Source organism: Marinococcus sp. LNHM4E3-1 (genome assembly GCF_056034405.1).
Genome location: NZ_JBQLID010000018.1, coordinates 1 through 40,384, shown reverse-complemented (window position 1 = coordinate 40,384; position 40,384 = coordinate 1). Strand labels below are relative to the sequence as shown.

At 47.6% G+C, this 40,384-nt stretch carries 42 protein-coding genes, 2 pseudogenes and 1 riboswitch; of the genes and pseudogenes, 34 read left to right on the top strand and 10 right to left on the bottom strand.

The genetic code is table 11. The annotated features are described in order from the left end of the window. Positions 1 to 188, bottom strand: a pseudogene (locus tag ACTRXI_RS14975) (ectoine hydroxylase); the annotation flags it as partial. A gap of 438 nt (positions 189 to 626) precedes the next feature. Here ACTRXI_RS14975 and ACTRXI_RS14970 point away from each other — a divergent pair. From ACTRXI_RS14970 to ACTRXI_RS14885, 18 genes are all read left to right on the top strand, one after another. Further along, positions 627 to 986 carry an arsenate reductase family protein gene (locus tag ACTRXI_RS14970; RefSeq protein ID WP_474263808.1) on the top strand — a complete coding sequence of 120 codons (360 nt, stop codon included), beginning with the start codon at positions 627 to 629 and terminating at the stop codon, positions 984 to 986. A gap of 30 nt (positions 987 to 1,016) precedes the next feature. Then, on the top strand, positions 1,017 to 1,400 hold the full coding sequence (gcvH, locus tag ACTRXI_RS14965) for a glycine cleavage system protein GcvH (protein ID WP_079475537.1): 384 nt from the start codon (positions 1,017 to 1,019) through the stop codon (positions 1,398 to 1,400). A 156-nt stretch (positions 1,401 to 1,556) separates the two neighbouring features. Continuing rightward, positions 1,557 to 1,662: riboswitch (SAM riboswitch) on the top strand. A 157-nt stretch (positions 1,663 to 1,819) separates the two neighbouring features. Beyond that, the gene (locus tag ACTRXI_RS14960) at positions 1,820 to 2,839 is read left to right on the top strand and encodes a methionine ABC transporter ATP-binding protein (RefSeq protein ID WP_474263806.1); all 1,020 of its coding nucleotides are present in this window, start codon (positions 1,820 to 1,822) and stop codon (positions 2,837 to 2,839) included. 7 nt (positions 2,840 to 2,846) lie between these two features. Next, positions 2,847 to 3,500, top strand: a complete 654-nt coding sequence (locus ACTRXI_RS14955) for a methionine ABC transporter permease (RefSeq protein ID WP_474263817.1) — start codon at positions 2,847 to 2,849, stop codon at positions 3,498 to 3,500. A gap of 26 nt (positions 3,501 to 3,526) precedes the next feature. Next, entirely contained in the window at positions 3,527 to 4,363 is an 837-nt protein-coding gene (locus ACTRXI_RS14950) for a MetQ/NlpA family ABC transporter substrate-binding protein (RefSeq protein WP_474263804.1), read from the top strand. Between the two features lie 400 nt (positions 4,364 to 4,763). Beyond that, complete coding sequence (gene sufC, locus ACTRXI_RS14945; protein WP_474263802.1) at positions 4,764 to 5,552, top strand: Fe-S cluster assembly ATPase SufC; 789 nt, start codon at positions 4,764 to 4,766, stop codon at positions 5,550 to 5,552. Positions 5,553 to 5,577: 25 nt separating this feature from the next. Then, the gene (gene sufD / locus ACTRXI_RS14940; protein ID WP_474263800.1) at positions 5,578 to 6,888 is read left to right on the top strand and encodes a Fe-S cluster assembly protein SufD; all 1,311 of its coding nucleotides are present in this window, start codon (positions 5,578 to 5,580) and stop codon (positions 6,886 to 6,888) included. Next, positions 6,888 to 8,111 (top strand): cysteine desulfurase, encoded by a 1,224-nt coding sequence (locus tag ACTRXI_RS14935; RefSeq protein WP_474263798.1) that lies wholly within the window; start codon positions 6,888 to 6,890, stop codon positions 8,109 to 8,111. Before sufD ends, ACTRXI_RS14935 begins: the two co-directional genes overlap by 1 nt. Next, the gene (gene sufU / locus ACTRXI_RS14930; RefSeq protein ID WP_091616365.1) at positions 8,098 to 8,544 is read left to right on the top strand and encodes a Fe-S cluster assembly sulfur transfer protein SufU; all 447 of its coding nucleotides are present in this window, start codon (positions 8,098 to 8,100) and stop codon (positions 8,542 to 8,544) included. Before ACTRXI_RS14935 ends, sufU begins: the two co-directional genes overlap by 14 nt. Positions 8,545 to 8,613: 69 nt before the next feature. Further along, positions 8,614 to 10,014 (top strand): Fe-S cluster assembly protein SufB, encoded by a 1,401-nt coding sequence (gene sufB, locus ACTRXI_RS14925; RefSeq protein ID WP_298785231.1) that lies wholly within the window; start codon positions 8,614 to 8,616, stop codon positions 10,012 to 10,014. 121 nt (positions 10,015 to 10,135) lie between these two features. Continuing rightward, positions 10,136 to 11,005: a DUF72 domain-containing protein gene (locus ACTRXI_RS14920; RefSeq protein ID WP_474263815.1), complete on the top strand. Its 870-nt coding sequence runs from the start codon at positions 10,136 to 10,138 to the stop codon at positions 11,003 to 11,005. Between the two features lie 75 nt (positions 11,006 to 11,080). Continuing rightward, positions 11,081 to 12,484 (top strand): bifunctional metallophosphatase/5'-nucleotidase, encoded by a 1,404-nt coding sequence (locus ACTRXI_RS14915; RefSeq protein ID WP_474263795.1) that lies wholly within the window; start codon positions 11,081 to 11,083, stop codon positions 12,482 to 12,484. A gap of 97 nt (positions 12,485 to 12,581) precedes the next feature. Further along, positions 12,582 to 13,376 (top strand): thymidylate synthase, encoded by a 795-nt coding sequence (locus ACTRXI_RS14910; protein WP_474263793.1) that lies wholly within the window; start codon positions 12,582 to 12,584, stop codon positions 13,374 to 13,376. Then, positions 13,373 to 13,861, top strand: a complete 489-nt coding sequence (locus ACTRXI_RS14905) for a dihydrofolate reductase (RefSeq protein ID WP_474263791.1) — start codon at positions 13,373 to 13,375, stop codon at positions 13,859 to 13,861. The genes ACTRXI_RS14910 and ACTRXI_RS14905 overlap by 4 nt, the downstream gene beginning before the upstream one ends. Positions 13,862 to 14,084: 223 nt before the next feature. After that, positions 14,085 to 15,596, top strand: coding sequence for a sodium-dependent transporter (locus ACTRXI_RS14900; RefSeq protein WP_474263788.1), 1,512 nt, complete (start codon positions 14,085 to 14,087; stop codon positions 15,594 to 15,596). A 1-nt stretch (position 15,597) separates the two neighbouring features. Further along, entirely contained in the window at positions 15,598 to 15,702 is a 105-nt protein-coding gene (locus ACTRXI_RS14895) for a methionine/alanine import family NSS transporter small subunit (RefSeq protein WP_022793941.1), read from the top strand. 195 nt (positions 15,703 to 15,897) lie between these two features. Continuing rightward, the gene (gene lipA / locus ACTRXI_RS14890; RefSeq protein WP_298785395.1) at positions 15,898 to 16,821 is read left to right on the top strand and encodes a lipoyl synthase; all 924 of its coding nucleotides are present in this window, start codon (positions 15,898 to 15,900) and stop codon (positions 16,819 to 16,821) included. A 41-nt stretch (positions 16,822 to 16,862) separates the two neighbouring features. Further along, on the top strand, positions 16,863 to 17,234 hold the full coding sequence (locus ACTRXI_RS14885) for a YutD family protein (protein ID WP_474263785.1): 372 nt from the start codon (positions 16,863 to 16,865) through the stop codon (positions 17,232 to 17,234). 28 nt (positions 17,235 to 17,262) lie between these two features. Here ACTRXI_RS14885 and glpX read toward each other — a convergent pair whose 3' ends face one another. Then, complete coding sequence (gene glpX / locus ACTRXI_RS14880; protein ID WP_474263783.1) at positions 17,263 to 18,234, bottom strand: class II fructose-bisphosphatase; 972 nt, start codon at positions 18,232 to 18,234, stop codon at positions 17,263 to 17,265. A 156-nt stretch (positions 18,235 to 18,390) separates the two neighbouring features. Between glpX and ACTRXI_RS14875 the strand changes: the two genes are divergently transcribed. The 5 genes from ACTRXI_RS14875 to thrB all read left to right on the top strand — a co-directional run bounded on the left by ACTRXI_RS14875 (position 18,391) and on the right by thrB (position 23,069). Next, positions 18,391 to 18,849 carry a DUF86 domain-containing protein gene (locus tag ACTRXI_RS14875; RefSeq protein ID WP_474263780.1) on the top strand — a complete coding sequence of 153 codons (459 nt, stop codon included), beginning with the start codon at positions 18,391 to 18,393 and terminating at the stop codon, positions 18,847 to 18,849. A gap of 15 nt (positions 18,850 to 18,864) precedes the next feature. Beyond that, positions 18,865 to 19,635 (top strand): TIGR01457 family HAD-type hydrolase, encoded by a 771-nt coding sequence (locus ACTRXI_RS14870; RefSeq protein ID WP_474263778.1) that lies wholly within the window; start codon positions 18,865 to 18,867, stop codon positions 19,633 to 19,635. 142 nt (positions 19,636 to 19,777) lie between these two features. Next, the gene (locus ACTRXI_RS14865; protein ID WP_474263776.1) at positions 19,778 to 21,079 is read left to right on the top strand and encodes a homoserine dehydrogenase; all 1,302 of its coding nucleotides are present in this window, start codon (positions 19,778 to 19,780) and stop codon (positions 21,077 to 21,079) included. Beyond that, on the top strand, positions 21,080 to 22,147 hold the full coding sequence (thrC, locus tag ACTRXI_RS14860; RefSeq protein ID WP_474263774.1) for a threonine synthase: 1,068 nt from the start codon (positions 21,080 to 21,082) through the stop codon (positions 22,145 to 22,147). Next, positions 22,140 to 23,069, top strand: coding sequence for a homoserine kinase (gene thrB, locus ACTRXI_RS14855; RefSeq protein ID WP_474263772.1), 930 nt, complete (start codon positions 22,140 to 22,142; stop codon positions 23,067 to 23,069). Before thrC ends, thrB begins: the two co-directional genes overlap by 8 nt. Before the next feature lie 69 nt (positions 23,070 to 23,138). Here thrB and ACTRXI_RS14850 read toward each other — a convergent pair whose 3' ends face one another. Next, positions 23,139 to 23,381, bottom strand: coding sequence for a NifU family protein (locus tag ACTRXI_RS14850; protein ID WP_022793950.1), 243 nt, complete (start codon positions 23,379 to 23,381; stop codon positions 23,139 to 23,141). Between the two features lie 183 nt (positions 23,382 to 23,564). Between ACTRXI_RS14850 and ACTRXI_RS14845 the strand changes: the two genes are divergently transcribed. Continuing rightward, positions 23,565 to 23,891, top strand: a complete 327-nt coding sequence (locus tag ACTRXI_RS14845) for a DUF1462 family protein (protein ID WP_322526327.1) — start codon at positions 23,565 to 23,567, stop codon at positions 23,889 to 23,891. A gap of 63 nt (positions 23,892 to 23,954) precedes the next feature. Here the strand turns inward: ACTRXI_RS14845 and ACTRXI_RS14840 are convergent, their stop codons facing one another. The 3 genes and pseudogenes from ACTRXI_RS14840 to ACTRXI_RS14830 form a co-directional block, all read right to left on the bottom strand. After that, positions 23,955 to 25,424, bottom strand: a complete 1,470-nt coding sequence (locus tag ACTRXI_RS14840) for an alkaline phosphatase (protein ID WP_474263770.1) — start codon at positions 25,422 to 25,424, stop codon at positions 23,955 to 23,957. A gap of 246 nt (positions 25,425 to 25,670) precedes the next feature. Beyond that, complete coding sequence (locus ACTRXI_RS14835) at positions 25,671 to 26,750, bottom strand: NAD(P)/FAD-dependent oxidoreductase (RefSeq protein ID WP_474263812.1); 1,080 nt, start codon at positions 26,748 to 26,750, stop codon at positions 25,671 to 25,673. A 450-nt stretch (positions 26,751 to 27,200) separates the two neighbouring features. After that, positions 27,201 to 27,320, bottom strand: a pseudogene (locus tag ACTRXI_RS14830) (TetR/AcrR family transcriptional regulator); the annotation flags it as partial. A 251-nt stretch (positions 27,321 to 27,571) separates the two neighbouring features. Here ACTRXI_RS14830 and ACTRXI_RS14825 point away from each other — a divergent pair. The 3 genes from ACTRXI_RS14825 to dapF all read left to right on the top strand — a co-directional run bounded on the left by ACTRXI_RS14825 (position 27,572) and on the right by dapF (position 28,981). Then, positions 27,572 to 27,808 carry a YuzB family protein gene (locus ACTRXI_RS14825; protein ID WP_022794141.1) on the top strand — a complete coding sequence of 79 codons (237 nt, stop codon included), beginning with the start codon at positions 27,572 to 27,574 and terminating at the stop codon, positions 27,806 to 27,808. A gap of 64 nt (positions 27,809 to 27,872) precedes the next feature. Next, positions 27,873 to 28,127: a hypothetical protein gene (locus ACTRXI_RS14820; protein WP_474263768.1), complete on the top strand. Its 255-nt coding sequence runs from the start codon at positions 27,873 to 27,875 to the stop codon at positions 28,125 to 28,127. Continuing rightward, positions 28,124 to 28,981 (top strand): diaminopimelate epimerase, encoded by an 858-nt coding sequence (dapF, locus tag ACTRXI_RS14815; protein WP_474263766.1) that lies wholly within the window; start codon positions 28,124 to 28,126, stop codon positions 28,979 to 28,981. The genes ACTRXI_RS14820 and dapF overlap by 4 nt, the downstream gene beginning before the upstream one ends. A gap of 36 nt (positions 28,982 to 29,017) precedes the next feature. Here the strand turns inward: dapF and mqnE are convergent, their stop codons facing one another. Together mqnE and ACTRXI_RS14805 are read right to left on the bottom strand one after the other, a co-directional pair. Then, entirely contained in the window at positions 29,018 to 30,115 is a 1,098-nt protein-coding gene (gene mqnE / locus ACTRXI_RS14810; protein ID WP_474263764.1) for an aminofutalosine synthase MqnE, read from the bottom strand. Positions 30,116 to 30,332: 217 nt separating this feature from the next. Continuing rightward, positions 30,333 to 31,958: an aryl-sulfate sulfotransferase gene (locus tag ACTRXI_RS14805; RefSeq protein WP_474263810.1), complete on the bottom strand. Its 1,626-nt coding sequence runs from the start codon at positions 31,956 to 31,958 to the stop codon at positions 30,333 to 30,335. Positions 31,959 to 32,140: 182 nt separating this feature from the next. Between ACTRXI_RS14805 and ACTRXI_RS14800 the strand changes: the two genes are divergently transcribed. Both ACTRXI_RS14800 and ACTRXI_RS14795 read left to right on the top strand, forming a co-directional pair. After that, positions 32,141 to 32,494 (top strand): HesB/IscA family protein, encoded by a 354-nt coding sequence (locus ACTRXI_RS14800; RefSeq protein ID WP_022794136.1) that lies wholly within the window; start codon positions 32,141 to 32,143, stop codon positions 32,492 to 32,494. Positions 32,495 to 32,601: 107 nt separating this feature from the next. Further along, positions 32,602 to 33,072, top strand: a complete 471-nt coding sequence (locus tag ACTRXI_RS14795; RefSeq protein WP_474263762.1) for a hypothetical protein — start codon at positions 32,602 to 32,604, stop codon at positions 33,070 to 33,072. Positions 33,073 to 33,107: 35 nt separating this feature from the next. On the opposite strand, the gene ACTRXI_RS14790 is transcribed toward ACTRXI_RS14795, so the two are convergent. Beyond that, entirely contained in the window at positions 33,108 to 34,097 is a 990-nt protein-coding gene (locus tag ACTRXI_RS14790) for an NAD(P)/FAD-dependent oxidoreductase (protein WP_474263760.1), read from the bottom strand. A gap of 387 nt (positions 34,098 to 34,484) precedes the next feature. On the opposite strand from ACTRXI_RS14790, the gene ACTRXI_RS14785 reads away from it, so the two are divergent. After that, the gene (locus ACTRXI_RS14785; RefSeq protein ID WP_474263758.1) at positions 34,485 to 35,687 is read left to right on the top strand and encodes an NAD(P)/FAD-dependent oxidoreductase; all 1,203 of its coding nucleotides are present in this window, start codon (positions 34,485 to 34,487) and stop codon (positions 35,685 to 35,687) included. Positions 35,688 to 35,771: 84 nt separating this feature from the next. On the opposite strand, the gene ACTRXI_RS14780 is transcribed toward ACTRXI_RS14785, so the two are convergent. Next, positions 35,772 to 36,251 (bottom strand): divergent PAP2 family protein, encoded by a 480-nt coding sequence (locus ACTRXI_RS14780; protein ID WP_474263756.1) that lies wholly within the window; start codon positions 36,249 to 36,251, stop codon positions 35,772 to 35,774. A gap of 439 nt (positions 36,252 to 36,690) precedes the next feature. On the opposite strand from ACTRXI_RS14780, the gene ACTRXI_RS14775 reads away from it, so the two are divergent. The 4 genes from ACTRXI_RS14775 to ACTRXI_RS14760 all read left to right on the top strand — a co-directional run bounded on the left by ACTRXI_RS14775 (position 36,691) and on the right by ACTRXI_RS14760 (position 40,300). After that, positions 36,691 to 37,233, top strand: a complete 543-nt coding sequence (locus ACTRXI_RS14775) for a TRAP transporter small permease (RefSeq protein ID WP_474263753.1) — start codon at positions 36,691 to 36,693, stop codon at positions 37,231 to 37,233. Positions 37,234 to 37,261: 28 nt separating this feature from the next. Next, on the top strand, positions 37,262 to 38,536 hold the full coding sequence (locus ACTRXI_RS14770; RefSeq protein WP_474263751.1) for a TRAP transporter large permease: 1,275 nt from the start codon (positions 37,262 to 37,264) through the stop codon (positions 38,534 to 38,536). A gap of 90 nt (positions 38,537 to 38,626) precedes the next feature. Further along, on the top strand, positions 38,627 to 39,703 hold the full coding sequence (gene dctP / locus ACTRXI_RS14765; RefSeq protein WP_474263749.1) for a TRAP transporter substrate-binding protein DctP: 1,077 nt from the start codon (positions 38,627 to 38,629) through the stop codon (positions 39,701 to 39,703). A gap of 120 nt (positions 39,704 to 39,823) precedes the next feature. Continuing rightward, on the top strand, positions 39,824 to 40,300 hold the full coding sequence (locus tag ACTRXI_RS14760) for an S-ribosylhomocysteine lyase (RefSeq protein WP_474263747.1): 477 nt from the start codon (positions 39,824 to 39,826) through the stop codon (positions 40,298 to 40,300). Positions 40,301 to 40,384: the final 84 nt, after the last annotated feature.

Sequence of the window (40,384 nt, the reverse complement as noted above, 5' to 3'; positions counted from 1 at the left end):
TTCATCATTTCAACTTCCTCATCGGTAAACAGCTTCTGGAGCATGAGGTAGCCGTTCTCGTCGTAAAAGTCCAGTTCCTTCTGCTGCAATGGGCCATCATAGCCGGCGCTTCCGTGGACTACCGGATCCTTCCGGTCCATGATTTCCTTATGATCGCCCTGTCTGGATGGATATTTATCGACTGCCATTGTTGCAAATACCTCCTTTATATTTTAACCAGAGGATTAAATCCCCGGTCAGTCAGACACATTCCCGGCTTAAAAAGGAATAAACATTAGAAACGGAAAATTTTAAATAATTAAATAAGAAGGAAAACTTCTAAGGCGGATATGATGCGTACTGGAAGCATATTAAAAAAATTCACTTTTTTTAAGCGGTAACATCATCTCTGGATCACTTAGTATATATTCGTATACTTTCTGATGTGCCGGGAGTTTGCGAATGAATTTCGTCCTTCTGGACAGGATCGGTGAAATATGAAGCGCTGTCTTTGCTTTTAAATTCCTCTCTTTATCTAATCGAGTGTTAAAGGCTTCGTCCGGCATTAAAAAGCAAAATGAAACTTTCCAATGAGGAAGGTTTCCGCTACAATAAAAGGGAAGAAAGCGTATGGAGGAGGCCTGGCATTGGCACTTACTTTTTACGGGTATCCCCCGTGCAGTACATGCCGCAAAGCAAAAAAGTGGCTGGAAACAGAGAATATTTCTTTTGACGAGTATCATATTGTGGAACATCCGCCTTCGAAAAAAGAATTAAAGGCATGGAAAGAAGAGGAAGGACTTGAATGGAAGCAGTTCTTTAACACCAGTGGGAAGAAGTACCGGGAAATGGACCTGAAAACACGGCTGCCGGAAGCATCTGAAGAAGAGATTCTGGAATGGCTCGCTTCTGACGGAATGCTTTTAAAAAGGCCTATTGTGACAGACGGCGAGAGTGTTACCCTCGGGTTTAAGGAACCAGTTTTTGAGGAAAAGTGGAAAGCGTAATAGTATTCATTTGAAGGAGGATGATTGTGTATGAGTGTACCAGATGAACTTTTATATTCAGAAGAACATGAATGGGTGAAAAAAGAAGACGGCCGTCTTCGCGTCGGTGTGACAGATTTTGCCCAGTCCGAGCTTGGCGATATTGTATTCGTGGAACTTCCGGAAGTAGGAGATGAACTCGAAGCCGGAGAGCCATTTGGAAGTGTAGAATCTGTTAAAACGGTCTCAGAGCTTTACGCCCCGGTTACAGGAAAGGTCGTAGAAATTAATGAAGACCTGGATGATTCTCCTGAGTTTGTCAACGAATCTCCGTATGAAAAAGCCTGGATGATTGTGGTAGAACCCTCCAATGAAAGTGAATTGGATGACCTGATGTCACCTGCCCAGTATTCGGACATGGTAAGCGACGATTAATACTGATTTACATAGGAGCTGGCCTTTTGGGAGGCAGCTCCTTTTTATAAGCAGCTGTTTTCGAGCCTTGCAGGGACAGGAACTAAAAGGTTGACGCTTACAGGCAAAGGTGCTATTATCAGTAGCATCGTCAAATATGAACGGATAATCATCGTTCACTTATCAAGAGAGGTGGAGGGGCTGGCCCTGTGAAACCCGGCAACCAGTCTGCATAAGCAGACATGGTGCCAATTCCTGCAGGCAAACGTCTGCAAGATGAGTGGAAAGGATCCTTTAAAACCTTTCTGCTCGTGTGCAGAAGGGTTTTTTCTTTATGGTCCGGTATGGAAAAGAATTATTGCCGGAATCATGACGATTTAAAACATACTAATTACATCGTTTTAATAAAGATAAAGAAAAGCGATGAAGGAGAGAGCGGTATGATCGAATTAAAAGGTTTATCCAAAGCCTTTCAGACAAAAACACAAACCGTCACCGCCGTAGACAACGTCAGCCTTTCTATTGATGAAGGAGAAATTTTCGGCATTATCGGCTACAGCGGCGCAGGCAAAAGTACGCTTGTGAGGCTGTTAAATAAGCTCGAAACCGCCACCAGCGGTGAAGTAACCATTGAAGGGGAAACCATCACTTCCCTGAAGGGACAGTCTCTGCGCAGCGCCCGCCAGGAAATTGGCATGGTGTTTCAGCATTTTAATCTGCTGTGGTCCCGGACGGTAGCAGAAAACATTGCGTTTCCGCTCGAAATTGCAAAACAGTCAAAACAGGAACGGGCGAGACGTGTGCAGGAGCTGGTGAACCTTGTCGGCCTCGAAGGCCGGGAGGACTCGTACCCTTCCCAGCTGAGCGGGGGACAGAAGCAGCGGGTCGGCATTGCAAGAGCCCTTGCAAACAATCCGAAGGTGCTGCTGTGCGATGAAGCGACCTCGGCGCTGGATCCGAAAACAACAGATTCTATTCTTGCTCTGCTCACAGACATTAATAAAAAGCTGGGGCTTACCATTGTGCTGATCACGCACGAAATGCACGTGATCCGTAAAATCTGTCACCGGGTGGCAGTAATGGAAAACGGCAAAGTCGTGGAAGAAGGGCCTGTACTTCAGGTATTCCGGAACCCGAAGGAATATATGACTAAAGAATTTGTTCGTCAGATTACGGAGCCGGAGGAAGACGCGTCGGAAATCGTATTCAATGAAGAAGAAACCGGCACAGTTGTGCAGCTGAAATTTTTGGAAAACAAGGCAGAGCAGCCGTTCATTTCCAAAGTCATCCGCCAGTTTGATGTGGACGTAAATATTATTCAGGGAAAAATTTCCCAGACGCAGCGCGGCAGCTACGGTTCCCTGTTTATCCGCATCAAAGGCAGCAGTGAAGAAATAGACAAAGCGCTGAACTACCTCCGCGAGGAAGAAATAGAAGCAGAGGTGATGGAGCGTGCTTAACACATGGATGGAAGAAATTAATTGGGAAAACATGTGGGTTGCTACGTGGGAAACCATCTATATGAGTCTGATTGCGGTAGCAGCCACATTTTTACTTGGGACAATACTCGGAGTTCTTCTGTATTTAACAGATAAAGGGAACATGTGGGAAAACAAGCCGGTGCACACAGTGACAGCAGCGATCGTTAATATTTTCCGCTCTATTCCATTTATTATCCTGATCATTCTGCTTATTCCGTTTACAACCTTCCTGCTTGGTACGATGCTGGGCCCGAGTGCAGCACTGCCGGCACTGATTATCGGCGCAGCTCCGTTTTACGCCCGCCTGGTGGAAATTGGACTTAGAGAAGTGGATAAGGGCGTTATTGAAGCCTCTCAGGCAATGGGAGCGAGCCAGTGGCAGATCATTCAAAAAGTGCTTCTGCCGGAAGCGCTGCCGTCCTTAATCTCCGGCATCACCGTGACTGGTATTACGCTGGTCAGCTATACTGCCATGGCCGGTGTTGTAGGCGGCGGAGGCCTTGGGAACCTTGCCTATCAGGAAGGGTTCCAGCGCAGCAATAATGAAGTAGTATTTGTTGCTACAGTGCTGATTCTTGTTATTGTCTTCATTCTGCAATGGATCGGCGATATTTGGACGAGACAGATAGATAAACGATAATTATTATATTAATGGGGGAATTTTTCATGAAAAAAACACTACTTGGCGTTTCACTACTTTCTACGGCAGTACTGGCAGCCTGCGGCTCTGATTCAGAGTCAGGCGGCGGTTCCGAAGAAGAAACACAGACACTTACGGTAGGGGCTACAAGCGTCCCGCACGCAGAAATTCTGGAGTTTGCCGAAGACCAGCTGTCGGAAGAAAATGTAGAGCTTGAAATCGAAACATTCAATGACTATATTGTTCCAAACGAAGCGCTTGCTTCGGAAGAAATTGATGCAAACTATTTTCAGCATATTCCTTATCTTGAAGATCAGATGGAAGAAAATGAAGAGTTTGACTTCGTTAATATGGGCGGCATTCATATCGAGCCAATCGGTGTTTATTCCCAGGAGTATGACAGCCTTGATGCCCTTCCGGACGGAGCAGAAATAATTATGAGTAACTCGGTTGCAGACCACGGCCGGATCCTGCAGATGCTTGAGCAGGAAGGCGTCCTCACGCTTGAAGAAGGCGCCGGCGTTGAAGCCACAGTGGATGATATTGCCGAAAATCCAAAAGACCTGCAGTTCCAGGCGGACATTGATGCGGCTACGCTTCCGCAGGTGTACAATAACGGCGAAGGGGATGCAGTATTCATCAATTCCAACTATGCAATTGATGCAGAGCTGAATCCTCAGGAGGATGCCATTGCGCTTGAAAGTCCGGAAGATAATCCGTATGTGAATGTGATAGCAGCCCGGGCAGAGGATGAAGACAATGAAACAATTCAGACGCTTGTAGAAGTGCTGCAGTCGGATGAAACCCAGGAATTTATTGAAGAAGAATATGACGGAGCCGTCATTCCTGCAGAGCAGGAATAGCGGTCAGACCGGACTCGTTTACTGAGTCCGGTTTTTTACATTGGGGGAAAAATAGAAGAGAATCTTCATTGAAAAAGTTTTTCCTTTTTTACTTCTCGGTGAGGTTTGGTATACTGTAAGAGTGAATGAAGAAAAGCATTGAATAGGGAGGGTCGTTCCTGCAAATGGTTTGTATAGGTGCCCTCCTTTTTGTATGAACGCTTTTATTGAGAATGAAGAGGATGTATTCTCATTTATTTCCCGTTGGTTTTTTGCCATATAGTAGCAAAAAAATGAAATATATCGGGAGAGAAAGCGAGTTTGCTTGAAGTCAGTTTACATTTGTTATAAAATAATAATTATAATAAATAGAGAAAAAACAGCGGTTTCCGCTTGATTCCAAAATATGGAGGTATGCAAAATGGCAGCGCCAAACTTGAAAATTGAGAATTTGCACGTAGAAATTGAAGGTACTGAAATCATCAAAGGTTTCGATCTGGAAATGAACGGCGGAGAAATTCACGCAATCATGGGACCAAACGGAACGGGTAAATCCACCCTTGCTTCTGCAGTGATGGGCCACCCGAAGTATGAAATCACTAAAGGTACTATCACTCTTGATGGAGAAGACGTTCTCGACATGGAGGTTGACGAGCGTGCAAGAGCAGGCCTGTTCCTCGCTATGCAGTATCCGAGCGAAGTGAGCGGTGTAACAAACTCTGACTTCATGCGTTCGGCCATTAACGCTAAACGTGGAGAAGGCAATGAAATTCAACTGATGAAATTTATCCGTCAGATGGATGAAAAAATGAACATGCTTGAAATTGACGAATCGTTTTCCCAGCGTTACTTAAACGAAGGGTTCTCCGGCGGGGAGAAAAAGCGTAACGAAATTCTTCAGCTTCTCATGATGGAGCCAAAAATCGCTATCCTGGACGAAATCGACTCCGGTCTTGATATCGACGCACTCAAAGTCGTTTCCAAAGGCGTAAATGACATGAAAAGCCCGGATTTCGGCTGCTTGATCATCACTCACTATCAGCGTCTCTTAAACTACATTACTCCGGATAAAGTACACGTGATGATGCAGGGACGCATCGTTAAATCCGGCGGCGCCGAATTAGCTCAGCGCCTTGAAAACGAAGGCTATGAGTGGATTAAGGAAGAACTCGGCATTGAAAACGAACGCGTCGGAGAACCACAGGAATAATTTTAACAGCAGGGGAGGCGAAATTATGTCTATAGATACTACTTGGAAATATGACGAGAAATACGTTGAAGATTTCTCGGATAAACAGAACGAACCAAAGTGGCTGAAGGACCAGCGGCTAAGCGCCAGCCGCTTAGCGGAAAAGCTGGAAATGCCAAAGCCGGAAAAAACGAACATTAAAACGTGGAATTTCACCGAATTCGAACACGAAGGCACTCCGAAGGAAAGTTTTTCTTCGGCTGACGAACTGCACGAACAGGTGCAGGGCCTTATCGATAAAAACGCTGCGCAGCAGAATCTCCTTGTGCAAAGAGATGGCCAGACGGTTCTGTATGAAGCAAGCGCTACGCTTGAAGAACAGGGCGTAATTTTCACAGACATCGCAACAGCGGCGATCGAGCACGGCGACCTGCTTGAGCGTTATTTCATGGGCAACGCGGTACAGGTGGATGAGCACCGTTTTACAGCGCTTAACGTAGCGCTCATGAACGGAGGTACATTCATCTACGTTCCGAAAAACGTAAAAGTTGAAGCTCCGCTTCAAACAATCTACTGGCTCGAACAGGCTGATATGGGACTGTTCAACCACGTGGTTATTGTAGCCGAAGCGAACAGCGAAGTGACGTACCTTGAAAACTACGTTTCCTATGATACAGAGACGCCTTCCGTTGTTAATGCGATCGCAGAGGTTTATGCAGAAGAAGGCGCGAACGTTTCCTTTGGCGGCGTGGACCACTTAGAGAAAGCGACTACGGTTTATACCAACCGCCGCGGCTACGCCCTCAAAGATGCAAGCATCGACTGGGCACTCGGCCAGATGAACGAGGGTAACACAGTATCGGACAATACGACTGCACTTGTAGGCGATGGTTCGACCTCTGACAAAAAATCTGTAGCTATCGGACGCGGAGAGCAGAGCCAGAACTTCTGGGCCCATATTATCCAGTTTGGTAAAAACACAGACGGCCAGATTTTGACGCACGGCGTTATGAAAGACAAAGCTTCTGCTATCTTCAACGGTGTTAACAAAATTGAACACGGAGCGACAAAAGCCAACGGGGAACAGACCGAGCGTGTGCTTATGCTCAGCGAACGTGCCCGTGGCGACGCGAACCCGATTCTTCTTATTGATGAGGACGACGTTACGGCCGGTCACGCAGCTTCTGTAGGCCGTGTTGATCCGGTTCAGCTTTACTATATGATGAGCCGCGGTATTCCGCAGACAGAAGCAGAGCGCCTGATTATTCACGGCTTCCTTGCTCCAGTAGTAGACGCACTGCCAATTCAAGCTGTGAAAGATCGCCTGACGGAGGTTATCGAAAGGAAAGTGTACTAATGGATGTAAAAGCCATTCGTGAACAGTTTCCTATACTGCAGCAGGAAGTAAACGGAAGTCCGCTTGTCTATCTTGACTCGGCGGCTACTTCCCAAAAGCCGCTGCAGGTAATTGAAGCGGTCAGTGATTACTACCGCCGTTATAATTCAAACGTTCACCGGGGCGTGCATACGCTTGGAAGCATGGCGACGGATGAGTACGAAGGGGCGCGGGAAAAAGTCCGCTCCTTCATCAATGCCCCTTCCTCGCAGCAGATCATTTTTAACCGCGGTACGACCGTCGGCATCAACACGGTAGCTTCGAGCTACGGAGATGCTCATCTGCAGGAAGGCGATGAAATCGTCCTTACAGAAAAAGAACATCATTCCAATATTATTCCGTGGCAGCAGGCAGCAAAACGTAACGGAGCCCGTCTCCGGTACGTGGAGCTAGAAGCAGACGGAACGGTGACGGCAGAAAATGTACGCAGGGCCGTTTCCGAAAAAACAAAAATTGTGGCGGTCAGTCATGTGTCAAACGTACTTGGCACGGTGGACCCTATTAAAGATATCGCTGCTATCGCCCATGAACACGGAGCGGTCATCGTCGTGGACGGGGCGCAGAGCGTACCGCATATGGCAGTGGACGTGCAGGATCTGGATGTGGACTTTTACGCCTTTTCCGGCCACAAAATGGGCGGTCCAACCGGTATAGGGGTACTCTATGGCAGAAAATCTCTCCTGGAAAATATGGAGCCGGTGGAATTTGGCGGTGAAATGATTGACTTTGTAGGGCTGTATGATTCAACATGGAAGGAAACCCCGTGGAAGTTTGAAGGGGGCACACCGATCATTGCTGGTGCTATTGGTTTAGGAGCAGCAATTGATTTCCTGAAACAGATAGGCCTGGATAACATTGCTGCTCATGAGAAAGAGCTCGGCCAATACGCGCTGAAGCAGTTATCGGCGGTGGATGGACTGGATATATACGGACCGAAGGAACGCACCGGTATTGTGACATTCAATGTGCAGGATGTGCATCCGCATGATGTTGCCACCGTGCTCGATGCGGAAGGCATTGCGGTACGCGCCGGCCATCACTGTGCCCAGCCGTTAATGAAGTGGCTTGATGTAGCTTCTACCGCCCGTGCCAGTTTTTATCTTTATAACTCCACAGAAGATATTGATGCTTTGGCAGAGGGGTTAATAAGAGTAAAGGAGTATTTCGGTGATGTCTTCGCATAATTTAGATACACTTTACCGCCAGGTCATCATGGATCACTATAAAAATCCAAGAAACAAAGGTGACCTGGAGGAAGAAACACTTCATGTCAACATGAACAATCCAACTTGCGGCGACCGCATTCAGCTTCAGCTGAAAGTGGAAGAGGAAAAAATCGCCGATGCAAGGTTTGTCGGGGAAGGCTGCTCGATCAGCTTGTCCTCCGCTTCGATGATGACAGAGGCTGTCAAAGGCCATACTGTCGAAGAAGCACTGGATATGGCGCAGATGTTTTCGCAGTTAATGCAGGGCGAAGAAATCGATGATACGAAATACGACCTTGGCGATATCGAAGCTCTGCAGGGCGTAACGAAGTTTCCTGCCCGTATTAAATGCGCAACACTTGCGTGGAAAGCCATGGAAAAAGGGTTAGTGGAAGAAGAAAACCGTTCATAATACAGCAACGCGCTTGAAACGCAGCGGGGATGACAATATTTATTCCCGACTCTAAGGAGGTATTTTCATATGGCAAAACAAATGCCGGAAATTGGTGAAGACTATCAGTATGGTTTTCATGACAAAGACGTTTCCATTTTCCGTTCTGGTAAAGGCCTCACAGACGAAATTGTAAAAGAAATTTCTAAAATTAAAGAAGAGCCGCAGTGGATGCTCGACTTCCGTCTGAAATCCCTCGAGATCTTCTATAAAAAACCAATGCCGCAATGGGGCGGCGATCTCTCCGGACTGGACTTTGACGCTATTACGTATTACGTAAAACCGTCTGAGCGTTCTGAAAAATCATGGGACGAAGTGCCGGAAGAAATCAAAAACACGTTCGACAAGCTTGGTATTCCGGAAGCGGAGCAAAAGTATCTGGCAGGGGTTTCTGCACAGTACGAATCCGAAGTTGTATATCACAACATGGAAAAAGAGCTTGAAGATCAGGGTATCGTGTTTAAAGACACAGATACAGCAGTGAAGGAAAACGAAGAATTGTTCCGTGAGCACTTCGGGAAAGTTATCCCTCCGTCTGACAACAAATTCTCGGCGCTTAACTCCGCAGTATGGTCCGGCGGTTCCTTTATCTACGTACCAAAAGGTGCAAAAGTAGAAACGCCGCTTCAGGCTTATTTCCGGATTAATTCGGAAAACATGGGACAGTTTGAGCGTACGCTGATCATTGCAGACGAAGGCAGCTCCGTGCACTATGTGGAAGGTTGTACCGCACCAGTTTACTCCACGGATTCCCTGCACAGTGCCGTTGTTGAAATCATCGTGAAAAAGGATGCGTACTGCCGTTATACAACGATCCAAAACTGGGCGCCAAACGTTTACAACCTCGTAACAAAACGGGCAGTTGCCGACGAAGGTGCGACCATGGAATGGGTTGACGGTAACATCGGCTCCAAATTGACGATGAAATATCCATCGATTATTATGCGCGGCGAAGGTGCGAAAGGCACCGTTCTTTCCATCGCTATCGCCGGACGCGGTCAGCACCAGGATGCAGGCGCAAAAGTAATGCACCTGGCTCCAAACTGTTCCTCCACGATCGTTTCGAAATCCATTTCGAAGCAGGGCGGAAAAGTAACGTACCGCGGTATTGCGAACTTTGGACGCAAGTCCGACGGTTCCAAATCGAAAATCGAATGTGATACGTTGATTATGGATAACGAATCCACTTCGGATACGATTCCATACAACGAAATTTATAACAACAACATTGCTCTTGAACACGAAGCAACGGTATCTAAGGTATCGGAAGAGCAGCTCTTCTATCTGATGAGCCGTGGCGTTGGTGAACAGGAAGCAACTGAAATGATCGTTATGGGCTTCATTGAGCCGTTTACAAAAGAACTGCCAATGGAATATGCTGTAGAAATGAACCGTTTGATCAGCTTTGAAATGGAAGGCTCGATCGGTTAATTTCCCGGCCCTGTACGAAAACGGAAACTGTCCTTTAAAGAGCTTTTACTGCTCTGAAAAGGGCAGTTTTTTTGTTTTATTTTAAAGAAGAACGTGAAAAGAAAAGGGAGGTGAATAAATGATGATATATGTTGGTTTAACCGGCTGGGGGGACCATGATTCCCTTTATCCAAAAGGACTGAAGCAGACTGACAAGCTGAAAGAATACAGTAAATATTTCCCCACGGTAGAAGTGGATTCTTCCTTCTACGCTATACAGCCAAAGAAAAATATTGATAAATGGCTCCGGGAGACGCCGGAATCGTTTCAATTTATTATGAAGGCCTATCAGGAAATGACCGGACACCAGCGCGGCCCGAGTAAATATGAATCAAAAAAGGAAATGTTTGAGCAGTACGCCCTATCGGTACGCCCGATGAAGGAAGCAGGCAAGCTGGCGATGGTGCTGTGCCAGTTTCCACCCTGGTTTGAATGCAACCGGGAAAATGTGGACTACCTCCGTTACTTGAGAGACCAGCTGCATGAATTCCCCTGCGCCCTTGAGTTCCGCCATGAATCCTGGTTCCATCCGACCTTCCGGGAAAAAACGCTCGAATTCATGAAAAATGAAGACTGGATCCATTCCGTAGTAGATGAGCCACAGATCGAAGGCGGATCGGTGCCGATTGTGGAGGAGGCCACCACGTCTTCCAAAACCTTAATTCGTCTGCACGGCCGTGACAAGAACGCGTGGCTGAAGCCGGCACGGGGACAGGAGTGGCGCAAGGTGCGCTACCGTTATAACTATTCCGATGCAGAGCTTCAGGAATGGCGGGAACGGGCAGAAAGGCTGCAGAAAGAAAGCAGCGATGTTTATATGATTTTTAATAATAATTCCGAGCGCCATGCAGCCCCGAACGCGCGCCGGCTGCTCGAGCTTTCCGGTATAGAGTACGAAGGGCTTACTCCAAAACAAACTTCGCTCTTTAATGACGAGCCCCGTGATTCGTAGTAAGATAAAAGAAGATGAAATGCACTCGTTCTGCACCTCAGCATGTGGAGACGAGCACAAAGGCGGTGAGACCTGTTGTCCTCCAGTTTTTCTGTTTACCTGTACCATACTAACGATATTCACAGCGATTTGGATCAATGGACACGCACAGCAGCATATTTAAAAGAACGGGAAAAATACCGGCAGGACCGGGGGGAGTCAGTCCTTCTTCTGGATCTCGGGGACCACACTGACCGGGTGCACGCCGTCACAGAAGCTACACGGGGAAAAGGAAACGTGGAGCTGATGAACGAAGCCGGCATTCAGTATGCAGCGGTTGGAAACAATGAAGGCATCACGTTTGCAAAAGAAGAGCTGAATCATATGTACGATGACGCCGGGTTTCAGGTGCTTCTGGCGAACTTGTTTGATACCGATGGCCGCCGTCCCAGCTGGGCGGAGCCATATAGTATCCATACGACAAAAGAAGGGGTACGGATTGGCCTGCTCGGGGTAACCGTTCCTTTTTATCCGTTTTATGAAGGGCTGGACTGGAAAATTACAGACCCGGAGCACGTGATAGAAACATTTCTGCCCGAGCTCCGGGAACAGTCTGACGTAATGATTTTAATGTCGCACCTGGGCTATCCAAAGGATTTGGAGCTCGCTTCCTCCTATGATTTTAATGTTATTCTGGGAGCGCACACCCACCACCTGCTTGAAGAGCCGGAATGGGTGGACAATACATTAATTACACAGTGCGGCAAGTTTGGCACGCACGCAGGGGAGCTCGAGCTCCTGTTTGAAGGGGATACTCAGCGCCTCTCCGGCATCGTGGGCAAAACGGTGGATATGCGCAGGCTAAAGCCTTCCCCAATGACTGAAAGGCTTCTGGGAGCGCTCGAGGACGAAGCAGATAAAGACATGAATGAAATAGTGACAGAAATTGCAGAGCCATTATCTGTGTCATGGACTCAGGAGTCTCCATTTGCCTCGCTGCTTGCCGATGGGCTGCGGGAATGGTGTAAAACGGAGATATCTATGCTGAATTCAGGACTGCTGCTTCATTCGCTGCCGGCAGGACCGGTGACGAAAAAAGATATTCACCGCCTGTGTCCTCACCCGATTAACCCATGCGTAGTGGCAGTAAAAGGGCATGTGCTTGAAGAGGTAGTGAAAAAAGCTTTTACGGAGGAAATGATCCGTCTGCCGCTGAAAGGCTTTGGCTTCCGCGGGGAGATGCTTGGCCACATGGTATTCAGTGGCATGCAGATTGAAGCGGACTACGAATATGGAGAGTGGACGGTGCAGAGTATCCGTATCGGACACGAATTGCTTAATCACGAAGAAACGTATGAGCTGGCCACGCTTGATATGTTCACACTCGGGCCGTTGTACACCGGCTTGTCCAACGCAGAGTCGAAACAATACTATATGCCGGAAATGATGCGGGACATTCTGACCGACGTGCTGGTAAAGCAGTATACGGCCGGATCCTGATGAACCGCCTGCAGATGGAAAGCCTTCAGCCTGTTGTTAAGCTTGAAGGTGCTTCTGTCATGCGGTAATTGAAGTAAAAACATAGGGAGGCACAAACGTGAAACAATACTTAGATCTCTGTCGGCATGTACTTGAAAATGGCGGAAAGAAGAATGACAGAACCGGCACTGGAACAATCAGCACCTTTGGATGGCAGATGCGCTTTGACCTGCAGCAGGGTTTCCCGGTGATCACTACAAAAAAGCTGCACCTGCGTTCCATTATTCATGAACTGCTTTGGTTTTTACAGGGAGAAACGAACATTGCCTACCTGAAAGAAAATAAAGTGAAAATCTGGGATGCCTGGGCAGACGAAGAAGGCAATTTAGGGCCGATTTACGGCAAGCAGTGGCGGTCATGGGAGGGATCTGGAGGAAAAACAGTGGACCAGATTTCTGACGTGGTGGAAGCGATCAAAACAAATCCAGACTCAAGGAGACTGATCGTCAGCGCCTGGAACGCAGCAGAGATTGAAGATATGGCGCTTGCGCCTTGCCACTGCCTGTTCCAGTTCTACGTCCAGGACGGCAGGCTGTCATGCCAGCTCTACCAGCGGAGTGCAGATATTTTTCTCGGCGTGCCGTTTAACATTGCTTCGTATGCTCTTTTGACGCAAATGATCGCGCACGTATGTGACCTTGAGCCCGGAGAGTTTATTCATACATTTGGGGATGCTCATATTTATAACAACCACGTGGAACAAATCAAAACTCAGCTTGAGCGCGAGCCGCGAAGCCTTCCGGAAATGAAAATCACGCGGAAGGTGGATTCCATTTTCGATTTTACTATTGATGATTTTTCCCTCGAAGGGTACGACCCGCATCCCCATATTAAAGGAGAGGTGTCTGTATGATCGCATTTGTAGCTGCAGTCGCAAACAACCGGGTGATCGGATATAAAAATGACCTCCCCTGGCATCTTCCTGCTGACTTGAAGCATTTTCAGCAGGTAACAAAGCACGGAACTGTTATTATGGGCAGGAAAACGTTTGAATCGATGAACGGGCCGCTCCCGTCACGCACCAATATCGTTATTACGGGCAACGCGGACTGGTCGCACGAAGGTGCTCAGGTGGTGAACGATATTGAAGAAATCCGCCGGCTTGCCGGAGAAGAAAAGCTTTACTATGTTATCGGAGGCAGCGGCGTTTTTACAGAGCTGCTGCCGGATGCCTCCTACATGTATCTAACCCATATTGACGCCGATGTTCCGGGAGATACGTACTTTCCGGAATGGAACGAATCAGAATGGGAGATTGTTGAACAGGAAGAAGGGCCCGTGGATGAGAAAAACAAGCATCCACACCGTTACGTAACCTATAAGCGAAAAAATAATTAATGTAGTATTTAAAAGTCCTGCTGCAACTTTCTGGTTGTAGCAGGATAATTTTATTTATCTAAATTAAAAACAAAAGCAGCAAATAAAAGAACGCTTCCAAAAAACTTTTCCGTTATGTACTTTGACAAGGCAAAGAAAGATAAATATAATGAATTATCAGACAAAAGTTGTGCATCGGCAGATGTCCACATAGTCATGTAACAGATAAAAAGGAGGAAGCTTCATGGCTGCAAGAGAACAATGGGGAACACGTGCGGGTTTTATTATGGCAGCAGTCGGATCTGCGATCGGGCTCGGAAACATCTGGCGCTTTCCGGCGACGGCATTTGAAAACGGCGGCGGCGCGTTTTTTGTCCCATATTTATTTGCGCTGCTGACAGCAGGTATTCCACTTTTGATCATGGAATTTACCATGGGTCATAAATACCGGAGCGCAGCACCAAGAACTTATTCAAAAATGAACAAAAATGTGGAGTGGATCGGCTGGTGGGCCGTGGCGGTAGCATTTGTTATTTCTACATATTATCCTGTTATCATCGCCTGGTCGCTCTCCTATACGATTTTTTCTTTCAATTTAAGCTGGGGGGCAGACACCGAAGCGTTTTTGTTTAACGACTATCTGCAGCTGGCAGATCCCGGGCAGTTCGGCGGTATGACGATCGGAGTACTTATTCCGTTAATCATCGTCTGGGCGATCGCGCTCGGCATATTATTTAAAGGGGTGCAGCGAGGTATTGAACTGGCGAACCGGATTTTTATTCCGACGCTGGTCGTTATCTTCCTTATCATTTGCATCCGCGCGGTTACTCTTCCGGGCGCAGCAGAGGGGCTTCAGGCTTTCTTTGAACCGGATTTCGGGGCGCTCACCCAGGGAGGCGTCTGGGTAGCTGCATACGGGCAGATTTTCTTTAGTTTATCAATCGCTTTTGCGATTATGATTACCTATTCCAGTTATCTGCCGAAAAAATCGGACATTACAAACAATGCCTTTATTACGGGCTTTAGTAACTCCAGCTTTGAGCTGCTGGCTGGGATTGGCGTCTTTTCAGCTCTCGGGTTTATGGCCCAACAGCTGGATGTGGGAGTAGAAGAAGTAGTAGCCGGCGGTGTTGGACTTGCCTTTGTTGTCTTTCCGCAGATCATCAGTGAATTTCCGGCGCTCAGCGGCCTGTTTGGTGTTCTTTTCTTCCTGTCGCTCGCCCTGGCCGGGTTGTCATCACTGATTTCTATCGCTGAAACGTACATTAAAGGACTGCAGGAAAAATTCGGCTGGACGCGCGGGAAAGCAGTCGGTATCGGCGGCGGTGCAGCGGCACTGTGTTCTCTGATATTTGCTACCCGTGGCGGTCTGAACTTCCTTGATGCGGCCGATTACTTTATCAACCAATTCGGTGTGGCCCTCCTCGGGCTGGTGGAAGTAGTATTGATTGCCTGGGTGCTCCGCAAGCTGCCGGAATTTCAACAGCACGCCAACGCCATTTCTGATATCCGTCTTGGCGGCTGGTGGAAGGTATGTCTTGGTGTGATCACGCCAATTGTGCTTGGTTATATGATGATTGATTTATTCCTGCAAAACATTTTAAAGCAGTTTGATACCGAAAATGGAAATTACGCCGGGTATACAGACGGATTTATTTTCGCCAGCGGTTGGGCTGTGGCCCTGGCTGCTTTAGCGGCAGGTGTTATTATGTCCCTCATACGCTGGAAAGGCTTATCCAAAGAGGAGGCTGAGTAAATTGACAGCCGGAGCAATTATAACAATGGTCGTAGGAATGGTTATTATATGGGGCGGTCTTGTAGCAAGTCTTTTAAACGCAAAAAAAGCCTCGAAACAAAAATAAAATGAAGCAGCCCGGGAGGAAGCATCCGGGCTGCTTTTTTTCCGCCTGCTGAGGGATTTGCAGGTGGTGAAGAAGGACGTCTATGAATTGTCTGAACCTGTGGAACGTGTTAAAGTATAAAGGAAAACAGTAAAAACTGGCCAGTCTAATCAAACATATACTACAGATAGAGTACAAACAGGCTTTTTATTATTCATAACTGGGAGTGAGAGCATCATGGCAAAAACGGAAGAATACGTTCGCAAGCCGGAATGGCTGAAAATAAAACTAAACACCAATGAGTCCTACAAAGGACTGAAAAAAATGATGCGTGAAAAAAATCTTCACACGGTATGTGAAGAAGCCAGATGCCCGAACATCCACGAATGCTGGGCAGTCAGAAAAACGGCTACATTCATGATTCTCGGTGATACCTGTACGCGCGGCTGCCGTTTCTGCGCCGTTAAAACCGGTCTTCCAAACGAACTGGACTGGGGCGAGCCTGAACGTGTTGCGGATTCCGTCGAACAAATGGGTTTGAAGCACGTCGTTATTACAGCGGTGGCAAGAGATGACCTTAAGGACGGAGGCTCGGAAGTATTTGCCGAAACCATCCGTGCGGTCCGCCGGAAAAACCCGGGCACGACAATCGAAGTGCTCCCATCAGACATGTCCGGTACTCCGGAAAACCTGGATATTTTAATGGAAGCAAGACCGAATATCCTGAACCACAATATTGAAACAGTGGAACGGTTAACGCCGAGGGTGCGCGCCCGTGCAAAATATCGTCGTTCCCTGGATTTCCTTCAGTATTCTAAAGAGCTTCATCCGGACATTCCAACCAAATCGAGCCTGATGGTCGGCCTCGGGGAAACAAAAGAGGAAATCATTCAGGCTATGGATGACCTGCGGGCACACGACGTGGATATTATGACAATCGGGCAGTATCTGCAGCCGACGAAGAAGCATTTAAAAGTACAAAGATATTATACGCCGGAGGAATTTGCAGAGCTGAAAGAAATTGCAATGACAAAAGGATTCAGCCACTGTGAATCCGGGCCGCTTGTCCGTTCTTCCTACCATGCTGACGAGCAGGTAAACGAAGCACAGGTACAGATGGAAGCAAGCAAGTATCAATAAATGAGAGACCGCACCCTGGAAAAACCAGTTCCTCTTTTCGGATGCTGGTTTTTCTTTTGGAAGGGCCAGGCTCAGCAAAGGAGGGGAGCTCATTGATTCAGGTTCAGGGACAGCGTTATGAATTGCTCGAAAATTTTCGGGATGGCTGGAGTGAGGAAGCGTTTAAAGAGCGTTACAGTGAAGTACTGAACAAGTATGATTATGTCGTCGGGGACTGGGGGCATGAGCAGCTCCGCATGCGCGGCTTCTTTGAAAACGACCGTAAAAAAGTCCCCCACGATTTTAAAATCGGTACCCTTGAAGATTACTTGCTGGAGTACTGTAATTTTGGCTGTGCCTATTTTGTATTAAAAAAGGTTCGCCAGGAGCAAAAGGAAGAAACACAGGAAGAAGCAGAAGAATCAGTAACGTAAAAACCCCCGCGACGGGGGTTTTTGTTTATTATTCTTCAGCGAGAAGGTGGGGTTTGTAGTCAAGGTGATGCTGGGCTTTAATGTAGCGGACAGTACGGGTTTTGGCCCGCATGACGATAGAATCTGTTTCGGCAAGATCCCCTCCAAGAAAACGAACCCCGTCCAGCAGTTCACCGCTCGAAACACCGGTGGCCGCAAAGATAGCATCGTCTCCCTTAACGAGGTCAGACAGCTGAAGCACCTTGCTCGTATCCGTAATTCCCATAACTCTGCAGCGCTTTTTTTCTTCGGCGTCTGAGGGTACAAGGCGGGCCTGCATGTCTCCGCCGAGTGCTTTAATAGCGGCAGCTGAGATGACGCCTTCCGGAGCTCCGCCGGTACCAAGGAATAAATCAATCCCGGTGCGCGGAAGCGCAGCTGCGATGGAAGCTCCTACATCCCCGTCACCAAAAAGTTTTACCCGGGCGCCTTTGGCCCGGACGCGGTCGATGAGCAGCTGATGACGATCGCGGTCCTGGATAATAACCGTGACGTCCCGGACCCGTTTGTTGCTTGTTTTAGCAATTGTATCGATGGTAGTCTCGATCGGATCGTCCAGGCGGACATGCCCTGCAGCCTTCGGTCCGACCGCGATTTTTTCCATATACATGTCCGGTGCATGAAGAAGTGTGCCCCGGTCCCCGATGGCAATGACAGCGACAGCATTGGCCCGGCCACTCGCAACGATATTTGTTCCTTCGAGCGGGTCAACAGCAATATCAACCTCAGGGCCTTCTCTGTCTCCCACTTCTTCTCCAATATAGAGCATAGGTGCTTCGTCGAGCTCCCCTTCACCGATGACGACCGTTCCGCGGCAGTGCACAGAGTCAAACATGGACCTCATCGAAGTCGTAGCAGCATCATCCGCTTCTATTTTTCTCCCACGTCCAAGCCACTGAGCAGAAGAAACAGCGGCAGCCTCTGTAACACGTACAATTTCAAGCGCCAGTTCTCTATCCATAAATAGATTTCATCCTTTCCTTTAAGAAGATGCATATGTAAAACTTGCAAAATGCTTAACTATCTTACCATATTTATGTGTCGTCTTCAGCGTTGGTTTTATCTGCAGAGGCGGTTAGATATGCTACCATAGAGAAGGAGAAAAGGAGGCAGAGTAATGTATTTTGTAGACCGAAAACAAATTGAGGACCGTCTGCAGTATATGGAGCAGCTTGGGCGTATATATAAGCAGATCCGGGAGGAAAGAACAGCAGGCACGCAGCTCGCGCTCGAAAGACTCGCGCACGGGTGGATCGAGGCGCTGATAGATGTCGGCAATCAGATGATTGATGGTTTTATTATGAGGGATCCGGGCAGCTATGAAGATATCCTCGATATCCTTGAGGACGAAAGGGTACTCGAATCTGAAGTGATTAGCCGGCTGAAACCGCTGGTAGCATTCCGGAAAAAACTTGTGCAGGAATTTACTGCTATTGAATCCGCCGAAATCAGGCAGGTGCTCGAGGAAGCGGAGCCTGCTGTAGAGAAGGTGAGCCCGTCGGTAAGGAATTATCTCGAGGAGGAGCTCGGACCGGTATCTGCCTTCCTGCCCGAGGAGAAGGATACAAAGGAATAAAGGAGGCGGACGGCCATGAAAAAGTATAAAGCATATTTAATTGATCTGGACGGGACGGTGTACCGGGGCAGCGAACCGATCCCGGAAGCTGTACGGTTTGTGAATCAGCTTCATGATAAAGGTATCCCGCATTTATATATGACCAACAACTCCACCTCAGCCCCCGAAACGGTTGCTGAACGATTGGCAGGCATGGGAGTGAAGTGCGTAGCAGACCAGGTGATGACAACATCACTTGCGACAGCCAGATACTTATATGAGCAGGCACCCTCTGCCAGGGTGTATGTAGTTGGAGAGCAGGGACTTCAGGAAGCGCTGGAGAATTACGGCTTTCATCTTACGGAAACCAACCCGGATGCCGTCGTAATGGGACTTGACCGCAGCATTACATACGATAAACTGAGCAGGGCAACGGTAGCGGTACGGAGCGGTGCTATGTTCATTTCGACAAATGAAGATGCCGCTGTTCCCACCGAGCAGGGCTTTCATCCTGGCAACGGGGCGCTCACTTCAGTCGTTACGACCGCTGCGCAGAAAGAACCGGTGTTTATCGGCAAGCCACAGCCTATTATGGTGGACATGGCGATGCAGGCGCTCGGACTGGCCAAAGAAGAAGTGGCGTTAATCGGGGACAATTATGATACCGATATTCTCGCCGGGATCCGGGCAGGAATAGATACAATTCATGTGAACACGGGAGTTACCAGCAGGGAGGCGGCAGCTGGCAAAGAAATTCCTCCTGCCTACCAGGTGGAAACACTGGCAGAGTGGGCTGATTATCTATAGCTTTTTTTGCTGTAATGGTTGCGAGTTGAAAATAATATCGTTATAATGTCCTTTATAGAAAGACATTTGTTTACCTAAAATAAACATTATATAAATAAAGAATGTAATAAAGGTTTTAGAGGGAGTTAGGAGTGTAGCAGGAATGGAAAAAATTGCCGTAGGTATGCTTGGATTTGGAACGGTTGGAGCCGGTGTGGCTCAGCTGCTTGAAGAGCATAAACAAGAGCTTCAGCACCAGGTGGGTGCTGATGTGTTTTTAAAAAAAGCCCTGGTACGTGATTTGGAAAAACCGAGGACTGGTCAGGTGAGTTTGCGGGAAGACCAGCTGACGCTGGAGGCAGATGACGTGCTCGGCGACCCTGAGATCCACACGGTTGTTGAAGTGATGGGGAGTGTGGACCAGGCAAGAAAGTATATTACCCAGGCATTGCAGCAGGGCAAAAGCGTTGTTACTGCGAATAAAGACTTGATGGCCCTCCACGGGGCAGAGCTGTTAAAAATCGCAGCAGACAATCACTGTGATTTGTTTTATGAAGCGAGCGTAGCCGGAGGAATTCCGGTACTGCGGGGCCTTACGGAAGGGCTTGCCTCCGACCGGATCACAAAAATGATGGGCATCGTGAACGGAACGACCAACTATGTGCTGACGAAAATGAGCCAGGACGACCGTCCTTACCAGGAAGTCCTGCTTGAAGCGCAGGAGCTCGGATTTGCAGAAAGCGATCCTACCGCAGATGTTGAAGGTCTTGATGCTGCCAGAAAAGTAGCTATTCTGGCGAACCTCGGCTTTTCCATGAACGTGGAGCTTTCAGACGTTACCGTTGAAGGCATTACGTCCATTACAACAGATGATCTCGCCTACTGCCGGCAGATGGGCTATACGTTAAAGCTGATCGGCCTGGCTGAACGGAAAAATGGGAAGGTGGAGCTTGCAGTGCAGCCAATGATGCTGCCAAATGACCACCCGCTTTCATCGGTGCAGAACGAATACAACGCTGTGTATATTTACGGTGAAGCGGTAGGAGAAACAATGTTTTACGGCCCGGGAGCCGGAGCGCTTCCAACTGCGACAGCAGTAGTTTCGGATCTTGTCACTTCTGTACGCAATATGCGTCTCGGCGTCAGCGGCCATCATGTCGGTGAACCGTTGAATGAAAAGCATATTAAGCCGGATAATGAAGTATTTTCGAAATACTTTCTCCGCCTGCACGTGAAAGACGCCACCGGCACCTTCGCAGCTCTCACCTCGATTTTCGCTGAAGAGGATGTAAGCTTTGAACGTCTCGTTCAATGGCCGGTAGAAGGTATGGTGAACACCGCAGAAATTGTCATTATTACGCATACAACATCACTCGATGTATACAAACGGCTTCAAACGGCGTTAAACAGTCTTGGTGTTGTAATAGATATTAAAAGCAGCTACCGTGTAGAGGGAGGAAGCTAAATGAGTGCTTGGCAGGGACTTTTAAAGCAGTATAAAGATTTTTTACCAGTAACGGAAAATACGCCGGCGCTTTCCCTGAATGAAGGTAATACCCCGTTAATACCACTTGAACGACTGTCGGAAGAGTGGGGCGTGAACATTCACGTGAAGACAGAAGGCACCAATCCGACGGGCTCGTTTAAAGACCGGGGAATGGTGATGGCGGTAGCGAAAGCGAAGGAAGAGGGAAGTAAAGCTATTATCTGTGCTTCTACAGGAAACACCTCTGCCGCGGCGGCTGCTTATGGTACGAGAGCAGGCCTCCGCACGATCGTTGTCATTCCGGAAGGGAAAATTGCGCTCGGGAAGCTGGCCCAGGCCGTTATGTACGGAGCCGAAGTGTTTGAAATCCAGGGCAACTTCGATAACGCGCTCGAAATCGTCCGGAGTATCAGTGAAAAAGAGCCAATCACTCTCGTGAACTCTGTGAACCCTTATCGTATTGAAGGCCAGAAAACTGCTGCGTATGAAGTTTGTGAAGCGCTCGGAAAAGCACCGGATGCCCTCTGTATCCCGGTAGGCAATGCCGGAAACATCACGGCTTACTGGAAAGGGTTTAAAGAGTACCATGAGCAGCACCAGACCGGCCTGCCAAACATGCTTGGCTTTGAAGCAGAAGGGGCAGCTGCCATTGTACGCGGCGAAGTCGTCAAAGATCCGGAAACGATCGCTACGGCTATACGTATTGGTAATCCGGCAAGCTGGGATAAAGCTATCCGGGTGACAGAAGAATCAGACGGCCGAATTGATATGGTAACAGACGATGAGATTGTTGAAGCTTATCAGCTGCTTGCCAGAACAGAAGGCGTTTTTGCAGAGCCGGCTTCCTGTGCTTCTCTGGCGGGACTTAAAAAACAGATCGATAGCGGAAAAATCAAAAAAGGTTCTTCGGTTGTCTGCGTCCTTACCGGAAACGGACTAAAAGACCCGAGTACAGCGATTGATAAAGTGACGGTGAAACCAACGGTTATTCCAAATAATGAAGAAGCATTTATGGAGCATATCAAGGGAGGAGTCGTTCGTGGCTGATAAAAGATTGTCGATCACTGTGCCGGCCAGTTCAGCGAATTTAGGACCAGGGTTTGATTCTGTAGGGTTAGCAGTCAACCGCTATCTTACGCTTTACATCGACCGGGCGGAGGAGTGGGAATTTTTCTCGAAATCGTCCGAGCTCAGCAGCCTGCCAAACAAAGAAAATAATCTTGTTTATCAGGCGGCAACAGCTTACGCCGCTGAATACGATGTGGAACTGTCCCCCTGCCGCGTGGAAATGGTAAGTGATATCCCGCTCGCAAGAGGACTCGGGAGCAGTGCTTCGGCAATTATTGCCGGTATCGAACTGGCAGACGAAATGGCCGGACTGCACCGGTCGAAGGAAGAAAAGATGCAGTTTGCAAGCGGTTGGGAAGGACATCCTGACAACGTTGGCCCATCGCTGTATGGCGGCCTGATCGTCGGTGCCTACGGAGAGGAAAAAACACACGTGATGCACTGCGGTGTACCGGATGTGGACCTTGTCCTTGCCATCCCGGACAGTGAACTTCTGACTAAAAAAGCGAGAGGAGCGCTTCCTTCTGAACTTCCTTACGCCACAGCTATTCACGGAAGCGCAGTAAGTAACGTGCTGGTGGCAGCTATTTTAAAAGAAGATTGGAAAATGGCCGGTGAAATGATGGTCCGGGACGTCTTTCACCATCCGTACCGCGCAGATATGGTGCCTGGTCTGGAGGAAATGCTCAGCGGCATTCGCCAGTACGGGGCCTACGGAGCAGCATTAAGCGGCGCTGGCCCGACTATTCTCTGCTTCGTTCCGAGTGGCAGAGGGGAAGAAGTGAAACAGGCGATCCAGGAAGACTATCCAGACTTTCGGGTCGAAACAGCCAAGCCGGCTCCCTTTGGTTCAAGCATACACTATGTTAATCAGCCGGCCGGGGTATCAAGCTCGGTTTGAAATGGAAATGAAAGCATATAAAAAAGCTCAGGGCGTTAAATGCCCTGAGCTTTTTGCGGTTACAGTCTATTAAAATACCTGCTCGAGTTCTTTAACTCCCGGCACTTCTTCTAAAAGAGCGCGTTCGATACCGGCTTTCAGTGTAATTGTAGAGGAAGGGCATGAGCCGCATGCTCCCATTAGGCGGACCATAACGATGCCGTCTTCAATATCTACAAGTTCTACGTCGCCTCCATCGCGAAGCAGGAAGGGACGGAGCTTTTCAAGAACCTCCTGAACCTGTGCATGCATATCTTCTGTCGTTTGTGGCATGTTGATCTCTCCTTTCAATACTTTTATTATAAACCGTAGGGCTGTTATGTTCAAATGTCATCACGTATATATGCATTCTACTATGAACAAATGCTGTTTGACAATCATTATCAACCGGGCAGGAGAAATAGTGAAGAAAACAAAGATATAGTATGATATAGAAAAAGGGGCTGGTGTGTGATCATGATAAAAGTTTATGGAGCGGAAAAAAAGTGTCCGAGCTGCGTGAATCTTCCCTCAAGCCGGGAAACGGCAGAGTGGCTCGAAGCTGCAGTGCAGCGAAAGTATCCGGAAAATCCACCCAATGTAGAACATATTGATATTGAAGATCCGGGCTCGGCTTCTGATGCTGTGGCGGAAAAAGTCCGGCAGGAAGAATATTTTTATCCGCTCGTAACAGTGAACGGAACAGTAGTGGCAGAAGGAAACCCACGACTCAAAGCTGTCTACAGGGAAATTGATAAGACGAAAGCGCCGGCCCCGGGAACGACAGAAGAATCAAAGGAATAAAAAGACCGGACGAAAGTTAACGCTTCGTCCGGCTTTTTCAACTGCTGTCACATCCATCGCTGTTTAGCTGTCACCGTTTCCGCGGCCGTTTTCCTTGCCATTACTGGTCTGTTCGGCAGAAGCCTCCTCGATAAGCCCTTTAATGTCGGTATTGTCCATATAGCCGGTGAAGTGCTCACTGCCGGCGCCGGCAGCAAAGACGGGAACCATTTCCCCGGTGTGTCCGCCGGTGTCACTCTCCGCGCGTATTTCGGTATCAAGCGAGCCTACACTGTAGTGATCAGCAATAATGGAACCAATTTCCCAGCCCACCTGATATTCAGGGTAGACCTCTCCCTCATCGTCTTCAATATTCGCACGGAAGGCTTCTAATTCTTCATTAGTTATATCAATATCTGCGTATTCCGAAAATACCTGCTGAATGCTTTCATCTGTGTATTCATCAGAGTCTTCCCGGGTTTCAAGCTGCTGGGCCATATACTCAGGGGAAACTTCAATATCTTTCAGACCTTCCACATCCATAGTTTCTGTTGCAGACATGCCAAGTGTTTCATGGTCGGAAAGCACAACAACGAGCGTATCATCCCGGTCTTCTGCCCAGGTAACGACCTGTTCGACCGTCTGATCAAATTCGATCATTTCCTGCCATACGCCGGTAGCGTCAGCCGCATGAGCCGCATGGTCGATGCGGGCGCCTTCAACCATCATAAAGAATCCGTCATCATCCTGTGAAAGCACGTCCAGCCCGGACTCAGTCATAGCCTGCAGGGAAGGCTCTTCGCTGTCGACATCGTCTTTATCGGTTTTATAGTTCATGTACGAATCATTAAACAGCCCAAGGAGCTTGTCCGGAGTCCCGGCTTCCTCCAGTTCTTCTTCGGTAGTCGCATACTCATAGCCGCTTTCCTGGAAATCATCCACGAGCCTGTCTTCGCTTTCTTCCTCGTCAGCTCCGAAAAATTCACCACCGCCTCCAAGCAGAACATCATATTCTTCTTCGTACTGCTGTTCGGCAATGTCTTCTTCGCTGCCGCGGTCAGCTACGCTTGCGGTAAACGCTGCCGGAGTGGCATCTGTGACCGTATTATTGGAAATAACGCCGACTTTTTTACCGTCGTCCTGATACTGATCCAGAATGCTGTCTACTTCATTGCCGTCTTCATCGACTCCGATGCCTCCGTTATTTGTTTTCGTACCGGTAGCGATGGCGGTGCCGGCCGCGGCTGAATCAGTTACGTTGTTATCGGCGGAGTAGGTGCTGGTCATACCAGTATGTTCAAGAGACTCCATGAACAGTTCGCCTTCCTTGCCGTATTCAAGCATGGAAGCAATCTCCATCTGACCCATGCCCATGCCATCTCCCACCATTACGATGACATTTTCCGGGACGTCGTCCTTAGCATTTTTACTGCTGTTTTCAGCTCCGTTGTCATTGGCGTTATCATTTGCTGAGCCATTTGCGTGAAGAAGGCTTCCTGAGCTGATAACCATTCCTGCGAGAACCCCGACAGTTAACTTTTTTGAAAAATACATGCTGACCCTCCCATGATAATTCATAACTTTTGATATTTTTTGAAATTTTAGTTAATAATAAATGGGTCCGAAGAAACCGTCAACAGCGTTATATCTATTTCAGCCAAATATACTTTTAATTTTCTAAATTTTTCATATTATATATGATAATTTAATTAGTAGAAATCAATGGCTGTCTGCTGACATAAAAAAGGATCTGCATCACGGGGCAGATCCTTTCTTGTGAAACATGAAATTATTTTTTTATTATACGCCGGAATGGTTTTTGTACATCCAGAGCACACCGCTTTTTAACAGACGGGCAACGCGGCCGGTAACTGCTGCTTTAGCAGTGCCGCCCATCACTCCGAAGCCGTGCTTTTTGCCTAACGATCCGAGAGTACCTTTAAGCTTGATCTCAGGCATCGTTTCCGGAAGCGGTTCGTTCTTCCATCGTTTTTTCATAATCGTGGCGATCTGTTCTGCCTGGCCCTCGGCAAGCTGGGCACTTGGAGCGTGAGGCAGGCTGGCACAGTCCCCGACGATAAAAATATTTTCATCGTTTGTCAGATGATGGTGGGGGGTTAAAATGATGCGCCCCTTCCGGTCTTTTTCCGTATTAAGCTCGCGAATGATTTTGTTGGGCTGGATGCCTGCAGTCCAAATAATCGCTTCGGACTGGATCCAGTCTTCATGGTTGTACAGGCCTTCCGCTGTCACGGTGGTGATATCGGAATTACTGATGACTTCGACATCATGCTTTTCAAACCAGTTCTGCACATAGTTGCTGAGCCGCTTCGGAAACATTGGAAGAATGGTTTCCCCGCGGTCGAACAGGCGTATGTGAAGATCTGAGCGGCTCTCCCGCAGTTCACTGGCCAGTTCTACGCCGCTTAGGCCCGCGCCTACAATGCTGACTGCTGCTTTTGGCGGAAGGTTACTGATAGCTTCGTATGTGCGGCGTGTTGCTTCCATGCTTTGAATGCTGTAGGAGTGCTCTTCTGCTCCGGGAACCCCGTGAAAGTTGTCGACCGAGCCAAGCCCGGCAACGAGCTTGTCGTATGGAAGCGAGGAAGAATCGGACATGATCACCATCTGATTTTCCATATCGATATGGTCGATCGTGCCAAAATGAATTTTTAAACGGGAATGATCCGGGAACGGAACGCGCACCTCGTGGTCAGATTCTGTTCCGGCAGCGAGTGCGTAGTATTCCGTTTTCATACAATGGTACGGAAGTTTGTCTACTAATGTAATGTCAACATCCTGGGGGAGGTCGCTGCCGAGCACGCGCTGAAGAAAGCGCATCCCGCCGTAGCCTCCACCTAATACGATAATTTTTTCCATTGTTTCTTGTCCCCCTTTGAGTAGCATGCTGTCTATGCCCGCGTGGACCAGCTGCATAAAATGATGAAGTAGTTCTTCACGATCGGTTTCAGCTCCGATGGATAGCTGATAGTAAAAATAGCTGTTAATGATATGTGCCCATCGATTCGAAGAAATGGAAGGGTCTATTTCCTGCTGGCGGACACCGCTCTCAAGGAGCTGTTCCCACGTGCGAAGCAAAGCACTGTCATGCTCGACCACATGCCGCCAGATGTGCCTGGTGAGGGAAGGATTCAGGTGAAAGTCCCCCAGGAAATACCCGGCATAGGCACGAATACGGGAAGGAAGTGTCATGCGCTGAATTTTATACGTCTGCATGTATTCCTGCACTCTGAGCAGCCGGTCCTCTGCGAGTGCACGCATGATCGACTCTTTTGTAGGGTAGTAATTGAAAAAAGTCCCTTTGGCGACTTCGGCTGAAGCCGTAATTTCCTGCACAGTCGTCTGTTCAAAGCCCTTTTCCTGAAATAAATGCACGGCAGCCTGCAGAATGCGGGAACGTGTCTGCTCTCGTTTTTCCGTTCGTTTCATAGAATCCCCCTCTGCGCAGCTGAAAGCATTTGCAAAAATAAAAAAGTTACAATAGAGAGAGAACGATTCGGTCGTGCAGTCATTAAAAATGACTGCGGTCAATTTTGATTATAGAGAGGTACAGCTGCTTTGGCAACCAATTTTAAAAATATCAAACAATTTTGTGAACGGGATATTCAAACGAATTGGTTGACGCAGCGGCCGCAGACGACTAATATAAACTCGTATAACCCGGGAAGAGGTGATGAAAGGTGAGGCCAATTATTGAGTTTTGCATGAGTAATTTGGCGAACGGCTCTCACGGGGCAATGGAAGAACTTGAAAAAGATCCGAATCTGGATGTTATTGAAGATATATGCTTAGGCTACTGCGGCCGTTGCTCTATGAATATGTACGCACTTGTGAACGGGGAGCCGGTAGAAGGGGAAGATGAAAAAGACCTTCTTGCCAATATTTATACTCATCTTGAAGAAAACCCAATGTTTTAATGCAAAAGCGTCTTTCTGCAGAAGGAAAGGCGCTTTTTTCTCAACGTTTAAAGAGGGGGAAAAAATGGATATTATTCCTTTTGAAAATACATGGCCATATGACAAAATAGGTGAAGATATTTATATTAATGAATGCCCGTACTGCGGAACCAGAAATATATTAACAGCGATGAAAGTAAAAGATTTAGAATGGGCAAAAGAGGAAATAAAAACATATATCAATATGCCGTGCTGCCATACACGTATGCATATTGTATTTGCAGATGAAGATTACTTATGGACGACAGATCCGCTGAGACGAAGGGAGAGAAGGTCATGAGATTTACAAAAATGCACGGGCTTGGCAACAGCTACATTTATGTCGACGTATTTGAAGAAACGCTTGAAGAGCACGAGCTTCCAAGGCTTGCCCGGCAGGTAGCCGATAAAAATAAAGGGATAGGTTCAGATGGGCTGATTTTGATTGGGCCGTCGACGCATGAAGACGTGAAAATGCAGGTGTTTAATGCTGATGGATCGGAGGCGAAAAACTGCGGGAACGGGCTGCGCTGCACAGCTAAGTATGCTTACGAGCATGGTTACGTTAACAAAGAGCGTTTTACGATCGAAACGCTTGGAGGAACGATGAAAGCGACCGTTCATCCGGACAATACCGGTCAGACCGTCAGCCTGGTAACCGTCGATATGGGAGCTCCGGAATTTGACTGGGCCCAGGTTCCCGTCAAAGAGTCCGGAGAGGGAGAGCTGTCCCTTGAAGCTGCAGGCCGGTCGTGGCAGCTGATGCCTGTATCCATGGGCAACCCGCACGGAGTCATTTTTGTGGATGACACAGAGCAGGCACCCGTGGAAACTGCCGGAGCGGAGCTTGAAGCACACGAAGCCTTTCCGGAAGGGGCAAACATTGAGTTCGTGCATATGCGCCGCAGTGATGTGATGGATTTTAGAGTGTGGGAGCGAGGTTCCGGTATTACCCAGGCATGCGGAACAGGTGCCTGTGCAGCCGTGGCAGCTGCAGTGGCAGCTGGTAAGAGTGAAAAAGACAAAGAGGTTACTGTGCATCTTCCCGGAGGTGATCTGTATATTACGTGGCAGTCATCAGGAAATATACTGATGACGGGAAATGCTGAGGTTATCTGTACAGGTGACTATGAAACAAGAAGGGCATCAATATAAACAAAAAGAGAGCGGGCGCCCGCTCTCTTTTTACGTCTAATAGGATTTAACAATGTTATAGAAGGTATCCCGTTCCACAGGGGTTTTTCCGGCTGTTTTAATTAGGTGGATCAATTCCTTCCGGGTAATCCCCTGGGATGTCAGCGCGCCGACAGAATGAGAAATTCGTTCCTCGATCAGTGTGCCGTGAATATCGTCGGAGCCAAATGTGAGTGCCATCTGGGTCAGCTGGGCGCCGATATTAATCCAGTACGCTTTGATGTGATCAAAGTTATCAAGCATCAGCCGTGAAATTGCTATGGTTCGCAGATCATCAAATGCGGAGGTGCGCTGGTGCAGGCCGGCATCGAGCTTGCGAGGCTGCATGGCGAGCGGGATAAAGACCATGAAGCCATTGGTTTTGTCCTGCAGGGCACGGACGCGGTCCATATGAATGAGCCGTTCCTCCTTCGATTCAATCGACCCGTACAGCATTGTGGCGTGCGTACGCATGCCAAGGTCGTGAGCGAGCTCGTGAGCTTCTAGCCATTCAAACGTCGTCGCCTTGTCCGGACTCATTTTCGCACGGTAATTCTCTGTAAGAATTTCAGCGCCGCCGCCTGGAAGCGTATCGAGTCCTGCCTTTTGCAGCTCTATGAGGACTTCGCGCATGCTGATCCCTGCGTGACGGGCAAAGAATTCGATTTCGGCTCCTGTGTAGGCTTTAACCTTCGCCTGTGGGTAATGCTTTTTCAACACGCGGACGGTGTTTAAATAATACTCAAACGGCACGTCCGTGTTGTGACCGCCAACGATGTGAAATTCCCGGATGTTGTCATTCCAGCGTTTTTCCACGTATTCAAGCAGTTCTTCTTCATGCATTGTATACGCGTTTTCTTCGCCGGGTTTGCGCTTGAATCCGCAAAACGAGCAGCTCGCTTCGCATACGTTGGTCGGGTTGATGTACATATTTTCGATAAAATAAACGTTATCCCCGTTTTTTCTTTCGTTCACCTCATTTGCCAACTGGGCCACGGTTAACAGATCTGCTGTTTCATAGAGATAGAGGCCGTCTTCAATGGATAACCGTTCTCCTTCTCGGACTTTGTCGGCAATGCGCTGCATGTCGGCGTCGCGATTCAAGGTGATCGCCATATTAATCCTTCCTTTCCGATGTACAAGAAATACTGTAAAGTTCAGCGGTTCTGCAGGCAGCTTCCGTACCGCCGTGCAAAACCTTATCTGCTGTATAGGTATATAAAAGGTATGCTGCCAGGGAAAGACATCAAGCTAACAAGAATTTCCGGGGCTCAGTTTCTTATTATACATCGTGGTATTCCGGAAGGAAAGTAACAACGCCCAAAGCAGTTCTTCATTCGGAAGAAGTGTCCGCAGGGGAGGCCAAAGAGTAATTCCATGTCTCCGGATAGAGAGGCAGCCTCTCGGCACGGTAAACAACCCGGCCGTCTCCTTCCTCGATGCCGGAAAGCTCGAGTTCGTAGACTACTTCATCTGTGGTGCCGGCAGTTTCAACCACAGTGGCCTGATAGCCTTCCTCCACCTTCTGATAGCCGGAGGTGAGCAGGCGGTTTTCGGTTTCGTACAAATAATCAGCATCGCCGACCACATTGGAGAAAAAATCTTTTCCGCGTTCCTCACCGTAGCTCCAAACGGTCTCCACGGTGCCTTCCGCTTCATTGATACGGTACTGAATGCCCTGGCTGAAATCCTGACTGATGGATTCATCGCCGCGGGTGACTACCCTGTTGTTATCAAACAGGAGGACATCCTTAGTGTCCGGATTGTCATCCTGGTCCGGAAGAATCATCGGAGCGTGCTGGGCGCCGGGATATTTAATATTGCCGTTTTCTGGCTCGAGTACTTTTTCGGACATATCTGCATCCCAGCCCTCCGGGGCAGCAAGAATCCAGTTAATTTCCATATCCGGGTAAGTCAGGCTCATGACGGCGTCCTGATGACGTCCGGATACGAGAATGCTTTTGTTATCTTTATCGTACCAGATAGCGTTTTGATGCATCCAGTCACCATCGCTTTCGTTCGGGCCGGAATATTCTTCGTACGCTTCAGAAGGAAAAATGTCTTTCAAATCAAGCGTTTCCATCGTTTCGCCGGTAGATCGGTCGATTTCCACCATAGTATCTTCTTCGTAAGAATTGCTGTTGTCGTGCACGGTAACTAAAAGGTTGTTATTTGGCAATTCGATGGCGTCGTGGTGAATGACGTTAGTGTCCTCGTAGCTGGGCAGATTAATTTTGTACTGATGCTGAATCTTTCCAAGCATATCCGTTTCAAAAAGATACTCATTGCGGTTATCCTCAGACTGCGAGGCCCCGAACAGCATATTTCCATTGGAGAGCCGTTTAAACACAAAACCCCCGGTCCGGGAAGAATACCAGCGGATATCTCCCAGCTCATCCACTCCATAAGCTTTGGATTTACCAGGAGTTAAAAAAGTAAGACCGGGTTCCATCTCCGCTGGAGAGCTTTCTATTACCTCTCTGTCATGAGCGAAAGCAGGAGTATCATTAGTTTCTATGGAAACGGTCTGCTCCTGAATGTTTCCCTGACGGTCTTCGGCTTCTATAGTAACTTCGTTGTCCGTACCAGGGTAAAGTCCGAGAACAGGCACGTCATGCTCCTGGTTAAAGGCAGGGTATGTATGTGTAATGTCCTGGGCCCCGCCACGGCTGGCAACCGTTACGGTGATACGGCTGGGACTTTCTGTACGGAATTTCGTCAAAGCAGTAAGTGGAGCCTCTCCGTAAGGGTCCTGGATAATCATTGGATTGTTAAACGTATGGTTTCCGTCGATATATTCCTGCTGCCACTCCTTTTCCATTTCCTCCTGTTCTTCGATTAAACTGGCCTCGCTGCTCGTGGTGGAGGCACTTTGGAAAATTGAAAAAGAAATGGTCTGGTTAGTATTTTCTGCAATAATGATCCATCCGACGGCAAGGGCGAGGATCAGAAAAGTCATTATTTTCAAAAAAACTCCTCCATACTTTAAATTTTTTAGAACTTTCTCACAAGTATAAGCAAAATGAAAGTATTTGCCCATAAAAACGTCCGCCAGAAAAAACAAAAGAGGAATATTTGAAGAACGGAGGATAAGGGTCTATAATATAAATGAGCCTCAGATACACAAAGGAGGAAACACTAATGTTAGTATTATCGGATGCAGCAGCACAGCGTGTGCTCGACATGATTGAAGAAGAAGGCGACAGTTCACTATATATGCGTGTAGGTGTAAAAGGCGGCGGATGCACCGGCCTATCCTACGGCATGGGTTTTGATTCTATAGTAGAAGAAACTGACCAGGTGCTTGAAATCAAAGGTGTTCCAATCGTTGTAGACAGTGAGAGTGCTCCTGTCCTGGACGGCGTAAACATCGATTTCAAGGAAAACATGATGGGCGGCGGCTTCACGATCGACAATCCGAACGCCATCGCTTCCTGCGGCTGCGGCGCATCGTTCAAGACCGCAACCAAAGAAGGTACACCGGAGAAATGCTAGAAAAATAGCTTTAGAAAAAGCGGCTGTCAGTGCACAGCTGCTTTTTTTGTGTTTTACTGGTCACATACAGGCATAATTTGTAAAATGTGAAAATAGGGGAGTCAGTTATGAAAAAACGAACAATCTTTACAGGAACGCTTGGAATACTTATGCTGACAGGCTGTGGAAGCAGCTTATCAGACGAAGAACAGCAGTACATAGACAAAGTGGACGAAAGTGCCACAGAAATTCACGAGCTGGACACGCAGCTTACAGAAGCCGTGAACGCTGTAGAAAATGAAGAAGAAGGGGCAGCCGAAGAATTGCAAAGCATGCAGGAAGATATTTTTGTAACAGCCTATGATAACGTCGAAGCAATCAGCGTGCCGGAGGGCGAAGACATGCAGGCAGTGTATGACGCGCACGTTTCTTATGCAAACCAATATGTGTTTATTGCTGAAGAGTTAATGAGCACCGAGGATTTGCAGCAGTCGATTGGAGAAAACATCAACCCGGTGCTTGAGCGGATGGAAGAGGAGGAGAGCAGCTTTGCCGACACGGTGGAGGAAGAAACCGGCGAAGAGATCAGCTTTGAATAGCAAAAAAACGATCCGTATTCGGGATCGTTTTTTTATTAAAACATATGGGAGCTGTGTCCTGGCTGGACTTTTGCCTTTGGATTAATATAATTCATCGCATTGTTGACGGCTGTAGGAGCTTCTCCGAAGCCGGTAGCAATTAATTTTACTTTGCCGTCGTAGGAAGTAACGTCTCCTGCTGCGTATACGCCCGGAATATTCGTTTCCATTTTCGTGTTTACAATGATGGAATTTTTATGAATATCAAGTCCCCATTCTTTAATAGGGCCCAGTGAAGAAACGAAGCCGTAGTTGACGATCAGGGAATCAACGTCGACGATCTGCTCATCGGAGCCTTTCACTTCTTCGAAAACGACCTGCTGAATACGTTCGCCATCTCCGATAACATCTTTAACCTGAAACGGTGTGAGAATATCCACATTCGACTGGTTAAGCTGTTCGACACTGTGCTCGTGGGCACGGAATTTATCCCGGCGGTGGGCAAGAGTGACATCTGCAATCGGATCAAGCATGTTTGCCCAGTCAACAGCCGAGTCGCCGCCGCCTAGAATTGTTACTTTTTCACCGGCAAACGCCTGAAGATCGTTAACAAAATAATGAAGATTCGAATCTTCGTATGGTTCCATTCCGTCGATTTGAAGCTTCCTTGGCTGAAAGGCGCCTACACCGGCGGTGATAATAATAGTGCGGGTGTAATGGACTCCTTTATCCGTGTGGAGCTCGATAAGATCATCTTCGTTGCGGATAACATTTTCTACGCTTTGTTCAAGCACTACTTCCGGATTGAACGGGTTCATCTGTTCAATTAAATTATCCACAAGCTCCTGGGCACGGACTTTCGGAAACCCTGCCACATCATATATAAACTTTTCGGGGTAGAGGGCAGCAAGCTGTCCCCCGAGTTGTGGCATACTTTCAATAATTTTAACTTTAGCCTGGCGCATTCCTCCGTAAAATGCGGTAAACAAACCGGTAGGGCCGCCGCCAATAATGGTCACATCATATATATCTGACTCTAATACCACTAAGGTACACCTCCAAGAATCTTTTCAAATTTCAATCCATTATAATACTGATTGAGAAAAATAGAAACCAATTGAGAAATTGTTTCAAGAGTTACATTGTAACATAAGCAAAATCAGTGCCAAGGGTATTTCCCTGCTGCGTTTAGGAAGAAGGGATGAAAAAAGGTGAAAATCGGGAAAAAGGTTGAAATATTATAGCAAAACCCATAATATTAAATACGGGGTTTGTGTCTATTTTTTTACAAAAAGCAACGCGTTAAAAGCAGAAAACGAAGCGAACTTTTCTTTTTTATTAAAGAAAAGTCGGTTTGATATAGTTATGTACGTGAAATAAATCACATACATGGGCTGCTTTTAACAAAAATCTAAAAGATGGAAGTGATTGACATGGCAGGAAAAACAAATATTGTTATTTTAGGCGCTGGCTATGCTGGTCTCGTTTCCGCTTCAAAGCTTGCAAAAGAAGTAGGAACAGACAATGCAAACATTACGCTGGTCAGCAGGCACGATTATCACTATCAGACAACCTGGCTGCACGAGCCGGCTGCAGGAACGCTTCACCATGACCGCACCCGTATTAAAGTCAGTAAAATTCTTGATTTAAATAAAATTAACTTTGTACAGGACGAAGCTACAAAAGTTGTTACAGAAGAAAAGAAAGTAACGCTTGCTTCCGGCGGCGAACTGCAGTACGACTACATTATCGTAGGCGTTGGGGCTATTTCTGAAACATTCGGCATCGAAGGCGTTTATGAAAACTCCTATCACCGCTGGACGGTGGACGGCGCCCGCCAGATGAAAGACCGCATTGAGTATATGTTTGCCCGTTATCACAGCGACGAAGCAAAAGAAGAAGACCTGACGTTTGTTGTAGCAGGCGCTGGTTTTACCGGTATGGAATTCATGGGCGAGCTGAGTGAGCGTGTACCTAAGCTTTGTAAAGAGTACGATGTACCGCGCAATAAAGTGAAAATGTACGTTATCGAAGCGATGCCAACAGCACTTCCAGGCTTCGATCCGGAGCTTGTGGAATATGCCATGAATCTACTCGAAAACCGCGGAGTGGAATTCAAACTGGATTCACCGATCAAAGCAGTAACGGAAAACAGTGTAGAGTTGAATACTGGTGAATCCGTGAAAACATCGACAGTAATCTGGGCAACTGGTGTCCGCGGCAATCCGCTTATCGAGGAGTCCGGTTTTGAAAACAACCGTGCCCGTGTGAAAGTTGATGACGATCTGCGTGCTCCCGGTCATGAACGCGAATTCATTATCGGTGACTGTTCTCTGATCATCAATACAGAAATCGACCGTCCGTTCCCGCCGACAGCTCAAATCGCTCTCCAGCAGGGCGAAACAGCTGCCGACAATATCAAAGCATTGATGGAAGGACGTCCGACAGAAGCATTTGTAGCTGATATCAAAGGTACAGTGGCTTCTCTCGGTGGAAAAGAGGCGATTGGCGTCGTAGGTTCGAAAAAGCTTTACGGCCGTCCTGCTTACTTTATGAAAAAAGTGATCGAAAACCGTGCACTATGGGTTCTCGGCGGCTTTGGCTTCCTGCTCCGCAAAGGACAGAGCCCGTTCTAAAAGGAATACAGGAAAATAAGAAGCCCCCGGCAAACTATGCCGGGGGCTTCTTTCGCATGAGAAGCTATACAAACTAAGAATTGATCACACAATGAAAATAGCATGAGCCGCAAACGTTATACCCACACCGAAAATAGCACCGAAAATAACTTCAATCGGCTGATGGCCAAGAAGTTCCTTCAGCTCCTGGCGTTTTTCGGGCTCGCGTTTCTGCTGCCAGGACCGGGCTTCGGTCACGAGGCGGTTGAAGTCATTAACCAGCTGATTCAAAACGGTGGCATGATAGCCCGCGTGCCTCCGGACGCCGGTAGCATCAAACATTACAATAACGCCGAAAACGATGCAGATGGCAAAAAGACTTGAATCAAAGCCCCGCTCAATACCGATAGCTGTAGAAAGAGAAGTGACCGCTGCGGAGTGGGAGCTTGGCATGCCGCCGGTGCTTGTGATGAGGGAAGCGTCCCAGGTTTTGGCGGCAATGAAACCGAGAGGTATTTTAATCGCCTGTGCTAATAAAATAGAAGATAATGCCACTAAGAGTGGGAAGTTCTGCAGTAATTCCATTCACGAACGTCCTTTCTGAATTTTGGCAGTTAGTAAGGATAAGGAACAGCCCACATTATGATAAATATAAGTACAGGCAACCATATTTTATCACATGGTATCAGGTTCGTCGTGCCATTGCTCGAAGAAAGCAGGAAAAGATAAATAAACTAAAAAGTAAATTCAACCCAGAAAAATCGCTGCTACGGAGGATCTCGGGTCTAAAGCAGGCGTCAGCACGAATTACTGGGGATTAGGTGCTAGTATATAAAGGATGAAAGAGATAAAATATACCTAAACCATTTGCAACAATTGTATATGTTAAGTATACTTACACTAACTTATTATAAAAAAATTCCATACCTACATATTCCAACAGAATGTCAGGTCTTCATCCAGCTCAAATTGCGGCAAATATTTTTTAAAAATTGAAAAAGATGCAGAAATGGGTGTTTGAAAATTGAAAATATTGAAATGGCTTGACTTAGGTCTCAAACGCACTGAAGAGACAGTCCTGTCGCTTGCGATCATTACAATAACGGTAATGGTGGCAGGTAACACCATCAGCAGGAACCTCGGTCTCGGCGGGTGGGCATTCGCAGAAGAAATCAGCCAGATTGCGATTTACATGGCCACGTTTCTCGGTCTCGGCTATGTGGCCAGGCAGGGCAGGCATATCAGCATGACGGCATTGTTTGATAATGTACCGTATAAGTTCCGAAAAACACTGGCGCTCATTATTCCGCTCGTTACAGCTTTTGTTCTGTTTACCCTGGCATATTATTCCTATGATTACGTGCTCTCCTCGCAGAACAGGGTCACCAACTATCTCCGGATTTCCTATGTGTGGATGGTTGTTTGGGCACCCATTGGCTTTTTGCTCGGAGGTATTCAGTTTTTACGGAACTTCTGGGTAAATGTGAAAAATAAAGATGTATATATCGCAGCGGAACGAAAAGACTACGATACAGAAAAAGAAGCGAAAGAATCCAACCAACTATAAAATATTCGGAGAATGAGAGGAACCAATTATGCTTTTTACATTACTTGCGATAATGGTCATCTTTTTAGCACTCGGTTTCCCTATGATGGTTCCATTAATTTTGGCTCCGCTGGTGATAGTGCTGTTTTTCTTTGATGCCGTTGATCCGTTCATCATGCTGCAGCAGATGCTTGAAGGGATATCAAGCTACGTGCTTTTAGCGGTTCCCATGTTTATCTTTGCAGCGGACATTATGTCCCAGGGCCACACATCAAAGAGGCTGCTTGATTTTATTGGCGCTTTCGTCGGCCACCTGCGGGGCGGTTATGCAATTACAACAGCTGCTGCCTGTACTATCTTCGGTTCGATTTCCGGATCTACGCAGGCTACGGTGGTAGCGATCGGCGGGCCGATGAGACAGAGGCTTTTAAAAGTAGGGTACAAAGACTCCACAGCTATTGCTTTTATTATTAATGCAAGCGATGTCGCGCTCCTCATACCACCGAGTATAGGGATGATTATGTATTCCTTAATCTCCGGTACTTCCCTGGGAGATATGTTCATTGCGGGTATTGGCCCGGGCCTTCTCGTATTTGTCTTTTTTACTCTTTATGCTTACATACACGCAAAAATTTACAGCATTCCGCTCGCAGCTAAAATTCCGTGGAAAGAGCGCGGGAAAATGACCTTTGATGCAATCTTCCCTTTATTATTTCCAGTCATTATTATTGGGGGGATTTACTCCGGGCTTTTCACACCGACAGAAGCAGCAGCAATGGCTGTCGTGTATGCCTTTGTATTGGAAGTTATTGTTTACCGTACAGTAAAGCTGAAGCAGATGTTCAGTATTGCTTTATCTTCAGGACTCGTAACGTCAGCTGTTTTTATGCTCGTAGCCGGCGGTCAGGTATTTGCATGGGTCATTCAGTTTGCCCGTATCCCTCAAATGATTACAGATACTTTTCTTGGAGGAGACCCGGGGCCAATTTATGTTTTGATTATTGTATCCATTTTCTTCTTTATCGGCTGTATGTTTGTGGATCCAATTGTAGTTATTCTGATATTGACTCCGATTTTCTATCCAGCAGCGATCCAGGCAGGGGTGGATCCGGTCCATCTAGGGGTGGTTATTACCTTCCAGGCAGCGCTTGGCTCTGCAACTCCGCCATTTGGCGTGGATATATTCACGGCGAGCGCGGTATTTAACCGGTCGTATCTCGATACGATCCGCGGGACACCTCCATTTATTGTAATGATGCTGATTATAGCAGTTCTATTGATTTCGTTTGAGCCTATTTCAACGTTTTTACTTCCTGATAATTAACGGGGGGCTGGATGAGGAAGGTGGTTGCGGATGGCCGTCTCTCCGACAGCTGTATCATTCGTGTTACTACTCAAAAGGGGGAATTTATACATGAAAAAGAAAAAGCTTGGTTTGTTGATGGGGACAACGCTCTCTACCGCAGCAGTACTCGCAGCCTGCGGTGGCGGCGGTGGCGGTGAGGAAAGCGGCGGTGGCGGCGACGGTGAAGAAACATATGAATGGACCTTTGTGACAGAGGAAAACGAAGGCCAGGTGCAGTATGAGTATGCGCAGGAATTCGCGAGCCGTATGGATGAAAAGACAGACGGCCAGGTGACAATCGAGCCGGTGGAGTTCGGCGGCCTCGGCAGTGAAGTTGACCAGGTGGAGCAGCTCCAGCAGGGAGCGGTTGAAATGGCTGTGGTCTCCCCTGGATTTACTGGAACGATGGTAGAGGAAGGCCAGGTTTTCTCGCTTCAGTTTTTGCTTCCAAATGATCAGGAAGACGTGCAGCAGGTGTTGAATGAAAGTGAAGCACTAAATGATACGTTAGCTGCCAGATATGAAGAAGAGGACATTATGCCGCTTTCCTTCTGGAGTGAAGGAGCGATGCAGTGGACCGGGAACAAGGCCATTGAGTCCCCGGATGATTTCAACGGCTTCCAAATGAGAACCCAGAACTCCCCGCTGCTTCAGCAGACATACCGTGAATACGGTGCGGATCCGCAGGTTCTGAGTGCCGGGGAGCTTTATACTTCCCTTGATAACGGTACAGTGGACGGACAGGAGAATCCATTGTTCTTCATCGAAGCTTCATCCTACGACGAAGTACAGAGTCACTTGATGATTTCCAATCAAAACTCTTATGTAGCAATGACGACAGTGAACCCGCAGTTCTATAATGAGCTTCCGGATGATCTGAAAGAAACATTTGACGAAACAATAACGGAAATGCAGGACTGGGTGTATGACGAACAGGTTGAGCAGAACGAGCAGGCCCGTGAGACCATGACCAGTGAATCCGATATTGAACAGGTGGAACTGAGTGAAGACCAGCGTGCTGAATTCCGGGAAGTGACTATGCCGATGCGTGATTACTATGTAGAGGAAGTCGGCGGTGACGCAGAAGAAATTCTGACGACGCTTGAAGGCGAAATTGAAGAAATCACCGGTGAATCAGTCGAATAGTATACTTTTAAACCCCGACATCTGCTCGGGGTTTTTTGTCCGCAATTGTTTAATTTGGAATCACGGACGGGAAAAGATACAATGGAAAGAAGAAAATAATAAAGGAGTGAACGTAACAATATGGCAAAAGTAGAAAGCTTTGAACTCGATCATACGAAGGTAGTTGCTCCGTACGTCCGTCAGGCAGGCGTGCAGAAGGTTGGAAGCGACGGTATCGTCACTAAATTTGATATTCGTTTCTGCCAGCCGAACGAAGATAACCTTGAGCCACCGACGATTCATACGATGGAGCATTTGCTTGCTTTAAATATTCGCGAATATGCTGAAGACTACGACCATTTTGAAGTTATTGATCTGTCGCCAATGGGATGTCAGACAGGCTTTTATCTGATTATGAATGGGGAGCCGGCGGTAAGTGAGATCATCGATATTCTTGAGACGACGATGAAAGACGGAGTAGAAGTTACCGAAGTGCCTGCAGCAACTGAACTGCAGTGCGGCCAGGCGAAGCTTCATGATCTTGAAGGCGCCAAGCAGGTATTCCGCAACTGGCTCAACCAGGACAAAGCTTCACTCGAACGCGTATTTGAATCATAATTATTAAGCATCCTTCCGGAACACCCGGAAGGATGCTTTTATTAGTTTGCAGTGTTTGTAAATATCAGTATGTAAAAAAGCTTC

Bases quoted from the DNA above. Each gene is read 5' to 3' on its own strand.
- gcvH (WP_079475537.1), top strand. From the start codon at position 1,017: ATGAGTGTACCAGATGAACTTTTATATTCAGAAGAACATGAATGGGTG.
- ACTRXI_RS14960 (WP_474263806.1), top strand. From the start codon at position 1,820: ATGATCGAATTAAAAGGTTTATCCAAAGCCTTTCAGACAAAAACACAA.
- ACTRXI_RS14955 (WP_474263817.1), top strand. From the start codon at position 2,847: ATGGAAGAAATTAATTGGGAAAACATGTGGGTTGCTACGTGGGAAACC.
- ACTRXI_RS14950 (WP_474263804.1), top strand. From the start codon at position 3,527: ATGAAAAAAACACTACTTGGCGTTTCACTACTTTCTACGGCAGTACTG.
- sufC (WP_474263802.1), top strand. From the start codon at position 4,764: ATGGCAGCGCCAAACTTGAAAATTGAGAATTTGCACGTAGAAATTGAA.
- sufD (WP_474263800.1), top strand. From the start codon at position 5,578: ATGTCTATAGATACTACTTGGAAATATGACGAGAAATACGTTGAAGAT.
- ACTRXI_RS14935 (WP_474263798.1), top strand. From the start codon at position 6,888: ATGGATGTAAAAGCCATTCGTGAACAGTTTCCTATACTGCAGCAGGAA.
- sufU (WP_091616365.1), top strand. From the start codon at position 8,098: ATGTCTTCGCATAATTTAGATACACTTTACCGCCAGGTCATCATGGAT.
- sufB (WP_298785231.1), top strand. From the start codon at position 8,614: ATGGCAAAACAAATGCCGGAAATTGGTGAAGACTATCAGTATGGTTTT.
- ACTRXI_RS14920 (WP_474263815.1), top strand. From the start codon at position 10,136: ATGATATATGTTGGTTTAACCGGCTGGGGGGACCATGATTCCCTTTAT.
- ACTRXI_RS14905 (WP_474263791.1), top strand. From the start codon at position 13,373: ATGATCGCATTTGTAGCTGCAGTCGCAAACAACCGGGTGATCGGATAT.
- ACTRXI_RS14900 (WP_474263788.1), top strand. From the start codon at position 14,085: ATGGCTGCAAGAGAACAATGGGGAACACGTGCGGGTTTTATTATGGCA.
- ACTRXI_RS14885 (WP_474263785.1), top strand. From the start codon at position 16,863: ATGCTGGTTTTTCTTTTGGAAGGGCCAGGCTCAGCAAAGGAGGGGAGC.
- glpX (WP_474263783.1), bottom strand. From the start codon at position 18,234: ATGGATAGAGAACTGGCGCTTGAAATTGTACGTGTTACAGAGGCTGCC.
- ACTRXI_RS14875 (WP_474263780.1), top strand. From the start codon at position 18,391: ATGTATTTTGTAGACCGAAAACAAATTGAGGACCGTCTGCAGTATATG.
- ACTRXI_RS14870 (WP_474263778.1), top strand. From the start codon at position 18,865: ATGAAAAAGTATAAAGCATATTTAATTGATCTGGACGGGACGGTGTAC.
- ACTRXI_RS14865 (WP_474263776.1), top strand. From the start codon at position 19,778: ATGGAAAAAATTGCCGTAGGTATGCTTGGATTTGGAACGGTTGGAGCC.
- thrC (WP_474263774.1), top strand. From the start codon at position 21,080: ATGAGTGCTTGGCAGGGACTTTTAAAGCAGTATAAAGATTTTTTACCA.
- ACTRXI_RS14850 (WP_022793950.1), bottom strand. From the start codon at position 23,381: ATGCCACAAACGACAGAAGATATGCATGCACAGGTTCAGGAGGTTCTT.
- ACTRXI_RS14845 (WP_322526327.1), top strand. From the start codon at position 23,565: ATGATAAAAGTTTATGGAGCGGAAAAAAAGTGTCCGAGCTGCGTGAAT.
- ACTRXI_RS14840 (WP_474263770.1), bottom strand. From the start codon at position 25,424: ATGTATTTTTCAAAAAAGTTAACTGTCGGGGTTCTCGCAGGAATGGTT.
- ACTRXI_RS14835 (WP_474263812.1), bottom strand. From the start codon at position 26,750: ATGGAAAAAATTATCGTATTAGGTGGAGGCTACGGCGGGATGCGCTTT.
- ACTRXI_RS14820 (WP_474263768.1), top strand. From the start codon at position 27,873: ATGGATATTATTCCTTTTGAAAATACATGGCCATATGACAAAATAGGT.
- dapF (WP_474263766.1), top strand. From the start codon at position 28,124: ATGAGATTTACAAAAATGCACGGGCTTGGCAACAGCTACATTTATGTC.
- mqnE (WP_474263764.1), bottom strand. From the start codon at position 30,115: ATGGCGATCACCTTGAATCGCGACGCCGACATGCAGCGCATTGCCGAC.
- ACTRXI_RS14805 (WP_474263810.1), bottom strand. From the start codon at position 31,958: ATGACTTTTCTGATCCTCGCCCTTGCCGTCGGATGGATCATTATTGCA.
- ACTRXI_RS14800 (WP_022794136.1), top strand. From the start codon at position 32,141: ATGTTAGTATTATCGGATGCAGCAGCACAGCGTGTGCTCGACATGATT.
- ACTRXI_RS14795 (WP_474263762.1), top strand. From the start codon at position 32,602: ATGAAAAAACGAACAATCTTTACAGGAACGCTTGGAATACTTATGCTG.
- ACTRXI_RS14785 (WP_474263758.1), top strand. From the start codon at position 34,485: ATGGCAGGAAAAACAAATATTGTTATTTTAGGCGCTGGCTATGCTGGT.
- ACTRXI_RS14780 (WP_474263756.1), bottom strand. From the start codon at position 36,251: ATGGAATTACTGCAGAACTTCCCACTCTTAGTGGCATTATCTTCTATT.
- ACTRXI_RS14770 (WP_474263751.1), top strand. From the start codon at position 37,262: ATGCTTTTTACATTACTTGCGATAATGGTCATCTTTTTAGCACTCGGT.
- dctP (WP_474263749.1), top strand. From the start codon at position 38,627: ATGAAAAAGAAAAAGCTTGGTTTGTTGATGGGGACAACGCTCTCTACC.
- ACTRXI_RS14760 (WP_474263747.1), top strand. From the start codon at position 39,824: ATGGCAAAAGTAGAAAGCTTTGAACTCGATCATACGAAGGTAGTTGCT.